This is a genomic window from Erythrobacter sp. LQ02-29, assembly GCF_022576075.2.
Taxonomy (GTDB): Bacteria; Pseudomonadota; Alphaproteobacteria; order Sphingomonadales; family Sphingomonadaceae; genus Alteriqipengyuania.
In genome coordinates, this window is record NZ_JANCNT010000001.1 from 1,183,397 (window position 1) to 1,236,923 (window position 53,527).

Consider the following 53,527-nt stretch of genomic DNA (forward strand, 5'->3'; position numbering starts at 1 on the left):
CCAGCCGCCCGATCCGCGTCGATGTGCGGATCGTCGCCGCCACCAATGAGGATCTGCCGCGCGCCGCGATCGAGGGCACTTTTCGCGCCGACCTGCTCGACCGGCTGAGCTTCGAAGTCATCACCCTGCCGCCGCTGCGGGTGCGCGAAGGGGATATCGGCGTGCTGGCCGACTGGTTCGGGCGGCGCATGGCGGCGGAACTGGGCTGGGACGGCTGGCCCGGCTTCGCCGATCCGGTCGCGACACAGCTGGAAACGCATCCGTGGCCGGGCAATGTGCGCGAGCTGCGCAACGTGGTCGAACGCGCGGTCTATCGCTGGGACGATGCCGAGAACCCGGTCGGTGCCGTGCAATTCGATCCCTTCGACAGCCCATGGGACCCGCTGCCGGGCGAAAATCGCGGACCCACGCGTGCCAAGCCGCAGGTCGCGCCGAAACCGGCGGGCAAGCCCGCCTTCGATTTCGATTCGATCGACGATCTGCGCGGCGCGGTCGACGCGCACGAGCGCGCCATCGTAGAGGCGGCGCTGGCCCGACACCGCTGGAACCAGCGCCAGACGGCGAAAGCGCTTGGCCTCAGCTACGACCAGCTGCGCCACTGTATCAAGAAGCACGCGATCGGGGAGGACGGGGACTGACGGCGCGAAGCCGCTTGCAATCGCCGCTCCTTGCGCGTACCTAGCCAGCAATCCCGACATTGTCGCGACACTGAAGGGGCTGGCGCCGCAAGGGGCCGGCACCAAACCCCGTTGTCGCATCCGTCGCGTATCATTTGGAGAACCGCTTGGCCGATCTGGCACGCCTGAACGCAATCATCCAACCCGAAGCGAAAGCGCTCGGCTTCGAACTCGTGCGCGTGAAGATGATGCCGTCCGAAGCGGGCGATGGCGGGCAGGCTCTGCAGGTGATGGCGGAAGACCCGGCGACCGGGCAGCTGATCATCGACCAGTGCGCCGCGCTCAGCCGCCGCATTTCCGATGCGATCGACACGGCCGAGGAGAACGGCGAGACGTTGATCGAGGGGGCCTATCACCTCGAGGTGTCCAGCCCGGGCATCGACCGCCCGCTGACCCGGCCGAGGGATTTCACCACCTGGGCCGGGCACGAGGCGCGCATCGTCATGATCAAGGGCTGGTCGGGCGACGACAAGGGTCGGCGCGCGTTCAAGGGCACGCTGACCGGGATCGATGACGGCGTGGTGATGCTGGACGATGCGAAGCACGGCCCCGCGACACTGCCGTTCGACGATATCCATTCGGCGAAGCTGGTCCTGACGGACGCGCTGATCGCCGCGACCCAACCGCTCGACACCGCCGGTGCCGAGGAAGTTTTTGAAGACGAAGAAGAAAAGGCTGACGACTGATGGCCACTGCAATTTCCGCCAACAAGGCCGAGCTGCTCGCGATCGCGAACTCGGTCGCGTCCGAAAAGATGATCGACAAGGCGATCGTCATCGAGGCGATGGAAGAGGCGATCCAGAAGAGCGCGCGCAACCGCTACGGCGCGGAGAACGACATTCGTGCCAAGCTCGATCCGCAGACCGGCGACCTGCGCCTGTGGCGCGTCGTCGAAGTGGTCGAGGAGGTCGAGGACTACTTCAAGCAGATCGACCTGAAGGCGGCGAAGAAGCTGAAGGACGATGCCAGCGTGGGCGACTTCATCGTCGATCCGCTGCCGCCGGTCGATCTAGGCCGTATCGACGCGCAGAGCGCCAAGCAGGTGATCTTCCAGAAGGTCCGCGATGCGGAGCGCGAGCGCCAGTACGAGGAATTCAAGGACCGCGCAGGCGAGATCATCACCGGCGTCATCAAGTCGGTCGAATTCGGCCACGTGATCGTGAACCTGGGCCGGGCCGAGGGCGTCATCCGCCGCGACCAGCAGATCCCGCGCGAAGCCGCCCGCGTGGGCGAGCGCGTGCGCGCGCTGATCAGCAAGGTGGAACGCAACAATCGCGGCCAGCAGATCTTCCTGACCCGCGCCGCGCCCGATTTCATGCGCAAGCTGTTCGCGCAGGAAGTTCCCGAAATCTACGACGGCATCATCGAGATCAAGGCCGCCGCCCGCGATCCGGGCAGCCGTGCGAAGATCGGCGTGATCAGCCACGACAGCTCGATCGACCCGGTCGGCGCCTGCGTCGGCATGAAGGGCAGCCGCGTTCAGGCCGTCGTGCAGGAATTGCAGGGCGAGAAGATCGACATCATTCCGTGGAGCGAGGATCAGGCGACCTTCATCGTCAATGCGCTCCAGCCCGCCACTGTCGCCCGCGTGGTGCTGGACGAGGACGAGGGCCGGATCGAGGTCGTCGTGCCCGACGATCAGCTCAGCCTGGCAATCGGCCGCCGCGGCCAGAACGTGCGGCTCGCCAGCCAGTTGACCGGTCACCAGATCGACATCATGACCGAGGAAGAGGCGAGCGAGAAGCGGAGCAAGGAATTCGCCGAGCGTTCCAAGATGTTCGAGGAAGAGCTCGACGTCGACGAAACGCTGTCGCAGCTGCTGGTCGCCGAAGGCTTCGCCGAGCTGGAGGAAGTCGCCTATGTCGAGCTGGCCGAACTCGCCAGCATCGAAGGGTTCGACGAAGAACTGGCCGAAGAGCTGCAGAGCCGTGCGACCGAAGCGCTGGAGCGGCAGGAGGCCACGCATCGCGAGGCCCGCCGCGAACTGGGCGTGGAGGACGACCTCGCCGAGCTGCCACATCTCAACGAAGCGATGCTGGTCGTGCTCGGCAAGGCGGGCATCAAGACGCTGGACGATCTGGCCGATCTCGCCACCGACGAACTGATCCAGAAGAAGCGCGAGGCGCCGCGTCGCCGTGCCCCGGCACCCGGCACGGAAAGCGGACCGCCGCAGCGCCGCCCGCAGCGCGAGCAGGACAAGGGCGGCGTGCTGGGCGAATTCGGCCTGTCCGAAGAGCAGGGCAACGAGATCATCATGGCCGCCCGCGCACACTGGTTCGAGGATGAGGAAGGCGCGGCTCCGGCCGAGACCGAGGATGCCGCATCCGCCGACACGCAGGAGGCCGCCGATGCGGACTCCACCCAATGAGCGCCTGACGTCCGACATTGCTGAAGCCCCTGCGACGCGGACTGCGAAGTCTGCGCCGGAGCGGCGCTGTATCCTGAGCGGGGAGCACGGTTCGCGTTCCGCGCTGATCCGGCTCGCCGTCTCGCCGGACGGCGACGTGCTGCCCGATCTGCTGGCGCGCGCGCCGGGGCGGGGTGCCTGGATCGGCGTGACCCGCGCCGAGCTGGTGCAGGCGATGGAGAAGGGCCGCCTGCGCGGCGCGCTGGCGCGCGCGTTCAAGGGTGCCCCCTTGAGCGTACCCGACGATCTGCCCGACCGGATCGAAAGCGGGCTGATTCGTCTGTTGCTCGACCGGTTGGGGCTCGAAATGCGCGGCGGACACCTTATCTTGGGTTCGGACCGCATTGCGGAGCATGCCCGCTGCGGTGCGGTGGAGCTGTTGCTTCATGCCGCCGACGCGAGCGAGGACGGGGCGCGAAAGCTCGACCAGGCGTGGCGCGTGGGGCAGGACGCGGAAGGCTCCGGCCTGACCGGCACGCGCCTGCCACTGGACCGCGAGGCCCTGTCTGTGGCATTGGGCCGCGCGAATGTCGTCCACCTGGCACTGGCCGACGCTGCGGCGGCGGAACGGGTCGATCTGGCCCTCCAGCGCCTGTTGCATTTCAGCGGAGCGCCCGCGCCGGGCACCGGCTGACCGGCGAACGATGCCGGTGGAGCCCGGGCAACGGGTTCTGGACGATTTGGATTTGAAGGAAATACGGTAGGTATATGAGCGACGACGACAACAAGACCCGCACCCGCAAACCGCTCGGCCTCAAGCGAGCGGTGGACGCGGGCGAGGTCAAGCAGACCTTCAGCCACGGCCGCACCAACAAGGTCGCGGTCGAGGTGAAGCGTCGGCGCAAGCTGGTGAAACCGGGCGAGGAGCCCGCCGCTGCGCCTGCTCCGACGCCCGAACCGGCACCCGCGCCCGCCCCGACTCCCGCGCCCGCGCCCGCCCCCGCTCCGGTAGAGGCGAAGCAGCCCGCGCCGAAGAAGAGGCCCGCGCCCAGCGACGAGACTCCGCAGGAGCGGGTCGCGCGCCTGCAGCGCGAGGCGGAGGAAGATCGCCTGCACCAGGCCGAGGAAGCCCGCCGCCGCGAAGATGCCGAGGCCAAGGAAGCGGCCGAGGACGAGCGCCGTCGTGCCGAGCAGAACCGCAAGGCCGAGGAAGAGGCCGACAAGCAGCGCCAGGCCGAGGCCGAGGCTGCCGAGCAGCTCGCCGCGGAGCGTGAGGCGCAGGCCGACGCCGCCCCCGAGGCCGGCGAAGCGGAGGCAAAGCCAGAGGGAGATGCGCCAAGCGGTTCGGACCGGCCCGCTCCCCGCCGGTTCACCCCTGTCGCGCGGCCCGAGCCCAAGAAGCCGGAACGCAAGAAGCCCAAGGAAGAGAAGGTCGAGCGTCCCGACAAGCGGCGCTCCGGCAAGCTGACCGTTAACAAGGCGTTGAACGAGGACGAGGGGCGCCGCGCGCGCAGCCTCGCCGCGCTGAAGCGTGCGCGGGAGAAGGAACGCCGGACCCATGGCGGGCCCAGCCGCCCGCGCGAGAAGCAGGTGCGCGACGTTATCGTGCCCGAGGCGATTACGGTGCAGGAACTTGCCAACCGCATGGCGGAAAAGGGCGCCGACCTGGTGAAGGAGCTGTTCAATCTCGGCATGATGGTCACCGTCAACCAGACGATCGACCAGGACACCGCGGAACTGCTGGTCGATCAGTTCGGCCACAATGTGCAGCGCGTGTCCGCCAGCGATGTGGACATCAATACCAGCGAGGATACCGATCCGGAGGAAACCCTCCGTCCGCGTCCTCCGGTGGTCACCATCATGGGCCATGTCGATCATGGCAAGACCAGCCTGCTCGACGCGCTGCGCGGCACCAACGTCACCCGCGGCGAAGCGGGCGGCATCACGCAGCATATCGGCAGCTATCAGGTGAAGACGAAGGGCGGCGACACCGTCACCTTCCTCGACACGCCGGGCCACGCCGCCTTTACCGAAATGCGCCAGCGCGGTGCCAACGTCACCGATATCGTGGTGCTGGTGGTCGCGGCGGATGACGGGATCATGCCGCAGACGATCGAGGCCATCAATCACACGAAGGCCGCGGGCGTCCCGATGATCGTGGCGATCAACAAGGTCGACAAGGAAGAGGCGAACCCGCAGCGGATCCGCGAGCGCCTGCTCGAACACGAGGTGATCGTGGAAGAGATGTCGGGCGACGTGCAGGACGTGGAGGTTTCGGCCAAGAACAAGACCGGCCTCGACGAGCTACTGGAAAAGATCGCACTGCAGGCCGAACTGATGGAGCTGAAGGCGCGGCCCGACCGCGATGCCGAAGCGACCGTGATCGAGGCGCAGCTGGACAAGGGCCGCGGCCCGGTCGCCACCGTGCTCATCACGCGCGGTACGCTGAAGCGCGGCGACACCTTCGTCGTGGGCACGCAGAGCGGCAAGGTGCGCGCGATCGTCGACGACCAGGGCAAGCAGATCAAGGAAGCCGGCCCCTCCATGCCGGTCGAGGTCCTGGGCCTGGGCGGCGTGCCGATGGCGGGCGACAACCTGACCGTGGTCGAGAACGAGCAGCGCGCCCGCGAAGTCGCCGAATACCGCCAGGAACGCGCGACCGAGAAGCGGACCGCGCTCGCCCCGACCAGCTTCGACACGATGTTTAACAACCTCCAGAACAACGTGATCGAATTCCCGGTGCTGGTGAAGGCGGACGTGCAGGGTTCGGTCGAGGCGATCGTCTCGGCGCTGCACAACCTGTCGAACGACGACATCAAGGTCCGCGTGCTGCATGCGGGTGTGGGTGCCATCACCGAAAGCGATGTCGGCCTCGCCGCCGCGTCCAACGCGCCGATCATCGGCTTCAACGTGCGCCCCAATGCGAAGGCGCGCCAGCTGGTCGAGCGCGAGAAGGTGCGGATGATGTATTACGACGTCATCTACCACCTGACCGAGGAGATCGCGAAGGAGATGATCGGCGAGCTTGGTCCGGAACGGGTCGAGACCGTCGTCGGCCGTGCCGCGGTCAAGGAAGTGTTCCGTTCGGGCAAGCGCGACAAGGCCGCCGGCCTGCTGGTCGAGGAAGGCGTCATCCGCAAGGGGCTGCACGCACGCCTCACGCGCGAGGACGTTATCGTCTCGGCCACGACAATTGCCAGCCTGCGTCGGTTCAAGGACGATGTCGACGAAGTCCGCGCCGGGCTCGAATGCGGCGTCGTGCTGGCCGATACCAACGACATCAAGGCGGGCGACCAGCTCGAGGTGTTCGAGGTGACGGAGCGCGAACGGACGCTATAACCGCGTGACCCGCTACGCCGCCCTGCTCGGTTCGATCAACGTTGGTGGAAACCAGCTGAAGATGGCCGAGTTGAGGGCGGCGCTGGCGGATCGTGGGTTTGCGAATGTTGCGACCGTGATCGCCAGCGGCAATGTGCTGTTCGACCACGCACCCGCCACCGACGCGGAACTCGCGGCGCGGATTGCCGATGTTGTGAAGAACGACTTCGGGATCGAAAGCCTGGTGGTGGTGCGAACGGCCAACGAACTGCGCGCCGCGATCGATGACAATCCGTTCGTCGGCGAGAACGAAGATCGGTTCGTCCACACGCATTTCGTGCCCGAACCGCTCGACCGGCCGGCCTTCGAGGCTTTCGTCGCTGCGTACGACGGGCCTGAGCGGGTCGCAGTCGGAGACCGCGCCTTCTTCGTCGATTATCGGGGCGGGGTGGGCGATTCCAAACTTCACCAGAAGATGCGCCCACTCGGGCTGCGCAACACCGCACGCAATGTCGGCTCGTTGCAACGCATCCTCGACAAAATGACCGGCTGAGATACGCAAAAAAGGGCGGGCCCTGATAGCGAGGGGCCGCCCTTCTTCGTTTACGGCCCGGCCTAGCGGATCAGGCCGCCGATAACCGCGCCGATGATGCCGCTGGTGATGCCCACCAGCAGGACGTCGTTGCCCGAGCGGACATATTGGTATCCGCGCGGCGGAGCGCGCAGGCCGCGATAGTCGCGATAGCTCACGACGCGGTAGTTCGGCGCGTAGCGGCGGTCGAAGCGCTGGCCGCGCTGCCAGTGGCGCTGCGCGACGTAGCGCGTCTGCCCATAATGATTGCCGCGATCTTTCTTCACCACCACGTGGGTCACTTCGGTGCGGTGATGGCCCCTGTCGCGATGATGGTCGCGCGCTTGCGCCATGCCGGGAACGGCGAGCGAGAGCGCCGCAACGAGAGGGATCAGGGTTTTCTTCATCGGTCGTCTCCTGGTCTGGTTGACGATCCATCAATGCCCCGAAACGCGTGGGAGTTGCGTCGCGAATGGTCGCGGAATGTCGCTGCGCCGCCCGAATGCGCCCCTGTAAATTCGCGGGCAAAGCGCCTAGATCGTGGGCATGGCACGCCAGCAATTCACTCCCGAACAGCACTCGATCCGCGTCCTCAAGGTGGGCGAGCGGGTGCGGCACATCCTCTCCGAACTGCTCGCGCGGCAGGAGGTGCACGACGAGACCGTCAGCGCCGCGAACATCGCGGTGACCGAAGTCAGGATGACGCCCGACCTGAAGCAGGCGACGGCCTACGTGAAGCCGCTGCTGGGGATCGAGGAGGACGATATCGTCACCGCGCTGCGGCAGAACACCGCCTATCTCCAGCGCGAGGTGGCCAGCCGGCTCGGCCTGAAATTCGCGCCCAGGCTGCGCTTCCGCCCTGACGAGAGCTTCGAGGAAGCCGACCGGATCGAGAAGCTGCTCAACGATCCGCGCGTGGCCCGCGATCTCGACGAAGACTAAACGGGGTACACCGCCTCCACGAAATACAGCCCGTGCGGCGGGGCGTTGAGGCCGAGCGCCTGCCGTTCGCGCGCCGCGAGCGCCTCGCCGACGCGATCCTCTCTCCACCGACCGAGACCGACCAGCGCCAGGCAGCCAACCATCGAGCGCACCTGGTGGTGGAGGAAGCTGCGCGCCGCGGCGTGGATCAGCACTTCGTCACCCTTGCGCTCGACATCGAGCCGGTCGAGCGTCTTGACCGGATCGCGCGCCTGGCATTGGACCGAGCGAAAGGTGGTGAAATCGTGCCGCCCGACCAGCGCTTGCGCCGCGCGGTGCATCGCGCCCGCATCCAGATCGCGCGCGACGTGCCACACCCTATCGCGCGTCAGCGTGGGTGGGGCGCGGCGGTTGAGGATGCGATAGGTATAGCGCCGCCCGATGCAGGAGAAGCGGGCATGCCAGTCGTCCGCCACCGCCTCGCACGCGGTCACCGCGATGGGATCGGGGCGCAGATGCGCGTTCAGCGCCTCCATCAGGCGGAACGGGGTCAGATCCTTCGCGATATCGCAATGGCTACGCATGGCGAGCGCATGTACGCCCGCATCGGTGCGGCCCGCGCTGTGGAGGGTCACCTCCTCTCCCGTGATCCGCTCGGCTGCCTCCTCCACCGATTGCTGCACGCTCGCGCCCGTCGCCTGCCGCTGCAGGCCGACGAAGGGCGTCCCGTCGAATTCCAGCGTGAGCGCGAAGCGGGTCACGCCAGCACCGTCCCCTCCGGCACCGCGCGCCCACGCAGGAAATCGGCGCGGTCCATCGCCGGCTTGCCCGCGCGTTGCAGCCGCAAGGGCCGGATCGCGCCGGTGCCGCAGGCGATGGTGAGATCGTCGTCCAGAACCGCGCCGGGCTCTCCCGAACCCTCGGCGAGTTCGGCCAGCAGCAGCTTCACCCGCTCGCCATCTGCCCCGGACTGCGATCCGGGGGCGAGTTCGAACCACGCGCCGGGAAACGGGGCCAGCCCGCGCACCTTGCGCTCGATCGCCTCGGCATCTTCCGACCAGTCGATCCGCGCCTCGGCCTTGTCGATCTTCGGCGCGTAGACCGCCTCCGCGTCCTTCTGCGCCAGCGGGCGGTGGTTGGCGAGTTCGCGCAGGGTTCCCACCATCAGCTGCGCGCCCTTGTCGGCCAGTTCCGCCGTCAGTTCGCCGGTGGTCTTGCGCTCGATCGGCACCCGCACGGTCGCCAGCATCGGCCCGGTGTCGAGCCCGGCTTCCATCTGCATGATCGTGACGCCCGTCACGGGATCGCCCGCCATTACCGCGCGGTGGATCGGTGCCGCCCCGCGCCAGCGCGGCAGGATGCTGGCATGGACATTCAGGCAGCCATGCGCGGGCGTGTCGAGGATCGGTTGCGGCAGGATCAGGCCATACGCCGCGACCACCGCCACGTCGGCCTCCAGCGCCGCGAACCGGCCCTGCTCCTCAGCCTGTTTCAGCGAGGTCGGGCAGCGCACCTCCAGCCCCAGCTCCTCGGCGGCGCGCTGCACCGGGCTCGGCTGTTCCTTCTTCCCCCGACCGGCGCGGCGCGGCGGCTGGGTATAGACCGCCACGATCTCGTGCGCCGCCTTGTGCAGCGCGCGCAGCGTCGGCACGGCGAATTCGGGCGTTCCCATGAAGATGATGCGCATGGACATGCTTCCTTTCCTGGCCCCCGCTCGTTCTGAGCTTGTCGAAGGACCGCTTTTTCTTTGGGAGCGGCGCTAGAAGAAAGTACGGCCCTTCGACAAGCTCAGGGTGAGCGGTTAGGTGATCTGGATGGCATCGCAAGAAATCGAGACGCTGGCCTCCGCCCTCGCGCGCCTGCCCGGGCTCGGCCCCCGCAGCGCGCGCCGCGCGGTGCTGTGGCTGGTCAAGAAGCGCGAGAGCGCGCTGCCCGCGTTGCTGGACGCTCTGACCGAGGTGCAGGGGCGGCTGGTCGAATGCCACATCTGCGGCAATGTCGACACGCAGGACCCGTGCGGCATCTGCGCCGATCCGCGGCGCGACGCGAAACAGCTGTGCGTGGTGGAAGATGTCGCCGACCTGTGGGCGCTCGACCGGGCGAAGCTGTTCACCGGGCGCTACCACGTCTTGGGCGGGCGGCTGTCGGCACTGGACGGCGTGCGCCCCGAGGACCTCGCGATCGACACGCTGCTCGGCCGGGTCGAGGAAGGCGGGGTGGACGAGGTCGTCCTCGCCATGAACGCCACGCTGGAGGGGCAGACGACCGCGCACTACATCGCGGAGCGGCTGGAGGACTACCCGGTCCGCATCACCCAGCTGGCCCACGGGCTGCCGGTCGGCGGCGAGCTCGACTATCTCGACGAGGGCACGCTGGCCCAGGCCCTGCGCGCGCGGCGACCGCTGGGTTGATTCTGGACCACACAAAGCACGTGCCAGTTGAAGCCATTCCCCGCGCCGCTTATATTCCCCGCCATGGCTATCCGCGAAATCCTCGAAGTGCCGGACCCCCGGCTCAAGACCGTATCGACCCCCGTCACCGTGTTCGACGACGAGCTGAAGACGCTCGTCGCCGACATGTTCGAAACGATGTACGACGCGCCCGGCATCGGGCTCGCGGCGATCCAGGTGGGCGTGCCAAAGCGCGTGCTGGTGATCGACCTCCAGCCCGACGATCCGGATGCGGAGCCGGAGGTGTGCAACCACGGTGGGCACGAGCACACGCATCAGCCGACCAAGCGCGAACCGCGGGTGTTCGTGAACCCCGAAATCCTCGATCCGGCGGAAGAGCTGTCGACCTATCAGGAAGGTTGCCTCTCGGTCCCCGAGATCTACGCCGACGTCGACCGGCCCAAGACGTGCCGCGTGCGCTATCAAGATGTCGAGGGCATCACGTACGAGGAAGACCTCGACGGCCTGCTCGCCACCTGCATCCAGCACGAGATGGATCATCTCGAGGGCATCCTGTTCATCGACCATCTCAGCCGGCTGAAGCGCAACATGGCGCTCAAGAAGCTGAACAAGATGCGGGCGGCGGCGTAACCTTCCGCCCCGGGCGGGCGGGGCCGGTCAGTCCAGCCCCTGCACCGCCTTCTTCACATCCTCGATCACTTCGCGGCACATCTGGGCGCAGCGTTTGCAATGCGCGTCCGTATGGCTCTCACATTCGGCGAGGCATTGCTCGCACGCGATCACCGTCGCCGCGCCGATCGCCTTGATCGCGGGCACGTTGCGGCCGGTCCGGCGGCTCGCCATGCGATAGAATGCGGTGCAGGCGTCCGAGGCATCGAGGCAGGTACGGATGCATTGCGCCCGCTCGCCCGCGTTCTCCTCGGCGAGGCATGCATCGGCGCATGAATTCATGATCGCCGCACCGTACAGCGCGTGCTTCACCGCCTCGCCCAGTTGCTCGTTGTAATCCGCGCCCACCTGCGGGTGCTCAGAGATCATTTCCTTGATCGACATGCTTTTCTCCTTCTGTGGATGGGAGCGGTCCGGACCGGGGATTGGTTCCGCAGCGGCGCTTGGCGCTCCGGTTCGTTCAAGCTATGTTCCGCGCATGGACCCGACCCTCATCACCATCATCGCGCTCGTCATCGGCCTCGGCATCGGGGGCGCGGCGGGCTGGTTCTTCGGCTCGCGCCCCGCGGCGGAGTGGCGCGCGCGGCATGCGGCGCGCGATGCGGAGGCGAAGGAGCTCGACGCGAAATATCTGCGCACCTTCGCCGATCTGGAGGCCGCGCGCGAGCGGGCCGGGCGGGTCGACGGGCTGGAGCGCCAGCTGGACGATGCGCGCGAGCAGCTCTCCACCCTGCGGGCCGAGCGCGCCGCGTTCGACGAACAGAAGCGCTTGCTGGAGGAGAGCCGCGCGAACCTGCTTAAGGAGTTCGAGAACACCGGGGCGAAGGTGCTGGGCGCGGCGCAGGAGCGGTTTCTGGAGCGGGCGAGCGAGCGCTTCGGCCATTCGGAGAAGACCAGCGAGGAGAAGATCCGCGCGCTGCTGCAACCGGTCGGCGAACGGCTGGCGAAATACGAACGCCAGGTCGCCGAGCTGGAGGAAAAGCGCGGCGACGCCTTCTCGCGCCTCTACGAGCAGATCACCGAGATGCGGCGTGGGCAGGAAGATGTCCGGCGCGAGGCGCAGCGGCTGGGCAATTCGCTCACCAACGCGCCTAAGGCCCGCGGCCGCTGGGGCGAGCGGGCGCTGCAGAACGTGCTGGAACAATGCGGCCTGTCCGAACACACCGACTTCATCCTCGAACACTCGGTCTCGACCGACGAGGGCCGGCTGAGGCCCGACGCGATCGTCAACGTGCCGGGGCAGAAACGGCTGGTGATCGATGCCAAGGTGTCGCTGAACGCCTATCAGGCCGCGTTCGAGGCGGACGACGAGGAGGAGCGGGCACGGCAGCTGGGGCTCCACGCCAAATCGATGCGCGGCCATGTCCAGACGCTCGGCTCCAAGAGCTATCAGAGTCAGTTCGACGACACGCCCGACTATGTCGTGATGTTCGTGCCGGGCGAGCATTTCGTCGCCGCCGCGCTCGAACACGATCCGGAATTGTGGGACTTCGCCTTCCGCAACAAGGTGCTGCTGGCGACGCCGACCAACCTCGTCGCGATCGCGCGCACCGTGGCGCAGGTATGGCGGCAGGACACCATCGCTAACGAGGCGATGGAGATCGGCAAGGCGGGCGCGGAGCTTTACGACCGGCTCGCCATCGCCGCCGAGCATATGAAGCGCGTGGGCGGCGGGCTGGAAACCGCGGTCAACAATTACAACAAGTTCGTCGGCAGCTTCGAACGCAACGTCCTGTCCGCCGGGCGTCGGCTGGCAGACAAGGGCATCGAGATCGGCAAGCGCGAGATCGAGGACGTGCCCAAGGTCGAGGCGAGCCCGCGCTATAACAACGAAGATGCCGCCGCGATCGAGGACGGCACCGGCGAGGAGCGTGAGGCGGCGGAGTAGAGCCGCGCGAAGCCCTACCGCCCGGCGGTTCGCGATCTCAGCCGATCGATCGTCGCGCTTTCGAACGCGAGCGGATCGCGCCGCGCCGCCGCCAGCATCTCGCGCGAGAGCTCCATCGCGCACCGCCCGTCCGCCAGCATCACCCCGGTGTCGCACGCGGCCGCCAGCGTGCCCAGATCGTGCAGCGCGGTGATCAGGGTCAGTCCATCGTCCACCATCGCGCGCAAGGCCCGGCGCAGGTCGAAGGCGGCGACCGGGTCCAGCCAGTTGAACGGCTCGTCCAGGATCACCGCGGCATGCTCCCCGGCAAAAGCGGTCGCGATGGCCGCCCGCTGGCGCATTCCGGCGGAGCATTCGCCGATCCACCGTTCCATCAACCCGTCGAGCCCCAGCGCCTGCCACAGCGGTTCCAGGCGCGCGCGATACGCTTCCCCCGACCCGCTCACCAGCTCGAGGACCTCGCGCACCCGCAGCATGTCGGGCAGCGTGTCCGGCGGTGGGGCGAAGCCGAAATGGCGGGCACGCCCCGCGCGGTCGCCCGCCACTTCAAGTCCGTCCAGCAGGCACGATCCGCCTGCGAAGGGCAGCCGGCCGCCCAGCGCCCGCAAAAGGCTGGTTTTGCCCGAGCCGTTCGCGCCGATCAGGCCGAACCAGGAGCCGGGCGAAACGGACAGCGCGATCTCGTGCGTGACGAGCGCCCCGCCGCGCTTCACCGCCGCATTGCTGAGCGCCACCGCCGCGGTCATGTCAGCAACCAACACGCCTGGCGCGCCCGGCGATGCAGATACCACAGCATCGCCGCCGCCAATGCCGGGCTGAGCGGCGGGACCGACAGGGCGGAGATGGCTAGCACGCCCAGCATGACGGACACCAGCAGGTCGGCCTGCTTCCTGCGATAGAGGCGGTAGGCCATGATCCGGATCGTCGCCACCAGTGCGAAACCCCCGCAGATCGCTGCAACGATGCCGGCCGCGACGGGCTCCACCAGGGCCAGGCAGGCCGGTACGGCGATCCCTGCGAACCATGCGATGGCCGTGCAGCGATCGGCGACGATGGCACCCGACCCATGGCCGACGATCGTGCGGAACCGTACCAGTTCGGCATCGACCGCCGTCATAGGAAGCATGCAAACGATCGATCCGCAGATAGCAATCCCGGCCACGGTGTCGTTGGACACGAGGCGGCTCGCGGCCAGCATCGCAACGGTCAGCAGCGCGGCGCAGATCATGCCGAAGCGCGGACGCCCCGCTTCGTTCAGCACCCACCGGCGCAGGTTGCCCGTCCGGTACGCCGGGCCGAATGGCGTGAGCGCCGCCAACGCGTATGCGCCCGCCGCACCGGCACCGTACCCCATCAGCGCTCCGCCGATGAGCACAGAGCGGATGACGAGCGCGACCGCGAGCGCGACGAAGGCGGCGATCGCGTGCCAGCCCAGCGTGTAGCGAAGCGCGTCCCCCCGCATCAGCGCGCGGGACGGCATGGGGCCGTCGAACGCGTGGAACGCCAATCGGCGCGCGATGGTGCTTCCAACTAGGAGCCCGGCGAGCGCAGCCGAAGCGGCTGCAATCCGGAAGGCGACCTGCGGTGGGCGAGACCCGATCCAGCCGCGCAGGATGGCGAACCCGACCGCCGCCGCGACCACGATCGTCAGCGCATCGCGCCATCGTGTGAGGATCGCCCTTGTCGCATTCGCGGCGATCCTGACATCGTATCGGAAAAGCCTGCCCAGCGACATGTAACCTCTTTCGCCGCAGCACCGAGTGGGGGCAACCGCTAACTTCGGGCGCTCTTTCTACCGAAGCGGAGCCGCCGGATCCGGCCTCGCAACCCTCCATCGCCGGATGGACGCGACCGCCAACGACCCTGCGGCAAATTTAATTGTTGCTTAAATTGTGTGGAAGGTTTAACTCAGACTTAAATTAAAAAGAGGACAAAGTGAACCGCTTCACCACAGCCCGCAACGCGCGCTTCGCCACGATCGCAGTTCTGGTTTGCACGATCAGCGGACTGGCGCTGAACAGCACTGGATTGCTCAGCGACCATGGCGGGCAGGATGCGCAAATCCGGCAGGCGGCGGGTCTGATACCCTCCTTGTGTTACGTCGCGGCGATCTGGATGGTGGAGCGGGCGTTCCGTTCGATCGAGAGGGGGCAGCGAATAGAGGTCGCTCTCGGCAATCTGATGCAGAACCTGGGCCTGTGGCTGTTCCTGGGGGGCATTGCCTTCGTCTTCGTGCAGCCCCTGTTGCTGAAGGCGCTGACCGTCAGCTGGGGCGCGTGGGCGTGGTTCGACGTGCCTTCGATCACGCTGGGGTGCCTGGGGCTCCTGCTGTTCGTGATGGCCCGACCCCTGCGTGACGCCGCCGTAGCCCGCGCGGAAATCGAGGGTATCCTTTGATGCCGATCACCATCACGCTCGACCGCCTTCTCAAGGACCGCGGCCTGCTGGGCAAGGAGGTGGCGGAGACAGTCGGGCTGAGCGAGACCCAGCTTTCCCTGTTCCGCTCGGGCAAGGTCCGGGGCATACGCTTCTCGACCCTGGCGCGGCTATGCTTCGCCCTGGACTGCGAGCCGGGCGATCTATTGGGCTATGCGAAGGACCCTGCCGATATGGCGGCGGATCGGCCCGGCGAAAGTTCCTGATGCCGAGCCATGAGGGCATCGGCGCGCTGGCTATGAAGCCCTTAGTCGGTCCGGTCAGCTTTTCTCACGGGTAGGCCAGGCTTTCATGGCTGCGTGGACAACGCATGTGAGCGAAGCGCGATCGACACCATCACGGGCCATGACGGACAGCCCCTGAATCAATGCGACCACCATATTTGCCAAAGCGGCGGCGTCCGTATCGCGTGGCAATGTACCGTCTGAAATGTCGCGCTCGACACGTGTCTGGAGGGCGTCACGCAATTGGCGGCGATATTGAGCGACAGCGGCACGAACGTCGGCCGACGCGGCGGATCCGCTGGCGGTGGAACTCGCTAGTAGACAGCCGGGGGGCGTGTCCGCACCGGTGAAGGTATCGACCGAATTGGCCAGAACCGAGAGTGCCGCTTCATAGGCGCTGGGTGCGGCATCGATCGCCGCGCGAACCTCTTGCGTGTCGCCAGCATACAGCCGGACCGCCTCGAGGAAGAGGTGCTTCTTGTCCCGGAAAGCGGCGTAGAGGCTCGGTGCGCTTATTCCCATCGTGCGTGTCAGGTCGCTGATGGAGGTCGTTTCGTAACCATACTGCCAGAATGCCAGCATAGCCTTTTCGAGGGCGGCGTCGCGATCGAACGACAGCGGTCGGCCGCTCTTGCGCCGAACATCCGAAACCCGATCGTCTGCTACTTCCGTATCGTTCACTACAATATCCATTGACATCGGCCTACCAGGGACACAGATAGTTCTGTAACGATCATTATAAAGGTTTTTCCATGTCTTTGACCGATTTCCGTACACTCGGCCGCTCCGGCCTCGTCGTCAGCCCCCTCGCGTTGGGCACCATGACCTTCGGACCCGGTGAATGGGGGGCGAACGAAGCGTCCTCTCGTGCCATCTTCGACGCGTATCGCGAGGCCGGAGGCAATTTCGTCGATACGGCGGACATCTATTCCGGAGGCCAGAGCGAGCAACTGGTCGGCAAGTTCATAGCAGAAGCAGGCCTGCGAGACGAAATCGTGCTCGCCACCAAGTTCGGCTTCAACGGATCGGCCAATCCGCTCACCGCGAACCAATCGAGTGCGGGCAATCCGAACGCGGGTGGATCGGGTGCGAAGAACATCCATCGTGCCCTGGAAGGATCGCTGAAGCGCCTCGGGACGGATTACATCGACCTTTACTGGATGCACATCTGGGACGGCGTCACCCCGATCGGGGAAATCGTCCAGACGCTCGGCGACCTCGTCCGCTCAGGCAAGATCCGGTATTACGGCTTCTCCGACATGCCGGCATGGGTCGGTAGCAAGGCCGCCACGATTGCGGCGGAGCGGGGCGTTCCGGGGCCGATCGCAATGCAGCTCGAATATTCTCTGGTCGCGCGCGATGTCGAAGCCGAACATTTCCCGGCGGCGCGCGACGGGGGCATGGGCATCATGCCCTGGAGCCCGCTGGCGGGCGGCTTTCTGACCGGGAAGTATCAGCGCGACGACACGTCCGACACCGGACGGCTGAGCGGTGCCAACCCGTTCGGCGACAGCAAGTTCACGGATCGCAACTGGGATATTCTCAGCGCCGCCGAGAGCATTGCCCGGGAAATCGAACGCCCGGTTGCTCAGGTTGCGCTCGCATGGACGTTGGCGCAGCCCGGCGTCACTTCTACCCTGGTCGGCGCGAGCAAGGTGTCGCAGCTCGAAAGCAATGTCGCGGCCACCGAACTCGACCTCAGCCCGGATCAGCTCAAGCGGCTCGATGACGCTAGCGCCCCGACGCCCGGGTTCACCGCTTCGCTCACTTCCCGCGATACGCGGCGCATGGTGCATGGCGGACATGCGGTGAGCGGTTGGGACGACTCGGCCGGAACGCGCTGAGGACCCTGTCGCGTTCCTTATCCAGCTTGGCCGATACGGCGGTTTCGCACCCGCTTTCCTACACGCGCTCAACCTGTCTTACCCTGCGCAATGCCAAAGCGCCTCGCCCATCGCTGCCGCCGCAGGCCGCCGTTCTTCCATCCCGTGCCGCTGCGCGCGCGGCGCGACGGGTGGAGTATCGAGCGGCAGTGCGCATTTCTGGCGCAACTCTATCTCACCGGCTCGGTCGGCGCGGCGGCGCGCTGCGTGGGGATGAGCCGTCACAGCGCCTATCGGCTGCGCGCGCGGGAGGGGGCGGAAAGCTTCGCCCATGCCTGGGACAGCGTCCTGACGCCGCCCGGAACCGGTCGCCGCCACGCGCCGCGAACCGATTGGCGGAAGGTGACAGTTCCGCAGCTGATCCGTCGGATCGAGACCGGCCTGGTCCAGCCGGTCATCCATCGCGGCCGGATGACCGCGCTGCGGCGCAAGGCCGACAATTCCGCGCTTTTGCGCCTGTTGCGCCGGATCGACGCGAACGAGCCCGGCGCTTCCGATGGGCCTCCCGGATGCTGAGCCGCGAGTTTTGCAAAGACCCCCGGTCGGCGTTCCATCCTCCGCCGCTTGCCCGCTCTCGCCGGGCGCGAAGTTCCTACCGGATGTCGAAATCCAGCACGGTGAAGCGCGCCGGGCCGGTGGCGTACACCCCGTGGCCGCGCCCGCCCGCCGATCCGAAGACGAAGCCGACGCGTCCCGCATCGTCCAGCGCCTCTTGGAACGCAGCCGGATCGTTGCGCGCGGTGGTGTGCATCACCGCGCCCCAGCTGCGATCGAGCGGCACCGCGATCTCGTGCGTGCCGGGCGACAGCGGCATCATGGTGGCGGGCGCGGCGTACCAGCGATACGCCTCGAACCGGCCCCGGCCGCTCCAGTTGTCGCCGCGGCGCTGGAAATAGAGCGTGATCGCGGCCTGCGCCTTCGGGTTCTCAGCGGCGATGAAGCGTGTGCCGGGGCCGGCGTCGATGCGATAGCGCAGGCGGAGTTCCTTTGCGCCGGCCAGCGAGCGGACCGGCAGGGTGACGTAATGCACGCTGCCCTCTCGCGCGCCGGTGGGGAAGGTGAACTGCGGTCCGTCCCGGCCCGCGCTCAGTTGGCCGGGCATGCCGGGCGAGTAGTTGCGCCCGCGCACCACCGGGCCGATCTCCCAGTCGGAAGCCGACTGCGCGATCGCGACGCCCGAGGCGAGCAGGGCGGGAATGGCGAGGAGAGAGAGGTATCGGCGCATGGCGGGAAACTAGGACGCGAACGCTGCATCGCCCGTGAATGCCTCCGCCGCGTCCCGTTCAGGCAGCGGGCGGGGCGCGGGTCAGATCTCGAGGCTGGCGAGCACTTCGTAGGCCAGCACCGCGGCGGCGACTGCGGCGTTGAGGCTGTCGGCGCGCCCGCGCATCGGCATGGTGACACGCAGGTCGCACGCGGCCTCGTAATCCTCCGGCAGCCCTTGCGATTCGTTGCCGACCATCACGAAGCAGGGCGCTTCGTACGGTGCGCTGCGATAGGGCACCGCGTCCCGAAGCGATGCGGCGACCAGCTGGCCGGGGCCGTTGCGCAGCCATGGCAGGAACCCCTCCCAGCGCGTCTGGACGATCGCCTGCGTGAAGACGGCCCCCATGCTGGCGCGAACCGCCTCCACGCTGAAGGGATCGGCGCAGTCGTCGATCAGGATCAGCCCGCCCGCGCCGACCGCATCCCCGGTGCGCAGCATCGTGCCCAGATTGCCCGGATCGCGCAGGGCCTGCGCCACCAGCCAGATCGGCGCGGCGGAGCGATCGAGCGCGGCGAGGGTGGTATCCCATTCGGCGAAGGCGCCCACCACCGCCTGCGGATTGTCCTTGCCGGTGATCTTGGCGAGGATCTCCACCGGCACCTCGATCACCTCCCCCCCCACGCGCGTGACCGCCTGTTCGAGCGCCTCGACCAGCGGGTGCGGATCGCGCCCCTCTGCCATCACCAGCGTTTCGGGAATCCGGCCGTTCTCGCGCGCATCGGTAAGCAGGCGCAGCCCCTCCGCCAGGAAGCGGCGCTCGCGGCGGCGATGCTTCTTTTCGCGCAGGGCGCGCAGCGCTTTTACCGTCGGATTGGAGAAGCCGGTGATCCGGCGGCGCGCCATGGCGCTATTCCTCGCCGAAGCCGTTTTCGACCAGCTGGCAGAGCCCGTTCAGCACCGTCTCGTCACCCGTGCCGCCGACCATGATCTCGATCGTGTCGCCCTTCGCCGCGCCCAGCATCATCAGGCCGAGGATGGAGCCACCCGCGGCCTCCGATCCGTCCTTCGCCACCGTCACTTCGCACCCGTCGGGCAGCTCGGAGACGGCGGAGACGAACTTCGCGCTCGCCCGCGCATGCAGGCCGCGCTGGTTGACGATCGTAACGGTGCGCCGATGCTCGCTCACGACGCCTTCTTCTCCGCATGCGCCACATCGCCATGACCGAGAAATTCGGACGCGACCGTTATGTAATTGCGCCCGGCCTCCTGCGCCGCGGTGGCCGCAGCGCGCACATCCATGGTCTTGCGCACTCCGGCGAGGCGGATCAGCATAGGCAGGTTGATCCCGGCGATCACCTCTATCCGCCCGGCGTCGAGCAGCGAGATGGCGAGGTTGGACGGCGTACCGCCGAACAGGTCGGTCAGCAGGATGGCGCCCTGACCGCTATCGACGGCGGCGACCGCGTCCGCGATTTCGCGGCGACGCTCCTCCGCATCGTCGTTCGGGCCGATGCACACGGTCCGGACGGCGGCCTGCGGCCCGACCACGTGTTCCATCGCGGCCACGAATTCCTCGGCCAGCCGGCCGTGGGTGACGAGGACGAGTCCGATAAGGGGAGGGGTGAATTCTTCTAACATCACGTCGTGCCCGGCGCTGTCCCGCTTGTGGTTCCCGGCCTTACTGGCTTTCGATCCGGTCCGCGGTGCGCGACGCCAGGTTGCGGTGAATGACAGTGGGCGAAATTCCCCCCTCGCGCAAGGCCTGCGCCATGCGTTCGGCGGTATAGACCGAACGATGTCTCCCTCCGGTACAACCGAAGGCGACGTGGACATAGGCCTTGCCCTGCTTGCGATAGCGCGGGAGCAGGTCGATCACGAGGTCGCGCATGCGGGGAAAGGTTTCGGCGAAGGCTCCGTCGCGCTCGATATATTCGCCCACTGCCTCGTCCCTGCCGGTCTGTTCACGCAGGCCCTCCGCCCAGTGCGGATTGTCGAGATAGCGCATGTCGAAGACGAGATCGGCCAGGGGCGGCATGCCGCGGGCGAAGCCGAAACTGCTGACCGTCACAGTCAGGGCGTCGGGGGCGACATCCTCGAACCGCTGCCGGACGAACTGCTGCAGCTCGTTGCTCGACAGCGTGGTGGTGTCGATTACCATGTCGGCCCAGCTGCGCAGCGGTTCCATCAATTCGCGTTCCGCGCGGATACCGTCGAGCGCGGCCCGGCTTTCGGACAGGGGGTGGCGGCGCCGCGTCTCGTTGTAGCGGCGTTCCAGTTCGCCGCTCCCGCAATCGAGAAACAGGGTGGCGATCGAGAGGTCTTCGCGCTGTGCTAGACGCCCGACCAGTTCGATGATTTCGGCCGGTACGAAACCGCGCGTCCGGGCGTCGAACCCGATCGCCAGCGGGCCGGGATCGCCGGCTGCCTCGCTGACGAAGGATTCGAGCAGGCGGATAGGGAAATTGTCGACCGCTTCCCACCCCAGATCCTCCAGCACATGAAGAGCGGTGGTCTTGCCCGCGCCGGAAACGCCGGTGACGAGCAGGATATGCTGCCGTTGCCCGGTCATCGGGCGGGGCGGGAATCGCGGGGCACCATGGCGCGGTTCATCGCCGATTTGCCGCTTGCTGGGAAGGGGTCACGCAAGTCCGTAACGCCGCAGGGCGATTTCGGCGCGGATCGCCGTTGCTGGAATGCCCGGATCGAAGGCGAGCACGGGAATCGCCGCCCCGGCCAGTTCCTCCCTGTCCGCCGCCTCGACATAGCGCGGAGCCTCCCCGGTCAGTCGCAGCAGCAGGGCGACGGCGGCGGGGGACGCGGGCAGGGTATGGATCCCGACATTGCGTACCTCTATCAGCCCGACCGTAGCGGCGACCGGATGCGCGATCAGGCGCGTGCCCTCGCGTGCCAGTTCCACGCCGTCGTCCCCCACCAGCACTGCCCCGCGGTCGATCAGCTTCAGCGCCAGCGTGCTCTTGCCGCTGCCCGGCGGCCCGGCGATCAGCAGACCGCGTCCGCCTACCGCCACGCAGCTCGCCTGGAATCGCGTCACGGCTCGTTCTCGTCGGAGCGGGCGGCGGGCAGGCGGACGACCAGGCACGCCCCGTATCCGCCATCGGCGCGGTCCTCCACGCTCAGCGTCCCGCCATGCGCTTCGACGATGGTGCGCGCGATGGCGAGGCCAAGGCCGCTGTGATTGCCGAAATCCTCCGCCTCCGGCCGGTCCGAATGAAACCGTTCGAAAACCTTGGCCCGTGCGTCTTCAGGGATGCCCGGCCCCCGGTCGCAGATCACGAGGTCGGCGGTCCTCCCGCTCTCGCGCACGGTCAGCTCGACCGGCGCACCGGGGGGGGAGAAGGACACCGCGTTGTCGATCAGATTGTCGATCACCCGCTCCAGCCGCAGCGGCACGCCCATGACCGCCACAGTGCGCTCCGGCCGTTCGATCGTGATCTCGTGACCGCGATTGAGGCCCCGTCCTTCGCGCGAGATGGCGATATTGGCAGCCAGGGCAGCGAGGTCGATCGGTTCGAAGGTGGCGCGCGACAGCTCGGCATCGATGCGGCTGGCCTCGGAAATCTCGGTGACCAGGCGATCGATCCGGCGCACGTCGTGCGTCGCGATCTCCAGCAATTGGGCGCGCAGGTCCGGATCGTTCACGGTGCCGAGCGATTCGACCGCGCTGCGCAGGGACGCGAGCGGGTTCTTGATCTCGTGCGCGACATCGGCGGCAAAATGTTCGACCGCATCGATCCGCTGGCGCAGCGCATGCGTCATGTCGGATACTGCGCGTGCGAGGACGCCGATCTCGTCCGGGCGGTCGGGCAAGCGCGGGACCTCCACCTCGCGTTCGCGCCCCAGCCGCACCCGCTGCGCCGCCTTGGCCAGCGTCTGCAGCGGCTGGACGATCGTCCGCGCCATGAACAGCGACAGCATGATCGATGCGAACAGCGCCAGCAGCACGCCGAAGCCCAGCGTACTGCGCGCGGCGCGCACCGCCTCCGTAATGTCCACTGCGTTGCGGGTGGTGAGCAGCGTCGCGCCCTGCAGCCCCACCGGCGCGGCGGCGGTGATGACCGGGGTGCGGTCGCGTGCCTGGCGCAGCTCGATCTGCGAAAGCCGCTGTTCGCGCGCGCGAACCAGTTCGGGCCACGCATCGGCGGTTTGCGCCTCCGGCTCGATATAGCGCGGCACGGGTTGTGCGCTGACGAGCGTGTCGACCACCTGGTCGAGCAGCCGTGCGAAGCGCAGGGAGAAGGGATCGTCGTCCGGATTGTCGAGCGTGAAGCCGGGCTCGTCCAGCTTGAAGCTGTCGGCGATTAGCCGCCCCTTCGGATCGAACAGGCGCAGGCGCATCTTCTGTTCCTTGCCGATCTGGATCAGCAGCGCGTCCTGCCGCTCGCGGCTCGCACCCGCCAGCGCCTCGGCGGTGATCTGCGCCTCGATCCGGGCGAGCTTGTAACGCTCGTCGAGCAGCTGCGCCCGGTAGGAATCGAGGTAGAAGATGCCGCCGCCCAGCAACGCCAGCGGCAGGATGTTCACCGCCAGGATGCGAGCGGTGAGCGAGAGCCGTTCCAGCGGGCGGATACGGGCGAGCGGCCGGACCAGCCGGTCCCGAACCGTCGGCGCGTCAGCCATCGGAGAAACTGTACCCCGCGCCGTAGAGCGTCTCGATCGCGGAAAATTCGCGGTCGATCTGGCGGAACTTGCGCCGGATGCGCTTGATGTGGCTGTCGACCGTGCGATCGTCGACGAAGATGTCGTCGGGATAGGCCGCATCCATCAGCTGGTTGCGGCTCTTGATGATGCCGGGGCGCAGCGCCAGCGCCTCCAGCAGCAGGAACTCGGTCACGGTCAGCGCCACCGGGCGGTCCTCCCACGCGACCTTGTGGCGCGCGGGATCCATGGTCAGCCGCCCGCGCGAGAACGGTTCGCGCGGCGGACCCGCTTCCTCGCCTTCGACGCCATCCTCCTCCAGCCCGCTGCGGCGCAGGATCGCGCGAATGCGGGCGAGCAGCAGGCGCAGGCTGAACGGCTTGGCGATATAGTCGTCCGCGCCCATTTCGAACCCGGCTTCCTCGTCGCGCTCGTCGTCCTTGCTGGTCAGGAAGATCACCGGCAGGTCGGATTCGGCGCGCAGGCGGCGCAGCAGCTCCATCCCGTCCATGCGCGGCATCTTGATGTCGAAAACGGCGAGGTCGGGCGGGCTTTCCAGCAACGCCTTGAGCGCGCCTTCGCCGTCGGAATAGACCCGCGTGGCGAAACCTTCCGCCTGCAGCGCGATCGAAACGGTGGTCAGGATGTTGCGATCGTCGTCGACCAGCGCGATCTCGCGCCGCCCCCTGCGCGGGGCGGGCGCTTCACCCGTGTCGCTCGTCCGCACCTCGCTCGTCATGATCGCCTTTCCGCACCTTTGCTCGCGATCCGGCGTAAACGGATGTGCAGGCCGACACAATGCGAGAGCGCGGCACAAACCCGCGCCGCAGGGCATCTTTTCGTCGCGCTTCGTGCGCAAGCCGTTTGACGGGATCGCCAGCCCGCACTATGCGGTCGCGCATACCTATGCATAACCACGCCGGAGGCGCGCCGCGATTCGTTCGATGCAGCGTCCCGGAGGAGATTTCGTTCACGTGATCAATGGCTTGTCGCACTCGCTCGCCGACCAGGGCATTCGGACCGATGCGGAAGTCCGCGCCAATCTCGGCACCGCCGAACTGGTGGAGCGGGCGGTGGCCGACAACGAAGGTCGCCTGTCGAAGCACGGCGCGCTGGTGGTCGAAACCGGGAAGCACACCGGTCGCAGCGCGAACGACAAGTTCATCGTGCGCGACGGCGAGACCGAGGACACGGTGTGGTGGGGCAAGGTCAACAAGCCGATGGCGCCCGAACACTTCGCCGCGCTGAAGGAGGATTTCCTCGCCGCCCTCGCGGACAAGGATAAGCTATACGTCGCCGACCTGTTCGGCGGTTCGCAGCGCGAACACCGGGTTAAGGTGCGGGTGGTGAACGAACTCGCCTGGCACAACCTGTTCATCCGCACCCTGCTGTGTCGGCCGACGGCGGAAGAGCTGGAAGGCTTCGCACCCGAATACACCATCATCGACCTGCCGAGCTTCCGCGCCGATCCCGAACGGCACGGGTCCCGCAGCGAGACGGTGATCGCGGTCAACCTGTCGGAGAAGCTGATCCTGATCGGCGGCACGCGCTATGCGGGCGAGATGAAGAAGAGCGTCTTCGGCATCCTCAACTACCTGCTGCCGCCCAAGGGCGTGATGCCCATGCATTGCAGCGCCAATATCGGGCCGGACGGCAAGACGGCGGTATTCTTCGGCCTGTCGGGCACCGGCAAGACCACGCTGTCCGCCGATGCCAGCCGCACGCTGATTGGCGACGACGAACATGGCTGGTCAGACACCGCGGTCTTCAATTTCGAAGGCGGCTGCTACGCCAAGATGATCCGCCTCGATCCCGCGGCGGAGCCGGAAATCTTCGCCACCACCAAGATGCCGGGCACGGTGCTGGAAAACGTGGTGATGGACGCAGACGGCGAGCTCGATCTCGACGACAACTCCTTGGCGGAGAACACGCGCGGTGCCTATCCGCTCGAGTTCATTCCCAATACCAGCGCGGACAATATGGGGCCCGTGCCGAGCAATGTGGTGATGCTGACCGCCGATGCCTTCGGTGTGCTGCCCCCGATCGCGCGGCTGACCCCCGATCAGGCGATGTATCACTTCCTGTCGGGCTACACCGCGAAGGTCGCGGGGACGGAAATCGGCGTGACCGAGCCCGAGGCGACTTTCTCCACCTGCTTCGGCGCACCCTTCATGCCGCGCCATCCCAGCGTGTACGGCAATCTGCTGAAGGAGCGGATCGCGAAGGGCGAAGTGCAGTGCTGGCTGCTCAACACCGGCTGGACCGGGGGCAAATACGGCACCGGCAGCCGCATGCCGATCAAGGCCACGCGCGCGCTTCTGAACGCTGCGCTCGACGGCGATCTGGACGCTGTCGAATATCGCAAGGACCCGAATTTCGGGTTCGATGTGCCGGTTTCCGTGCCTGCGCTGGCGGATAAGGGGATCGATCAGACCATCCTCGATCCGCGCAGCACTTGGGCCGATGCCGAGGAATACGATCGCACCGCGCAAAAGCTGGTGCAGCTGTTCGTGGATAATTTTGCCGAGTTCGAAGCGCATGTGGACGAGGGCGTGCGCAACGCCGCCCCGCAGGCGGCCTGACCCGCTTCGCCACCCGGCCACGAGTTGGAGAGGAGAGCCCCCGCCCGGGAAACCGGAGCGGGGGCCAATCGTATCTGGAGGGATGGACGGCCCGTCGCCGTCCGACCACAGGAGAACGAGACGATGGGCCTTTTCGATCAGGTCATGGGCGCAGCCCGCAACCACCCCACGGTCAAGAACATGGCCGACAAACTCGGCATCGAACCCGAAACCGCCGAGAAGGCGATCGCCGCCCTTGCCGAGGCGCATCACCAGGATGGCGACACCATCCGGACGGCGGCGGACAAGACCGGCATCGACGCCGATATCCTCAGCCAGATTCGCGATCAGATCGGTGGCGAAGGCTCGCTCGCCAAGTTCGCTTCCATGCTCGACCAGGACAACGACGGTAATCCGTTCGACGATGTCGCGAATTTCGCCAGCGGCCTGTTCGGGAAGAAATGACCCGCGCAATCTGACTGCCTGGCCCGCGCGCACTGCGTGCGGGCCTTTCATGCTGCGCTCATCTCGCGCGCGTGATATTGCGCGCCCATGACCCGCTTCGCCGCGCCGCTTTCGCTCCTATTCGCACTCGCCGCTGCGGCGGCATGCACCGCCCAGCAACCGAGCCAAGCTGCCGCGCAAGAGGCTGCCGCTACCGAAACGCCCGCCCCGGTGGCGACGGTCGATCGTCCACAGGTGCTGGAAGCGCAGGTGGTCGCGACCTATCCGCACGATCCGAACGCGTTCACGCAAGGGCTGCTGTGGCATGACGGCGCGCTTTACGAAAGCACGGGCCAGATCGGCGAATCGAAAATCCGCAAGGTCGACCTGACAAGCGGCAAAGTGCTGGCCGAAAAGCCGATCCCCTCGGGCGAATTCGGCGAAGGGATGGCGCTGGTGGGCAAGGAGCTCGTCAGCCTGACCTGGAAGGACGGCATCATCCATCGCTGGAAGATGGACGGATTGAAGCCGGTCCGCTCGCAGGAAGGCTATCCGTACGAAGGCTGGGGCCTCACCACGCTGGGCGACGAGCTGATCGCCTCCGACGGAAGCGCGAACCTGCATGTGCTCGATCCGAACACCTATGCGTGGAAGCGCGACATCCCCGTCACTCTCAACGGCCGCCCCCTGCGCCAGTTGAACGAGCTGGAGACGGTGGACGGCATGATCCTGGCCAATGTCTGGATGAGCCCCTTCATCGTCGCGATCGAGCCCGCCACGGGCAAGGTGCGTCAGCTGTACGATCTGCGTGGGATCGTGCAGCAGGTCGCGGCGAGCGACCCGAACGCCGTGCTCAACGGCATCGCATGGGACCCGACAGGCAAGCGCCTGTTCGTGACGGGCAAGCGCTGGCCCAGTCTGTTCGAGATAACCCTCGTGCCCAGCGATCAAATGGTTCAGTAGGCCGATCGCCGAACCTAGCTCTCCGGATCATCGCCCTCCGGCGGGGAAACCAATGTCGGCAGATCGGCAGGACCGACCGGCGTTCCCTCCTCGAACCCGGCAAGCGCCTCATGCAATTGCCTGGCCTTTTCCGCCAGTCCCCCGCCATGCGGGTTGGAAGCGACCGAGAGCAGGTTCGCCTGCGCGAGCGCGATCTTGCCTTCGCCCGCCTGCATGAGAGCGGTCTGGAAGGTAAGGCCAAGGTCGAACGGTGCGAGCTGCGATGCCCATTCCAGCGCGCCTCGGGCCAGTTCCGGCACCTCGCCGCCGCGCATCTGCGCGATGCGATAGAAATAGATCAGCGGCAGCGGATGGTCGTTCTCCAGCTGGTTAAGCGCGGTCCACGGTTTGAGCGCGGCGGCCCAGTCCGCATCCGCGCCCGCTTCGCTCGCCTCGGCGAACAGGGCATATCCCTTCTGGACGTAGGGATTGGTCAGCGCGGGATCGAGTGCGATCGCCCGGTCCGCAGCAGCGATCGCCGCATCGGGGTTGCCCGCGTCGTATTCCGCCTCCGCCAGCTCCGCCAGGACGCTGGGATCGTCCGGGTATTTCGCCGCGATCCTGCGAGCGTCCTCGACGATGGCAAGCGCCTGTTCGCGATTGACGCCGCGCTGCGAGCGCATCTGGACCTCGATCATCTCGTCCATCCCCTCGCTCAGTTCGCTGACCGTCACGGGCCGGATTTTCAGCCACTCCGCTGGGAGGGAGATCTGCATCATCTTGGACGAACCGAGATAGTCGTCGAGTTCGTCCTCCAGCTGGTCGAGGTCGCCGAAGCCCGCGCGCGCCGCTTCGAGCGGTGCCTTGCCGTCGAGGAGCGCGGTCAGATAAGCGGCGAACTGTCCGCGCCGCTCCTCGTTGAAGGTCAGGTAGTGATAGAGCAGCCAGCTGCGACCGTAGAACGCGTCGTAGCCCTTCTTGCGCTTCTTCTCGTAGAGTTCGGGATCGAACAGTTCCTCGATCGACACTTCCCGCGCCCGATAGAGCTCGGGGCCGCGATGCTGTGCAGGCTTGCCGATATTCACGCTGCCGTCGCGGGGGAAGTCCGCCGAGGCGTAGAACTCCGCCGCGCCTTCGTTCATCCAGCGCGGCAGGGCGAAACGCGAACTGCTCATCAAGAAGTGGTGGGCGTATTCGTGCAGCAGGATGATTACGGAAAAATCGGGGTCGCGCCCCATTGACCGTATCTTCTGCACGAACGCGCGAGAGCCGCCCGCGCGCGGAATGTAGAAGCCGCCGACATATTTCGAATCGCCTCCGGCCAGTTTCTGCACATCGCGCTCGCTGCCGACCACGTAGATCGTGACCCGGTTGGACGGGCTCGGCGCGGCCTGATCGCTTTTGGTAAGGTACGCCATTGCGGCGTGATAGCGCTCCAGCGTCTCGCCGAACTGTTGCAGATCGCGCTCGCTGTCGTCGGCGTAGATGACGAAATGCTCGCTCGACGCCTTGCGCCAGTGCGCCTGCGCGCCGGCGGGTATCGCGGCGAGCAGCGCCGCCAGAACCAGCTTCCTGAAAAACATCCGCATCCCCCCGGTTGCCTCAGCCTATTATGCGCGTGCCCTCTCGATATAGCGACCCACATTCTTCGCCATCACGTCGAGCGGGGAATTGCCGCCCAGCACCACCGCATCGTCGAACGCCTTCAGATCGTAGGCCGCGCCCAGCGCATCCTTCGCCCGCATGCGCTGACGCACGATCTCGCTGTGGCCGACCTTGTAGCCGCAGGCCTGGCCGGGCCAGCTGCAATAGCGGTCGACCTCGCTTTCGACCTCCTCGCGCTTCGACCCGTTGCGCTGCACGAAGAAATCGACCGCCTGCGCGCGGCTCCACCGCTTGTGATGGAGCCCGGTGTCGACGACCATACGGCAGGCGCGAAAGGCCAGGCTCTGGAGATAGCCCAGCCGCCCGACCTTGAAATCGTCGTACGCACCCAGCTCGTCGGCCAGCTGCTCGCCATAGAGCGCCCACCCTTCGGAGAAGGCGTTGAAGGCGAGGACCGAGCGGATCAGTGGCAGCCGGTTGGAAAACTCGCCTTCCCACACATGGCCGGGGATCGTCTCGTGATAGACCAAGTCGGCGAGGTCGTATTTGCGGTGCAGGTCGGTGGTGCGAAGGTTGATCCACATCCGGCCCGGAATGCTGCCGTCCTTGCTGCCCGCGCCGCCATAGGCACCCGGCGCGCCCGGCTCCTCCGCCAGCGGCAGACGCCTTACCTCCAGCCGCGGATCGACCAGCGTGTCGAAAGCGCGCGGCATCTGCGCGGTGATCCAGTCGATCCGGTCGTGGATGAAATCCAGGATCTGCTTGCGCCCCGGATCGCCGGGGGCGAACTTGTAGCGCGGGTCCTGGCTCAACGCCTGCATCCGCTGCCCGACCGAGCCCGTGGTATAGCCGATTTCCTGCAGGATCGGCTCCATGCGCGCGTGCAGCGCGGCCAGCTCTTCCAGCCCGCGCTCGTGCACCTCGTCGGGCGTCAGGGGAGTGGTGGTGCTGGCGCGCAGGCCCCAGCGATACCATTCCTCGCCGCGCGGGCGCGCCCACATGCCGGGGTCTGACGTGGCGATGGCGGCCTGCGCGCGCAGCTCCTCCAGCTGGGCGGCCAGCCCGGCGGCGATCGGCCCGGTCACCGCGCGCTCCGCCGCGTCGACCTGCGCGGTGGGAAGCCCGGCCTTGGCAAGTCGCTCCTTCAGCGCCGCGACGAACAGCGTCCCGCCGCGCGCGTCGGCGAGCGTGCTTTCCATCTGCCCGATCGCCTTCTTCAACAGGAAGTCGGGAGGCACCACGCCCATCGCGCGGGCGGACTGGATACGGCCCAACTCGCCCGCCAGCACGCCGGGAATGGCGTTCAGCCGCGACATGTAGAAATCGACGTCCTGCGCGCTCGACAGCGGCTGGTCGGTATCGAGGAAGCGCGGCAGGTCGAGATAGCTGCCGACGTTCTGGATCACGACATAGGGTGCGTTGCGCCAGCTGCCCACGGCGACATCGCCATAGGGCAGGGCGAACCCGTCGATCGCGGTGCGAAAGGCGCTGCGCACGACCTCGAAACTGGTGAGCTGGTCGGCATTCAGCGACCCTTCCGGATAGCCGTCCATCTGGTCGACGACCCAGCGGAGATATTGCGCGTATTTCTGCTGCCCCTGCGCCGACTGATCCTCCAGCCGCCCGCGCAAACCGGCGTGCTCGCCGGTGTCGACGCCCGCCGAGGTGGCGCGCTCGGGCTCGTGCTCGAACATGCCGTACGCGATTTGATCGAGCCACTCGTCGGGGGCCTTGGCGACCGGGCGGGTGGAAGGGGCCGTCCGGGTGGCGGCGCATCCGGACAGGGCGAGGGCGGAAGTCGCGCCGACCCCGTGGAGGATCTGGCGACGCGAGATGTCGAAGGTTTTGTAGCTCATTCCAGCGGTTTGGCCCGGCCCCCGGAAGCTGTCAAATCACTCCGTGAATTCGGGCGGGACCCGCGCGCCGTTATGTTCGATCCCGCGCATCAGCCGCGCGTGCAGCCAGGCATCGTCTTCCGGTGTGCCGCTCCACTCGGTCGCGCCCAGTTCGCGCGCCAACGCGGCGCGGCTTTCGGGATCGTGCTCCACGCCCAGCAATTCGAGCAGGTCGCTGACCGAGGTGCGCCAGTTGAGGTGATCGGCTCCCGGCATCGAATCGAAATGGTTTTCCAGATCGATCAGCTGCGGGTCCTCCACCGGCGGGGCCGAAGGGGGCGCGGTCGTGTGGTCGTCGCCGAAGATCGCCCGGGTGATGGCGGTGAAAGTGCTCATGGTCTCGCTCCTGTCATGGCGCGCGCACGACGCGCCGCTTGCCGACAGAAGCGCTCGGTATGGCTTTCGGGTTCCTTGGCGCGCCCACGCGGCCTATGGGCGGGCAATGCTGTCCGTCGTTCTCTCGCTGCTGGTCCTTGCGACCATCGCCCTGACCCTGGGCGCGGTGGTCCTATGGCGGCGCGGGGTGCGCAAGCAGGCGCTGCTGATGCTGGTCCTCGCGGCGATCGCCGTCGTCAATATCGCCATCTGGACCCTGCCCGGGGCGGACGGTGCCGCCCCGGTGGATCGCGTTCCGGGCCGGGGAGCGCCCTAGCGCGGGATCTGCCAGCGCACCGAGCCGGTGTAGCTGCCCGCCACCTTCGCGCCGCTGCTGCCGGTCGCGGGCTTGAACTTCGCCCGTTTGCTGACCAGCGCGCAGGTCGCATCGTCCAGCGCGGCGTGGCCGGTGGAGCGGGTGATGGAACATTGCTTCACCTTCCCGTCGGTGCCGATGCTGAGGCGGAAGCTCGCCGTGCCCGCCCATTCGCGCGTGATCCACGACGTGCGGTAATCGCTCTGGGTGACCCAGCTGCTCGCGTCGTTGGCGACGCGCGCCGGGACCGGGTCGAAGCTAGGCTGCGGCGTGGGTAGCGGCGTCTCGCCCGCGCCCGTGTCGCCCATGCCGCCGCTGCCCGCGGTCGGGAAACTGGTGGGCAGGGGCGGAAACACATCCGTGGTGTCGACAGTCGGACCGGGCTCGAACGTGAAGACGGGGGTCGGCGCGTATGGCTTGGGCGCGGCCGCACTGTCTTTCGGCTGAACCTGCTGCGTGGGCGTGGGATCGGGCGGCGGGGGCGGTGGCGGCGGGGCGATGGGAATCTGCCCGCCGACCAGTTTCGGCTCCTCGATCTTGATGACGCCGTTCGCTGCCAACCCGTATAGCAGCAGCGCGCCGAGCCCCGCGTGGACCGCGACGACGGCCACGACAGCGGTCGCGCGGCTGCGGGGATCGCCCGATTGTGCGTAAGCCATGGCAACTCTCCTCTTTGCGGCGCCGGTTCGAGCCGGCGTCTCCTAAGGAGAATGTTACATCGTCACGTCGTTTCACCAAGCGCAATCGCGTGGCAAATCGCCACTTTACGCTACGGTAGGGAGGGTTCGCGGCGTGCGCGCAGCCGCCGGATCAGGTGATCGGGCAGCTCGGATCGAGACGGAAGTCGAGATAATTGTCGACCGAGGCCATCAGTTCGGCCTGCTCGTTCTCGAAGAAATGGTTCGCGCGCGGGATTTCCTCGTGGTGCACGGTGATGTGCTTCTGCGTGCGCAGCTTCTCGACCAGCTTGGTCACCGCATTGGGCTGGACCACGGTGTCCTGTGCGCCGTGGATGAAGATGCCGCTGGCCGGACAAGGCGCGAGGAAGCTGAAATCGTACATGCTCGCCGGCGCGCCGACGCTGATCCAGCCGCGGATTTCGGGACGGCGCATCAGCAGTTGCATGCCGATCAGCGCGCCGAAGCTGACGCCCGCGACCCAGGTCACCTGCGCTTCCTCGTGGATCGACTGAATCCAGTCGAGCGCGGCGGCGGCGTCGGACAATTCGCCCACGCCATTGTCGAAGCTGCCCTGGCTGCGGCCGACGCCGCGGAAATTGAAGCGCAGCGTGGCGAAGCCGCGATCGACGAAGGTCTTGTAGAGTCGCTGCGTAATCTGCTCGTTCATCGTGCCGCCGCCCTGCGGGTGCGGGTGCAGGATCATCGCAACCGGCGCGCGCGGGCGCGGCGGCGGGGAGAAACGGCCTTCGAGGCGGCCTTCGGGGCCGGGAAAGATGACGGTGGGCATGGGAGAGGCACCTGACGAGATTGAGCCGGCGCGGGGTGACGCGCCGAGGGTGCGCGCTATATAGGTTTTTCTCACGATTTCGCAATTGGATTGAAGGGCGGAGCCGATCCCCGATCGCATCTATCTCGACCATGCCGCCACCACGCCGCTGCGCCCCGAGGCACGGGCGGCAATGGAGGTGGGGTTCCGGCTCTGGGCCAATCCCTCCAGCCCCCATGCGGAGGGGCGCAAGGCTCGTGCCGCGCTGGAGGACGCGCGCGAGCGGATAAAGACGGCGCTCGGCTGGCAGGGCGAGGTGATCTTCACCAGCGGGGCGAGCGAGGCGGCTTCGCTGGCGCAAGGTCATGCAGCTGCCCCGGCAACCTATATGTCCAGCGTCGAGCACGATGCGTTGGCGTCCGACATGGTCGATTTTACCTTTCCAGTTGGGAAGGACGGAGCCGTGGACGCTCGGCTGCTCAGCACGTCCCTGACAGAATCTCGCACCCTCGTCGCGGTGCAGCACATCAATTCGGAAACCGGCAACCGGCAGGGGCTTGCTCGGATCGGACAAACCATCCAGGACAACGGGGCCCTGCTGCTGGCAGATTGCGCCCAGAGTGCGGGAAAGTTCGCGATCCCGCCATGCGACATGGCAATCGTCTCAGCGCACAAGTTCGGCGGTCCTATCGGCGTCGGTGCGCTGCTGGTGAAGGATTATGCCCTGCTCCACCCCAGTGGAGGGCAGGAACGCGGCTATCGCCGGGGGACCGAGAACCTGCCCGGCGCGCTTGGCATGGTTGCCGCGCTGGAGGCGTGCGGGAGGCCCTATATCGATCCGGTGGTGCTCGAACCGCTCGACCGGCTTGCGAGCGAATGCCGCACGATCGGCGGCACTTGGCTGTCCGATCACCTGTCCGACCCGACCCCCTACATTCGCGCCCTTGCCATGCCGAACATGTCGGCTACCGCGCAGGTCATGCGCTTCGACATGGCGGGGATCGCGGTGTCTCAGGGCTCTGCCTGCTCGAGCGGGACGATGAAGACGAGCCGGGTGCTGGAGGCGATGCAGGTCGAACCTGAGGTCGCTACCAATACCATTCGCGTCAGCTTTGGCTGGAACACCATGCGCGCTGAGGTGGAACGCTTCTGTGAGGTCTGGCTTGATCTGGCAAAGGCATGATCTTTCTATTCCCCTCTATCTCGTCGCCCCGGACTCGATTCGGGGCAAGGCTACCTTCGTGGGCACTGCGAAAGTTGAAGCTCGGCCCCGGATCAAGTCCGGGGCGACGGTTAGGGTAGGGTGAACACCATATTATGATCTACCTCGACTACCAGGCCACCACCCCCCTTGCGCCCGAGGCGCGCGATGCGATGCTGCGCTGGCTTGACGGGCCGGGCGGGACCGCGTTCGGCAACCCCAACAGTCCGCACCGGATGGGGCGGCAGGCGGCGGCGGCGGTGGAGTTCGCGCGCGATCAGGTCGCGGCGTTGTTCCCGGCGGGCGGCCGGGTGATCTTCACCAGTGGGGCGACCGAGGCGATCAATTTCGCCATGCGCGGCACCGCGCGCGGCGAAGGCGAGCCGCAGGGTTCCATCTCCGTCTCCGCGATCGAGCATGCCGCGGTGCTTGATACCGCGCACGCGCTCGGTCGGTGCCACGAACTCAACGTCGCCAGGAACGGCCAGTGCAATACGAAGCAAGACCTGCCCGACGACACCCGGCTGGTCGCGGTGATGCAGGTCAATAACGAGATCGGCACGGTGCAGCCGACGGTCGACTGGCACCGCAAGGCGAAGGCCGCGAACGCGCTCTATCTGTGCGACGCGGTGCAAGCCTATGGCAAAGTGGAGGTGACCGGCGCGGACATGATCGCGATCAGCGCGCACAAGATCCATGGGCCCAAGGGCATCGGCGCGCTGTGGGTGCGCGGCGGGCTGGAGCTGAACGAGGTGCAGACCGGCGGCGGTCAGGAGGCCGGCCTGCGCTCCGGTACGCTCAGCCCGGCATTGTGCGCAGGGTTCGGCGCGGCGGCGCAGGAGGCGAAGGAGCGGATGACGCGCGACGCCGAGCATATCGAGGAGCTGTGGCAGCGCGCGCGGACGCTCTTCGGCCAGAACTGGGCATTGAACGGCAGCGAGGAGGCGCGCTGGCACGGCAACCTCAATCTGCGGCAGAAGGGGCTCGACGTGAACCGGCTGATGAGCGATTGCCGCGACGTGATGTTTTCCGCCGGATCGGCCTGCGCCAGTGGATCGGGGCGCCCCAGCCATGTGCTGAAGGCGATCGGCCTGTCGGACAAGCAGGCGAAGAGCTCGATCCGGCTCGGCTTCGGGCGCTACACCACCATCGAGGAGATCGAGGAGGCCGCGCATCTCATCAACGCCGCGGCGGACGCCCAGTGATGAAGGTCGTCTTCATCACCGCGAACGACCGGCGGGTCGAAGCGCAGGCGGAGCCGGGCGACAACCTGCTGCGCGTCGGGCAGGCGGCGGGCCTGCCGCTGGAGGGGACGTGCGAAGGGCAGATGGCGTGTTCCACCTGCCACGTCGTCGTCGCGCGCGACTGGTTCGCGAAATTGCCCGCAGCGAGCGAGGACGAGGAAGACATGCTCGACCTCGCCCACGGCGTGCGCCCGACCAGCCGCCTGTCGTGCCAGATCGACCTGACCCCGGACCTCGACGGGCTGGAGGTGGAGATTCCGTCCGAGAGCCGGGACATGCGCGGGGTGTGAGCCGGGTAGAAGCGCCCATGGCTCGTCTTTCGGCACCGCGGGTTTGGACTTCATGCGCTTTTCATTGACTTTCGCGCCGTTCGCGCCCATCTGCCCGTCAACTCGCGGGGACCCGACAGCGTGAAGCGGCCCTTTCGCCGCACCGGCCCCGCCTCCAAACCTCTTTCAAAGCTTCCTTTCACGCGGGCGCTTCCAACCCCCGCTTCCCGCGTGAGCACTCGCTCGTGCGCGACGCATATTTTGCGAGTCATAAACACATGAAATTCGAAGATCTCGGGCTGTCGCAGCCCATCCTCCAGGCGCTCGACCTGAAGAACTACACAACCCCGACGCCGATCCAGGAACAGGCCATTCCCACCGTGCTGGAAGGGCGCGACCTGCTCGGCATCGCGCAGACCGGCACCGGCAAGACGGCGGCGTTCATGCTGCCCTCGATCGATCGCCTGTCGGCGGGCGAGCACGGCGCACCGGCCAAGTCGTGCCGCATGCTGGTGCTCGCACCGACGCGCGAACTCGCCGGCCAGATTGCCGAAAGCGCCCGCGATTACGGTGCGCTGTCGGGCCTGACCGTGGCCAGCGTCGTCGGCGGCACCTCCGTCGGCAAGGACCGGCAGAAGCTGTCGCGCGGGGTCGATATCCTCGTCGCGACGCCGGGCCGCCTGATCGACCTGATCGACCAGCGCGTGCTGACGCTGCGCGCGGTGGAAATCCTGGTCCTGGACGAGGCCGACCAGATGCTCGACCTCGGCTTCATCCATGCCCTGCGCAAGATCGTCGACCTGCTGCCCGAAGGGCGGCAGACCTTGCTGTTCTCCGCCACCATGCCCAAGCAGATCAAGGATCTCGCCGCCAAGTACCTGCGCAATCCCGCGCATGTCTCCGTCGCCCCGCAATCCACCACTGCCGAGCGGGTCGAGCAGTTCGTCACCTTCGTCAACCAGCCGGAGAAGCAGGCGCTGCTGACCCTCATGCTGCAGAAGGGCTTCGCGAGCGGCGATATGGACCTGGTGCTGGTCTTCACCCGGACCAAGCACGGTGCCGACCGCGTGGTGAAGAAGCTGGGCCAGGCCGGTATCCGCGCCAACGCCATCCACGGCAACAAGAGCCAGCCCCAGCGCGAGCGGGCGCTGGACGAGTTCCGCCGCGGCAAGGTGAAGATCATGGTCGCGACCGATATCGCCGCGCGCGGGATCGACATTCCGGGCGTTAGCCATGTGTTCAATTTCGAGCTGCCCAATGTGGCCGAGCAATATGTCCACCGCATCGGCCGCACCGCGCGCGCGGGGCGCGAGGGCATGGCGATCTCGCTGTGCGCGCCGGACGAACGCGATTACCTGCGCGACATCCAGCGCCTGACCAAGGTCACGCTGACCAAGGTTCCGCTCCCCAGTGGCTTCCGCGCCGTGGTGGAGGAAGAGGAGGAGCGCACGCGCTCCGCCCCGCAGGAACGCGCACCGCGCGGCGGTCGTGACGGTCAACGCGGTGGCGGCAATCGTGGCCCGCGCCGCGAGGGTGGCCAAGGCGGCCAGGGACGCGGCGGCCAGCGCAACAATGCGCGTGGCGGCAAGGCCAATCCGAACCGTCGCCGCGATGGTGAAGGCGAGGGCCGGTCCGAAGGGCAGCCCCGCCGCGTCGAGGCGACCCCGCGGGGGAACAGCCAGAAGCGCAGCCCCCATGCGCGTGGGCGCACCGGCCGCCAGCCGAGCTAAACGCTACTTCGCCCGGTCGCTAGCCGCAGGCTAGATGGCCGGGTGGCGTCCCCTGCGCTGGCGGATTGCACCTGATCATCGGTGGCGTATCCGGTACGGCTGCTTTAGGGTAGCAAGAAACAAGAAACCCCGCCGCAGCGATGCGACGGGGTTTTCTCTTGTTGGCTGTTCGATCGGATTAGGCGTTCTCGGTTACCTTCTTCTTAACGCGGGCAATCAGCGCCTCGGAAAATGCCGGAATATCGTCCGGATTGCGGCTGGTGATCAGATTGCCGTCCTGCGCGCATTCGGTATCGACCACGTTCGCTCCGGCGTTTTTCAGATCGGTGCGGATGGATTTGTAGCAGGTCGCCGTCTTTCCTTCGACGATGCCCGCCTCAATCAGCATCCACGGGGCATGGCAGATAGCCGCGATCGGCTTGCCCGCCATGTCGAATTCACGGACCAGCGCAACGGCGCGGTCGTCGGCGCGCAACAGGTCGGGGTTGATCTGGCCACCGGGGATCATCAGCGCGTCGTAGCCTTCGCAGCTCTTCACTTCGTCCAGGGTCTTGTCGACCTTGATCGTCTTGCCCCAGTCGTCCTGGTCCCAAGCCTTGATCTCGCCGCTCTCGATGCTGACCACTTCGGTCTCGATTCCGGCGTTCTCCAGGTTTTCCTTCGGCTTGAACAGTTCCGACTGCTCGAAGCCGTTGGTGGCGAGAATGCATACCTTGCTCATGTGGGGGTACTCCTTGTTTGTGTGTTCCCCCTTTGAACGCACGGGAAAAGCGCCTCGTTCCGGGCTGACAGGCGAAGCGTGGCGGTGGTAGGGCGAATACATGGCCACAACCCTGGACGACGACAAAGACCCCTTCGACGCGATCGTCGATGCCCCCTTCGACAGCGCGCTGGAGGAGCGGTATCTGGTCTATGCGCTCTCCACCATCACGGCGCGCAGCCTGCCCGATCTGCGCGACGGGCTGAAGCCGGTCCACCGCCGTCTGCTGTGGGCGATGCGGCAGCTGAAGCTCAATCCGACCGACGCATTCAAGAAATCGGCCCGCGTCGTGGGCGACGTGATCGGCAAGTATCACCCGCATGGCGATGCCAGCGTGTACGACGCGATGGTCCGCCTCGCGCAGGACTTCGCTCTGCGCTATCCGCTAGTGGAGGGGCAGGGGAACTTCGGCAATATCGACGGCGATAACGCCGCCGCCTATCGCTACACCGAGGCGCGCCTGACCCGCACCGCGCTGCGCCTGATGGAGGGGCTGGACGAGGGGACGGTCGACTTCATCCCGACCTATAATGGCGAGGAGCAGGAGCCGGAGATCTTCCCCGGCCTGTTCCCCAACCTGCTCGCCAACGGGGCCAGCGGGATCGCCGTGGGCATGGCGACCAACATTCCGAGCCACAACGTTTCGGAGATCGTGGACGCGACGCTGGAGGTGATCGACAACCCGCACGTCGAGCACGCGCGGCTGATGGAACTGTTCAAGGGGCCGGATTTCGCGACCGGCGGGCTGATCGTCGACAGCCCTGAAACGATCGCCAACGCCTACGAGACCGGGCGCGGCTCGTTCCGGGTCCGCGGGCGCTTCCATGCGGCGGAGGCCGGAACGGCGGCGGACCGCGCGGCGGGAATCGAGCGGATGGGTGGCGGGCAATGGCAACTCGTCATCGACCAGATCCCCTACCAGGTGCAGAAGGGCAAGCTGATCGAGCAGATCGCAGCTGCCATCGCCGACCGGAAGGTCCCGATTCTGGAGGATGTGCGCGACGAAAGCGACGAGGCGATCCGCATCGTGCTGGTCCCGCGCAGCCGCAAGGTCGATCCCGAGCTGCTCAAGGAATCGATCTACAAGCTGACCGATCTCGAGACCCGCTTCGGCCTCAATCTCAACGTGCTCGACACGCAGCCGGGCATGGGCCGCACGCCGATGGTGATGGGGCTGAAGGAGCTGCTGGAAAACTGGGTCCGCAGCCAGATCGAGATCCTGCAGCGCCGCAGCCAGCACCGGCTGGACCAGATCGCCCGGAGGCTGGAGCTGGTGGAGGGCTACATCGTCGCCTTCCTCAACCTCGACCGGGTGATCGAGATCATCCGCTACGAGGATGAGCCCAAGGCGGTGATGATGGCGGAATTCTCGCTCACCGACCGGCAGGCCGAGGCGATCCTCAACATGCGGCTGCGCTCCCTGCGCAAGCTGGAGGAGATGCAACTGCGGGCCGAGAAGGACGACCTGCTGAAGGAGCAGGACGAGCTCGAGAAGCTGCTCGGCAGCCCCGCGCGCCAGCGCACGCGGCTGAAACGAGATCTCAATGCGCTGAAGAAGGAATACGGCCTCGACACGCCGCTGGGCGCGCGGCGCACGCATATCGAGGAGGCGGAGCCCGCGGTCGAATTCAGCATGGATGCGATGATCGAGAAGGAGCCGGTGACGGTCATCCTGTCGCAGAAGGGCTGGGTCCGCGCGGCGAAGGGGCATGTCGAGCTCGACCAGGACTTCAAGTTCAAGGAAGGGGACGAGCTTGCCTTCGCGATCCACGCGCAGACCACCGACAAGCTGCTGATCGCCGCCGACGACGGGCGGTTCTACACCATGGGAGCGGACAAGCTGCCCGGTGCGCGCGGCTTCGGAGAGCCCATCCGCAACACGCTGGATCTCGAGGCGAGCGCGCATATCGCCGCGCTGCTGGTGCACCGCGATGGCGCGCGCGTCCTGCTGGCGGCGGATAGCGGCAAGGGGTTCGCGGCGGAAACCGGCGAATTGCTGGCCGAAACGCGCAAAGGGCGCCAGGTGATGAACCTGAAGGGCGATGCGAAGCTGGTGGTCGCGCGACCCATCGCCACCGGGGACGATCACGTCGCCGCTGTGGGCGACAACCGCAAGCTGGTGGTGTTCAACCTGGAGGAAGTGCCGGTGATGACGCGCGGGCAGGGCGTCCAGTTGCAACGCTACCGCGACGGCGGGCTGTCCGATGCCATCACGTTCAAGCTGGAGGACGGCCTGAGCTGGCCGATGGGTGGCGAAACCGGGCGCACCCGGACAGAGACCGACATCTGGCAATGGAAGGTGGCGCGCGGCGCGGCTGGGCGCATGCCGCCCAACGGCTTCCCGAAGGACAACCGTTTCCACTGAGGTGCCAGTTTATGGAATGGGAAACGGGCCGAACCCAAAGGCCCGACCCGTCCCGCGACCCTGGACTTGGTGGCGCCAGGGAACAGTCGATGCGGGGGAATGAGGGGAACTCTTCCGAACCCGCATCATGCAAGGGTCATGCCACATACCGGATGAAGGGTGCCTTAACCAGGCCAGGACTGACTTGTCATGCGGGGTTAGGTTCTGCCAGGCAGGTCGCCGAGTTCGTCTTCGAGCAGTTCCTGGACCCGGCTGCGATCCGGGAACCCCTCCGCCATCCAGCGCGCCTCCACCGCGTGCAGCACGCGCGCGACCTCCGGCCCGGCAGCCACGCCGCGCGCGACGATCTCGCCACCTTTCAGGGGGAAGACGGGGGGCACGAAATCGCGCAGCGCGCTCGCATCCCGTCCGGCCAGCAGCAGTCGGTCGATGGCGCTCTGCGTCCCCAGCCGATAGGCGAGCGCGCGCGGATCGTCCGCATCGCCCGCCTCGCGCGCGGCGGCGGCGACCAGCCGCTTCTTCTGCGCGTTCGACAGGCGCAGGCGGCTGGCGACACTGGCGGCGGTCTCGGGTTCGGCGGGCAGCAGCGCGGCGAGGTGCCGGATCGGATCGGAGGCGATGCCATGCGCCCGCTCCTCGCGCGCGATGTCGTAACGGGCGACATCCGCCTCGGGCAGGACCACCGCCAGCACGCCGAGCTCGGCCATCCAGCGCACGGTCTGCTCCGCGCCGTCGGTGCCCAGCAGCCGCAGCAGCTCGTTCGCGATCCGCTCCCGGCTGATACCTTTCAGCATCGGGGCGAGTTCGGCGCAGGCCGTGGCCGCCTCCACGTCGGGCGGGAAACTGCCGAAGCGCGACTGGAAACGGAAATAGCGCAGGATGCGCAGGTGATCTTCGCGGATACGCTGCCGCGCATCGCCGATGAAGCGCACGCGGCGGGCCGCCAGATCGGCCAGCCCGTCGAACCAGTCGTGGACCGCCAGCGTCTCCGGATCGGCGTAGAGCGCATTGATCGTGAAGTCGCGCCGGCTGGCATCTTCGCGCCATTCGATGGCGAAGGCGACGGTGGCGTGCCGCCCGTCGGTGGAAACGTCGCGGCGCAGCGTGGTGACTTCGACCGGCCCCTCGGGCAGCACGGCGGTGACCGTCCCGTGCTCGATCCCGGTGGGGACGACCTTGATTGCCGCCGCCTTCAGTCGCTCCGTCACCGTTTCCGGCAGCAGGGGCGTGGCCGCGTCGACATCGTTGACCGGCAGGCCGAGCAGCGCGTCGCGCACCGCACCCCCGACCCAGCGCACGTTTTCGGCCCCAAGCGCGGCGACGAGTTGCGGCAGATCCTCGCGCCGCAGCCATGGGGCATCGGGCAGCCGATCAGGCATCGAACAGCCCGGCATAGGCGATCCGGCGCGACAGGTTGGCGATGATCGCCGCGGTCACGCCCCAGATGCGATAGCCATCGTGATGGTATTCCAGATAGCGCCGCTCCGCCCCGCGCCAGAAGACGGAGTGCTCCTCCCAGCTGGCGCGGTCGAGCAGGGTGGCCAGCGGTGCCTCGAACCACGAGGCGACCTCGCCCGGATTGGCGACCAGCGGCAGATCGGGGGGGATCACGCCCAGCACCGGGGTGATCTCGAACCCGGTGCCGGTCTGGTAGCGGTCGGTCGCGCCGATCACGCGCACCTCGGCGGGCGACAGGGCGATCTCCTCCTCCGCCTCGCGCAAGGCCGCCGCGATCGCATCCTCGCCCGCGTCGATCTTGCCGCCCGGGAAGGCGACCTGGCCCGGATGGTCGCGCATATCCTGGGGCCGCTGAGTCAGGATGACGCCCGGCTTCTCGCGTTCAGTGACGGCGATCAGCACCGCCGCATCGGTGGAGCGGGCGGTGTGGGCGAAGCGCTCGTCGGTCAAAAGGTCGGGAATATCCGCGCGATGCCCCTCCTCGAACAGCGCCGCCAGGCGGTCGAATAAGGCGCTTCCTGGGGCGCTCATTCCGGCACCAGCGAGAAGCGCTCTCCCTCGCTCGTCACGCTCCAGTCGTCACCCTGGCCGAGTGCGATCTGCGCCAGCTGTTCGTAGGTCGAGCGGTTGAGCCGCGCCTCCAGCCCGCGCCGGACCTGCAGATAGAGCGCGGGACGCTCCGTATCGCCACGCGCGACGATCCGGTTGTCCGGCCCCGCCACCACCAGCTCGTCGGTGTTGAGTCGGAACGCGAGCGCGCCATCCCTTTCGCCCACATCGGTCGCGATGAACGCGGCGTCCTCCACCGCGATCGCCAGCTTTTCGAACGGGGTGACGAGGAAATGCGCGCCGTCCGCGTCGCGGGTCAGCAGGCCGGCAAAGGCGCGCACCATGCCCGCTCGCGCGATGGGGCTATCCTGGTGAAACCAGGTGCCGTCGGCGGCGATGCGCATCTCGCTGTCGCCTTCGCGCTCCGGCGACCATTGTTCAACCGGCGGCAGTTTGCGCGCCGCGACCTGCTCGGCGATTTGCGCCAGCGTCAGTCCGGCAAGATCGGGGGGCGGCTGATAGGGCATGGGCAGCATGCGATGGCAGATCGCGGCGACGCGCTCAATACGGGACCGGTCAGGACGCCTCGGGCCATGGCCCCAGCATGCCCTCGGCAGGCAGCACCGCCGGGTTCGGGCACCGCAGCAGCAGGCGCGCAGGGTCGTAGGGGCCGGGGCAGCGCCAGCCGGCGGTATGCTCCGCGGAGAAGCCCCAGCGGCCGTAATAGTCGAGATCGCCGATCAGCACCTGCGGCAGTGGCGGGCGGCCGGGCGATGTCTCCACATCCAGCGCGCCCAGCGCGGCGGCGAGCATGGCCTTGCCGAACCCCTCGCCCTGACGACCCGGCATGACCGCGACCGGACCGACCATCAGCAGCGGATGCGCGCGTCCCTCGCGTGTCATCAGCGCGATCGGCCAGAGCTGGATCGTGCCGACCAGCAGGTCGTCCTCGTCCAGCGTGGCGAAGCTGAGAGCGGGCAGCCAGTCCATGCCGGCCCGGATGCGATAGGCGGTGCGTGCATGGCGATCCTCCCCGAACGCCGCGTCGAGCAGATCTTCGAGCATGGCAGGCTCGACCGCGGAAAGGGGGATCAGCGTCGTCATCGTGGCGGGGCGCGGTAGGGTGAGGCGTGCGGCCTGTCGATCAATTTTGCCTTCGCCGCGCTGCCGGTCCGGCTATCGGCCGGATGGCGTCAGCTTGCGCAAACGGCCGCCATCGCCATCCTCCAGCAGCCACAGCGCACCGTCCGGGCCTTCCTCGATCTCGCGCAGACGGTGGCCGAACTTGTACCGTGCGGCCTCGGTCGCGCTGGTGCCGTCCATCTTCACCCGGATGATCGCCTCGGTCGCAAGCCCGGTGATAATCGCATCGCCCGTCCATTCGGGCCACAGCTTTCCGTCGTAGAACACGAAATCGCCCGGCGCGATCACGGGGGTCCAGCCGATCGCGGCGGCCTTGAACTCGGGCCGCGTGGAATGATCGGGGATCGGCGAACCGTCGTAGTTCACGCCGTCGGACACGATCGGCCAGCCGTAATTCTCGCCGCGCACGACATGGTTCAGCTCGTCGCCGCCCTTCGGTCCGTGTTCCAGATCCCACAGCCGCCCGGCACTGTCGAAATGGAGGCCAAGGAGATTGCGATGGCCGTAGGACCAGATCTGGTCGGAGGGGCTGCCCCGGTCGGCGAAGGGATTGCCTGCCGCGGCGGAGCCATCGAGATTGAGGCGCAGCACCTTGCCCAGATTGACCGACAGGTCCTGCGCGGGCGAACCCTTCTGCCGTTCGCCGCTGGACAGGAACAGGTATTTGCCGTCCGGCGAGAAGGCGATGCGGTGCGAGAAGTGGCCGCGACCCGTCACCTTCGGCTCCTGCCGCCAGATCACGTTCATGCCGCGGATCGCGCAGGCATCGGCCTGCTCGCACACCAGTTCGCCGCGGCCCAGCACCGCGCCGCGCGTGTCGCCGCCGCCCGCCTCGACCCAGGTCAGGTAGATCGTGCGCCGGTCGAGCGTGGCCGAACTTTCGGAAGGCAGGAAGGCGACGTCGCCCAGCCCGCCCTGGCCGCCGTAATCGACCTTCGGCACGCCGCTGACGGTGCCGATCCGCCCGGTGGCGGTGTCGACGAATTTCATCGTCCCCGCCTTCTCCGTGATGAAGAGCGTGCGCGTGCCCGGCGCGAAGGCGGCGGCCCACGGTTCGTCGAACGTACCCATGTCGGTGATCGCGAAGGGGCCGATGGTCTCGTCCGGCGCCTGCGACGTGGAGCCGACGGGCGGCGGGGTGGATTGTGAGGTCGCGCCATCCCCGGATGTCGTGCCCCCGCAGCTTGAGATCAGCGCGGCGGGGAGCGATAGGGCGAGCGAGATGGAAAGCGAGCGTATCGTCATGCTGTCGGGAACGCCCCACGCTGCATTCGGTGCCGGGTTCGGCGCGGGCGAGTTGGTGGTGGGCGTGGACGAGGCGGGGCGCGGGCCGCTGGCAGGGCCGGTGGTCGCCGCCGCAGTGGTGCTGTGCAAGCCGTGCCCCGCCGGCCTCGCCGATTCGAAAGTGGTCGCCGCGCCGAAGCGGGCGAAGATCGACCTCGCGGTGCGCGCCCGCTGCGCCTGGGGTGTCGGCGTGGTGGAGCCGGACGAGATCGACCGGCGCAACATCTTCGGCGCGACCATGCTGGCGATGAGCCTGGCGGTCGAGCGGCTCGTCGCCTCGCTCGGCCGTGCCCCCGACATCGCGCTGATCGACGGTAACCTAACGCCCATCGGGCGATGCGAGCGCTGGGCGTGGCCCGCCCGCGCGATCGTGCGCGGCGATGCGAAGGAGCGCGCCATCTCCGCCGCCAGCATCGTCGCCAAGGAATGGCGCGACCGGATCATGGTGGCGGAGGCCGCGCGCCATCCGCATTACGGATGGGACCGCAACAAGGGCTACGGAACCGCCGATCACCTCGCCGCATTGCGTGCATACGGGCCGAGTCCGCTGCACCGGCGCAGCTTCGCTCCGGTCGCGCAGACGGAGATGTTCCCCACATGACCGGTTTCACGTTCGACGACATTCCCCAGCAGGCGGGCGTCACCGCGCTCGTGACCGGTGCGAACACCGGCATCGGCTACCACATCGCGGACGAGCTGGCGCGGCGCGGCGCGCGCGTCCTCCTCGCCTGCCGCAGCGAAGACAAGGCGCGCGATGCGATGGCGAAGATCGCCGCGCATACCCCCGCTGCCGATCTGGCGTTCGTCGCATGCGATCTCGCCGACCTGTCTTCGGTTGAGGCGGCGGCGCAGACGGTTGGCAAGGAGAGGAAACTCGATCTCCTGATCGCCAATGCCGGCGTGATGATGCCGCCGCTCGGCCACGCGACGGCGGGCACGGAACTGCAATTCGCGGTCAATCATCTCGGCCATTTCGCGCTGATCGGTCGGCTGCTCGACAGGCTGGCGCAGGACGGCGGGGGGCGCGTGGTGATCCAGTCGAGCATCGCGCACAAGCGCGGGCGGATCGACTTCGACAATCTCGACGCAGCCAAAGGTTACGACCGTCAGCGCTTCTATGCGCAGAGCAAGCTTGCCGACCTGCTGATGGCGCTTGAGCTCGACCGGCGGCTGCGCGCGGCGAAATCGCCGGTCGCGGCGATCGGCTGCCACCCCGGGGTCGCGCAGAGCGAGCTCATGCGCCATCTCGGCGCGGCGACGCTGCTCGGCCCGCTGATGGGGGTGGTCTTGAACAGCGCACGACAAGGCGCGCTACCTGCCCTGCAGGCGGCGACCGATCCGCGCGTTACCTCGGGCAGCTATCTCGGCCCCTATGGCTTCATGGAAGTGCGCGGGAACAGCTCGGGACGCGCATTCGCGACCGACACCGCGCAAGACCCGCTGCTGGCGGCGCGTTTGTGGGAGACCTCGGTGGAGATGACCGGCGTCGATCCAGGCCTCGCGCCCGCCAACTAGGCGAAAGCGCGCCGGTGAGTCCGCGCGGCCACACCGCACCATCTTGAGTCCCGTGCGCGGCCGCACACCCCATATCTTGTGCCGGACTCGCTTCGTTCCGCACGTCCCTGCAACGTTTCAAATAACCCGCGCGGCAATTGAGCGGTTGACGTGGAGTCCCGATGGACTCACCCTGTGGATAAGTTTTCACGAGGGGGATCGGAATGGGGGTCGTCGAGACCACGACGAAGCAGCGCGCGCGGGCCAAGGCCAAACCGGTCGCCGTGCCGAAGGAGCTGTTGCCGCTGGGCCGGATCCTGGGCGGCGATTGCGTGGCCGCGATGCGCGGGCTGCCCGATGCCAGCGTCGACCTGGTTTTCGCCGATCCGCCCTACAACCTCCAGCTCGGCGGCGACCTCAACCGGCCCGACGGCAGCCATGTCGACGCGGTGACGGACGAATGGGACCGCTTCGACAGCTTTACGAGCTATGACGATTTCACCCGCGCCTGGCTGACCGAGGCGAAGCGCGTGCTGAAGCCCGACGGCGCGCTGTGGGTGATCGGCAGCTATCACAACATCTACCGCGTCGGCGCAATCCTGCAGGATCTGGGCTTCTGGATCCTCAACGACATCGTCTGGCGCAAGACCAACCCGATGCCCAATTTCCGCGGCACCCGCTTCACCAATGCGCACGAGACGCTGCTGTGGTGTTCGCAGGGCGAAAAGGCACGCTACCAGTTCAACTACCGCGCGATGAAGACGCTGAACGACGAATTGCAGATGCGCAGCGACTGGCTCTTCCCGATCTGCGCCGGGGCGGAGCGGCTTAAGGAAGGCGGGCACAAGGTCCATCCGACGCAGAAGCCCGAAGCGCTGCTGTATCGCGTGCTGCTTGCGACGACGGAGCGCGGCGACGTGGTGCTCGACCCGTTCTTCGGCACCGGCACCACCGGCGCGGTGGCGAAGCGGCTGGGGCGCGAATGGATCGGCTGCGAACGCGAGAATGTCTATCGCGATGCCGCGCTGAAGCGGATCGAGAAGGAACTGCCCCTGGACGAAAGCGCGCTGACCACCATGCAGGCGGGCCGGACCGCGCCCAAGGTCGCCTTCGGCGCGCTGGTGGAGGCCGGCATGCTGAAACCGGGCACGCAGCTGTTCGACAAGAAACGCCGCTGGACCGCCACCGTGCGCGCCGACGGCTCGCTCGAATGCGGCAAACAAAGCGGCTCGATCCATGGCTTGGGCAAGGATTTGCAAGGCGCGCCCAGCTGCAACGGCTGGACCTTCTGGCATTACGAGAACGGCGGCGAGATCAAGCCGATCGACGCCGCGCGGCAGCTTTACCTGCTGGCGGCGGAGGAGTGAGGGCCCCGTTTATTCGCATTGCGGAATTGATGGGGGATCGGCTTCTATGCGGGCTGCGGTGTTGTTTGCACCATTAGTATGATAGCTTCTTTTGCACGATGCTCGGACACAGCGCCGAAGAGTTGGCGCTAGGGCTTCGCCCAATACGTCAACAGGCCCATGTGGTGTTCTATACGGCAAACGAGCAGGAGGTGTTCGTCGTGCGCGTTCTGCACCATCGCATGGATTTCGAGCGCCAGGTCTGATGGACACACCCCGTCGCTGTCCTACTCGCCATGGCTGCATTAACCTGCCGCGGATGACCGCGCCGCCGCTTCGATATCAACTCGACGACCGATTTTCCCTCGCGAGAACGGAAGTTGACGCTGGCAGGGGTCGAATATGCTGCAAGTATCTGAGAGAAAAAGAAAACCTCCTCGACCGAAGTTTCGCAAAACACCCGCTTCGGTGTTCCATCCTCCCCTCGCGCTGCTACGGGTCTGACGCATGACCGAACGCATCTACATCCGTCCCATCGGCTTCGCGCCCGGCCCGCAGGAAGAGGAGGGCGACGCGATCCGGCTCGCCGGGGGGATGGTCTTCGCCAGCCGGTTCGCCGTGATCCTGCGCCGCGATGGCGAGACGATCGCGCGCTGGCAGGCCTCGCGCGGCACGATGGCGCGGGTGCTGGGCGAACTGCCCGACAGCGTGGGCGCGGCGGCGGAGGCGCAGTGGGCGAACTTGACCCTCGCGCATCCGCCGCTGCAACTAGGCGCGCGGACCGTGCGGCTCGACCAGCCGCAGGTGATGGGCATCCTCAACGTCACGCCCGACAGCTTCTCCGACGGGGGCGAGTTCCTCGAGCGTCCCGAGGTGGGCCGCGCGCATGCCGCCGCGATGGTGGAAGCAGGCGCGGCGATCCTCGATATCGGGGGTGAGAGCACGCGCCCCGGTGCGGACGCTGTGTGGGAGGAGGAGGAGATTCGCCGCACGCTCCCCGCGGTAGAATATTGCGCCGCGATGGGCGCCGCGGTCAGCATCGATACCCGCCGCGCGGGCACGATGGAGGCGGCGCTGCGCGCGGGGGCCGGGCTGGTCAACGACGTCTCGGCGCTACGCTACGATCCGCGCAGCCTGGAACTGGTGGCTGCGACCGGCTGCCCGGTGGCGCTGATGCATCTGCCCGGCGACGGGTCGGGCCTGCACGACAATGATGGCTACGACAGCGTGGTGTTCGACGTGTTCGACGCGCTGGCGGCGCATCGCGAGCGCGCTATCGCCGCCGGAGTGGAGCGGGAGAACATCGTGCTCGACCCCGGCATCGGCTTCGGCAAGTCGCTGTCGGACAACCTCGCGCTGATCAACGCGCTGCCGCTGTTCCATGCGCTCGGCCAGCCGCTGCTCTTGGGCGCGAGCCGCAAGCGGTTCATCGGCGCGCTGTCGAACGAGGCCGCGGTGGAGCAGCGGCTGGGCGGCAGTATCGCCATGGCGATCGCCGGAATGAACGCGGGCGTGCAATTGCTGCGCGTCCACGACGTGTTCGAAACGGTGCAGGCGCGCAATGTCTGGCGGGGCTTGCGCGATGCGGCGCTGACCGACTTTGCCGGGATGACGGATTAGAGCGAGTAGCCGCCGTCGCTGACCAGCACCGCGCCGGTAATGGTCGCGGCGGCATCGGAGAGGAGGAAGGCGATCTGCTGCGCGATCTCGTCCGCACTGGCGTAGCGGCCCAGCGGCGTCGCCATCCTGGCAAGGGCGTCCATCGCGGCGCCCCGGTCTCCGCCGTGCTCGGCCACCAGGTCGCGGAAGAAAGGGGTGTCGTCCCAGATCGGGGTGTCGACCCCGCCGGGTGCGATCGCGTTGACCCGGACGCCGCGCGGCGCGGCTTCCTTCGCGGCGACCCGGGCGAGTTGCATTACCCCAGCCTTCGACGCGCCATAGGCCGCGGTGCCGGGTTCCGCCTTTGCTCCGCTGATCGAGGCGGTGAGGACGATCGCTCCGTCATCCCGGATCGCGCGGAGGGTCGCCTGCAGGGACAGGAACGTGCCGTCGAGATTGGTCGACAGCACCCGCCGCCATTCGGCGAAATCGAGCTCCGCGATCGGACCGCCTGAGGAAATGCCCGCGTTGAGCACCGCATGGTCGATCGGGCCATGCGCGGCGGCGGCTTCGGCGAACGGCCCATTCCAGAAAGAGGGGTCCGCCACATCGCCGGTCAACGGCACAAACTCGCAGGCGAGGTCAGGCCCGCGCATCGCGTCGCCATCGCGGTCGACTAGGATCAGCCGCGCGGCCCCGCTCGCGTCCAGTGCGCGAGCGACAGCCGCGCCGATCCCCGAACCCGCGCCAGTGACGAGCGCGGTCCGCCCGGCAAGATCGAACATTCCGTTTGCCTTTCGACCGCGCTCAGGCGGCCTGGTTTTCCTCTATATACTCGTCCGGGTCCTTCTCCTGGCGGTGGTAGGTCCCCGAATGGTCGGCTTCGAAGGCGAGGTATTTCACACCCAGCTTGCGCCGCTCCTCCGCAGGAACATGGCGGCGGAAATCGGTCAGCCCCTGGCGCTCTTCCTCGGACAGGTGCGAGCTGTTGTTGCAATTGCACAGGTCGACCTTCTCCCACCACTTGTCGGAGCCGACCTTGTGCTTGTCCGCCTCCTCGGCGGCCTCGGCGATGTCGTTGTGATCGCCGATCGCATCCTCGGTGGTCTCCTCGGCGCTGTCGCTGTCGAGCGCGCCGGTGCCGCATTCGAGCAGGCGGGGGTAGAAGAACTTCTCCTCCGCCGCGGCATGCGCTTCGAGATGGTTCTTGAGCCGTTCCCAGATCTTGCCGAGCGATTCGGTGTCGTCGCGCGCTTCGTCGAGCGCGGAGAACCAGCGGCGCTGGCGGTCGTGGTCGGCTAGAATGCAGTCGACGATGTCCATGTGGGATGTCCCTGTTGCTGGCGTGGAATTACGCCGAGAGAACGGGGCATGGCGCGGGCGGTTCCGCGCCGGGAGAAGTCAGGCCGCGTTGTCGATGCCGAGGTCGGAGAGCTTGCGATAGAGCGTCGACCGCCCGATGCCGAGCCGCCGCGCGACCTCCGTCATGCGCCCGCGATAGTGCCCGATGGCGAGGCGGATGACATCGGCCTCGATCTCCTCCAGCGGGCGCAGATTGCCGTCGTCGGTATAGAGCATGACGCCCACCGCCTCCGGCTGGGCCGCGCCGTTCTCCGCCACTTCGCCGACCATTCCGGACAGCTGCGGAAAGTCGCCTGCGGTCAGCACCTCGCCATCGCAGAACACCGCGGCGCGGAACAGCACCGCCTGCAGCTGGCGGACATTGCCGGGCCAATCGAAGGCAGCCAGCAGGTTCAGCGCGCTGTCGGCCAGGCTGAGATGGCGCAGGCCCGGCTGTTCGCCGATGCGGGCAAGGAAATGGCGCGCGAGCGCGGGGATGTCCCCCGATCGCTCGCGCAACGGCGGCAGCTCGATCCTGGTGGCCGAAATAGCCTCGAGCAGGTCGCCGTCGAAGTGTCCCGTCTTCACCATGTCGGCCAGCGGCAGGTTGCTGGCGGTGAGCAGGCGGATGTCTATGCGGAAGCCGTGCGTCGCGCCGACGGGGCGCACGATCCCCGAATTGAGCGTCGCGGCAAGGCGGGTCTGGAGATCGGGCGGCAGGCGATCGATCTCGTCCAGCACCAGCGTGCCGCCGTCGCACGACTGCAGCGCGCCGATCTGGCGGTCGAACGCCCCGGCAAAGGCACCGGGTTCATGCCCAAACAGCGCGGACTCGACCGAATTGCCGGGTATCCCGGCAAGGTTGACGAGGCGGAAGGGTGCTTTGGCGCGGGGGCTGGACGCGTGCATGGCGCGCATCAGCATTTCCTTGCCGGTCCCGCTTTCGCCGCCGATCAGGATATGGCCGTGCCCGCGCGCCGCCTTGGCCGCGCGGGCGAGCGCGGTGCGGAATGCGGGCGCGGTACCGATCATGGCATCGAAATCGAGGCTGACGGGCATCTTCTCGGTCAGAGGCTGCAGCTCGTCGCGCGGCATCTCCATCCGGGTCGCGCTGATCAGCGCGCGCATCAGCCGCTCCGGCGCGACCGGCTTCACCAGGTAATCGGTCGCGCCCGCGCGCATCGCCTCCACCGCCTGCAGGGGGCTGGCGCTGGCGGTGAGCATCAGGATCGGAAGGGCGGGGCGGCGCTTGTGCAGTTCGGCGATGACCGCGCAGGCCTCGTCGCCCGGAACCCATTGGTCGAGGATGATGGCGGAAAGTTGCATGCCCTCCCGCGTGCCGAGCGTGGCGATGGCGGTCTCGCAATCCTTAACCACCAACGTGCGCCAACCCTCGCGCGCGGCGAGCGCGGTGACGAGGCGGCTTTGCGCCGGCTCGTCGTCGACCAGCATCAACAGACGTGTATCTTCCTTCGCCATCGTTCGCGCGCGCTTCTCCAGTGCCGCCCCGGCAATCGGGATGGTCGATGTCGGAAGAGCCGTAGCGCTATAGGGTAAAGGCGCGCTTAAGGGCGACGGGCCGGACGCGCGGCAGGCTTGGCAAGCCGGGGGCATCGCGATAGGGCAGGGCGCTGAAACTTACTTGCAAGGGGATTTGCCGGTCATGGCAGCCAACGACATGAAATCCGCCAGCGCGACCTATTCGCGTTTCATATCGGTCGTGAAGGTCGCGGTGCCCGTCATCGCGATCCTCGTGCTCCTCCTCCTGATCGTCATCAGCTGAAGCCGTTGCGGATCGCCGCACTCAGGGAACGCGCTCCGGGCGAAACGCGGGTGGCGCTGACGCCCGAAACGGTCCGCAAGTTCGCGGCGCTGGGTGCCGACGTCGCGGTGGAGACGGGCGCGGGCGAGACCGCCGCGATTTCCGATGCGGCATATGAAGAGGCGGGCGCGCAGGTCGCCGATGCCGCCGCTATCGTCCGGGACGCCGATATCGTCCTGGGTATTCAGGCGCCCGATCCTGCTCTCCTGTCGGGTGCGAAGGCGGGGGCGATGGTCGCTGCGGTGTTCGATCCCTTCGCGCGCCGCGATCGGGTAGATGCCTATGCCGCCGCGGGATATCAGGCGCTGGCGATGGAATTCATGCCGCGCGTTACTCGCGCGCAATCGATGGACGTGCTGTCGAGCCAGTCTAACCTGTCGGGTTACAAGGCGGTGATCGCGGCGGCCGACACTTACGGCCGCGCCTTCCCGATGATGATGACCGCCGCGGGCACGGTGCAGGCGGCGCGCGTCTTCGTAATGGGCGTTGGCGTGGCGGGGCTTCAGGCGATCGCGACCGCGAAGCGACTGGGGGCGCAGGTATCCGCCACCGATGTGCGCAGCGCGACCAAGGAACAGATCAAGTCGCTTGGTGCGAAGCCGATCTTCGTCGAAGACGTCGCCGGGATCGAGGGCGAGGGTTCGGGCGGCTACGCCACCGAGATGAGCGAGGAATACCAGCAGGCGCAGGCAAAGCTGGTGTCCGAGCATATCGCTAAGCAGGATATCGTGATCACCACCGCGCTGATCCCCGGCCGCGCGGCACCACGCCTGATTACCGACGCGCAGATCGCCAGCATGAAACCCGGCAGCGTCATCTTCGACCTGGCGGTCGCGCAGGGCGGCAATGTCGAGGGCTCGCAGGCTGACGAGCTGGTGGTGAAACACGGCGTCACGCTGATGGGCTATGCCAACACCCCGACCACGCTCGCACCCGACGCCTCGGCCCTGTTCGCGCGCAACCTCTACAATTTCCTGTCCGCCTTCTGGGACAAGGACGCAGGGGCAGTCGCGCTGGACGAGGAAATCGGTGACGCGGTGCGCCTGACGCAGGGCGGCAAGGTCGTGAACGAGAGGTTGGCGGCGCAGTAATCCGGACCCGGGGGAGGGGACCAAGAGTGGACTTCATTT

General features: G+C 67.3%; 60 protein-coding genes (2 of these 60 cut by a window edge). 31 read left to right on the forward strand and 29 right to left on the reverse strand.

From position 1 onward, the window contains the following. The 6 genes from pspF to MKP08_RS05920 all read left to right on the forward strand — a co-directional run. A protein-coding gene (gene pspF / locus MKP08_RS05895; RefSeq protein ID WP_241555294.1) for a phage shock protein operon transcriptional activator crosses the window boundary here: on the forward strand, window positions 1-638 show its 3' portion. The gene continues 397 nt to the left of window position 1, outside the view; 638 of the gene's 1,035 nt are visible here — the last part of the coding sequence; the start codon falls outside the window, past its left edge; its stop codon occupies window positions 636-638. 146 nt (window positions 639-784) lie between these two features. Next, window positions 785-1,363: a ribosome maturation protein RimP gene (rimP, locus tag MKP08_RS05900; RefSeq protein WP_241555295.1), complete on the forward strand. Its 579-nt coding sequence runs from the start codon at window positions 785-787 to the stop codon at window positions 1,361-1,363. After that, window positions 1,363-3,045 carry a transcription termination factor NusA gene (gene nusA, locus MKP08_RS05905; RefSeq protein ID WP_215229003.1) on the forward strand — a complete coding sequence of 561 codons (1,683 nt, stop codon included), beginning with the start codon at window positions 1,363-1,365 and terminating at the stop codon, window positions 3,043-3,045. The genes rimP and nusA overlap by 1 nt, the downstream gene beginning before the upstream one ends. Beyond that, window positions 3,026-3,718 carry a DUF448 domain-containing protein gene (locus tag MKP08_RS05910; RefSeq protein WP_241555296.1) on the forward strand — a complete coding sequence of 231 codons (693 nt, stop codon included), beginning with the start codon at window positions 3,026-3,028 and terminating at the stop codon, window positions 3,716-3,718. Before nusA ends, MKP08_RS05910 begins: the two co-directional genes overlap by 20 nt. A gap of 74 nt (window positions 3,719-3,792) precedes the next feature. Next, on the forward strand, window positions 3,793-6,363 hold the full coding sequence (gene infB / locus MKP08_RS05915; protein WP_241555297.1) for a translation initiation factor IF-2: 2,571 nt from the start codon (window positions 3,793-3,795) through the stop codon (window positions 6,361-6,363). A 4-nt stretch (window positions 6,364-6,367) separates the two neighbouring features. Then, window positions 6,368-6,895, forward strand: a complete 528-nt coding sequence (locus MKP08_RS05920; protein WP_241555298.1) for a DUF1697 domain-containing protein — start codon at window positions 6,368-6,370, stop codon at window positions 6,893-6,895. Window positions 6,896-6,957: 62 nt separating this feature from the next. On the opposite strand, the gene MKP08_RS05925 is transcribed toward MKP08_RS05920, so the two are convergent. Further along, window positions 6,958-7,320: an RcnB family protein gene (locus tag MKP08_RS05925; RefSeq protein WP_241555299.1), complete on the reverse strand. Its 363-nt coding sequence runs from the start codon at window positions 7,318-7,320 to the stop codon at window positions 6,958-6,960. A gap of 139 nt (window positions 7,321-7,459) precedes the next feature. On the opposite strand from MKP08_RS05925, the gene rbfA reads away from it, so the two are divergent. Then, complete coding sequence (gene rbfA / locus MKP08_RS05930) at window positions 7,460-7,855, forward strand: 30S ribosome-binding factor RbfA (protein ID WP_215228999.1); 396 nt, start codon at window positions 7,460-7,462, stop codon at window positions 7,853-7,855. Here the strand turns inward: rbfA and truA are convergent. Both truA and fmt read right to left on the reverse strand, forming a co-directional pair. After that, window positions 7,852-8,595 carry a tRNA pseudouridine(38-40) synthase TruA gene (gene truA / locus MKP08_RS05935; protein WP_241555300.1) on the reverse strand — a complete coding sequence of 248 codons (744 nt, stop codon included), beginning with the start codon at window positions 8,593-8,595 and terminating at the stop codon, window positions 7,852-7,854. The genes rbfA and truA overlap by 4 nt on opposite strands. Beyond that, window positions 8,592-9,521 carry a methionyl-tRNA formyltransferase gene (gene fmt / locus MKP08_RS05940; RefSeq protein WP_241555545.1) on the reverse strand — a complete coding sequence of 310 codons (930 nt, stop codon included), beginning with the start codon at window positions 9,519-9,521 and terminating at the stop codon, window positions 8,592-8,594. Before fmt ends, truA begins: the two co-directional genes overlap by 4 nt. 127 nt (window positions 9,522-9,648) lie before the next feature. On the opposite strand from fmt, the gene recR reads away from it, so the two are divergent. Both recR and def read left to right on the forward strand, forming a co-directional pair. Beyond that, complete coding sequence (gene recR / locus MKP08_RS05945; RefSeq protein ID WP_241555301.1) at window positions 9,649-10,245, forward strand: recombination mediator RecR; 597 nt, start codon at window positions 9,649-9,651, stop codon at window positions 10,243-10,245. 63 nt (window positions 10,246-10,308) lie between these two features. Then, entirely contained in the window at window positions 10,309-10,875 is a 567-nt protein-coding gene (def, locus tag MKP08_RS05950; RefSeq protein ID WP_241555302.1) for a peptide deformylase, read from the forward strand. A 27-nt stretch (window positions 10,876-10,902) separates the two neighbouring features. Here def and MKP08_RS05955 read toward each other — a convergent pair whose 3' ends face one another. Continuing rightward, window positions 10,903-11,298 carry a four-helix bundle copper-binding protein gene (locus MKP08_RS05955; RefSeq protein ID WP_215228993.1) on the reverse strand — a complete coding sequence of 132 codons (396 nt, stop codon included), beginning with the start codon at window positions 11,296-11,298 and terminating at the stop codon, window positions 10,903-10,905. 94 nt (window positions 11,299-11,392) lie between these two features. Here MKP08_RS05955 and MKP08_RS05960 point away from each other — a divergent pair, with 94 nt between their 5' ends. After that, the gene (locus MKP08_RS05960) at window positions 11,393-12,802 is read left to right on the forward strand and encodes a DNA recombination protein RmuC (protein WP_215228992.1); all 1,410 of its coding nucleotides are present in this window, start codon (window positions 11,393-11,395) and stop codon (window positions 12,800-12,802) included. 14 nt (window positions 12,803-12,816) lie between these two features. Here the strand turns inward: MKP08_RS05960 and MKP08_RS05965 are convergent, their stop codons facing one another. Continuing rightward, a complete protein-coding gene (locus MKP08_RS05965) occupies window positions 12,817-13,548 on the reverse strand; it encodes an ATP-binding cassette domain-containing protein (protein ID WP_241555303.1) in 732 nt (243 codons plus the stop codon). Then, entirely contained in the window at window positions 13,545-14,537 is a 993-nt protein-coding gene (locus MKP08_RS05970; protein ID WP_241555304.1) for a hypothetical protein, read from the reverse strand. The genes MKP08_RS05965 and MKP08_RS05970 overlap by 4 nt, the downstream gene beginning before the upstream one ends. A 200-nt stretch (window positions 14,538-14,737) precedes the next feature. Here MKP08_RS05970 and MKP08_RS05975 point away from each other — a divergent pair, with 200 nt between their 5' ends. Next, entirely contained in the window at window positions 14,738-15,199 is a 462-nt protein-coding gene (locus MKP08_RS05975) for a hypothetical protein (RefSeq protein WP_241555305.1), read from the forward strand. Then, window positions 15,199-15,444, forward strand: a complete 246-nt coding sequence (locus MKP08_RS05980) for a helix-turn-helix transcriptional regulator (protein ID WP_215228988.1) — start codon at window positions 15,199-15,201, stop codon at window positions 15,442-15,444. The genes MKP08_RS05975 and MKP08_RS05980 overlap by 1 nt, the downstream gene beginning before the upstream one ends. 54 nt (window positions 15,445-15,498) lie before the next feature. Here MKP08_RS05980 and MKP08_RS05985 read toward each other — a convergent pair whose 3' ends face one another. Then, window positions 15,499-16,143: a TetR/AcrR family transcriptional regulator gene (locus MKP08_RS05985; RefSeq protein WP_241555306.1), complete on the reverse strand. Its 645-nt coding sequence runs from the start codon at window positions 16,141-16,143 to the stop codon at window positions 15,499-15,501. A gap of 71 nt (window positions 16,144-16,214) precedes the next feature. Here MKP08_RS05985 and MKP08_RS05990 point away from each other — a divergent pair, with 71 nt between their 5' ends. Together MKP08_RS05990 and MKP08_RS05995 are read left to right on the forward strand one after the other, a co-directional pair. Beyond that, window positions 16,215-17,306, forward strand: a complete 1,092-nt coding sequence (locus tag MKP08_RS05990; RefSeq protein ID WP_241555307.1) for an aldo/keto reductase — start codon at window positions 16,215-16,217, stop codon at window positions 17,304-17,306. A 90-nt stretch (window positions 17,307-17,396) separates the two neighbouring features. Beyond that, window positions 17,397-17,861 (forward strand): hypothetical protein, encoded by a 465-nt coding sequence (locus MKP08_RS05995; RefSeq protein ID WP_241555308.1) that lies wholly within the window; start codon window positions 17,397-17,399, stop codon window positions 17,859-17,861. Window positions 17,862-17,937: 76 nt separating this feature from the next. On the opposite strand, the gene MKP08_RS06000 is transcribed toward MKP08_RS05995, so the two are convergent. The 8 genes from MKP08_RS06000 to MKP08_RS06035 all read right to left on the reverse strand — a co-directional run bounded on the left by MKP08_RS06000 (window position 17,938) and on the right by MKP08_RS06035 (window position 23,947). Beyond that, complete coding sequence (locus MKP08_RS06000; RefSeq protein ID WP_241555309.1) at window positions 17,938-18,570, reverse strand: hypothetical protein; 633 nt, start codon at window positions 18,568-18,570, stop codon at window positions 17,938-17,940. A gap of 81 nt (window positions 18,571-18,651) precedes the next feature. Next, window positions 18,652-19,455, reverse strand: coding sequence for an RNA methyltransferase (locus MKP08_RS06005; RefSeq protein WP_241555310.1), 804 nt, complete (start codon window positions 19,453-19,455; stop codon window positions 18,652-18,654). Between the two features lie 4 nt (window positions 19,456-19,459). Next, window positions 19,460-19,738 carry an HPr family phosphocarrier protein gene (locus MKP08_RS06010; RefSeq protein ID WP_241555311.1) on the reverse strand — a complete coding sequence of 93 codons (279 nt, stop codon included), beginning with the start codon at window positions 19,736-19,738 and terminating at the stop codon, window positions 19,460-19,462. After that, window positions 19,735-20,190 carry a PTS sugar transporter subunit IIA gene (locus tag MKP08_RS06015; RefSeq protein WP_241555312.1) on the reverse strand — a complete coding sequence of 152 codons (456 nt, stop codon included), beginning with the start codon at window positions 20,188-20,190 and terminating at the stop codon, window positions 19,735-19,737. The genes MKP08_RS06010 and MKP08_RS06015 overlap by 4 nt, the downstream gene beginning before the upstream one ends. A 40-nt stretch (window positions 20,191-20,230) precedes the next feature. Continuing rightward, entirely contained in the window at window positions 20,231-21,121 is an 891-nt protein-coding gene (rapZ, locus tag MKP08_RS06020) for an RNase adapter RapZ (protein ID WP_241555313.1), read from the reverse strand. A 69-nt stretch (window positions 21,122-21,190) separates the two neighbouring features. Beyond that, a complete protein-coding gene (locus MKP08_RS06025; RefSeq protein ID WP_241555314.1) occupies window positions 21,191-21,604 on the reverse strand; it encodes an HPr kinase/phosphatase C-terminal domain-containing protein in 414 nt (137 codons plus the stop codon). Beyond that, entirely contained in the window at window positions 21,601-23,190 is a 1,590-nt protein-coding gene (locus tag MKP08_RS06030; RefSeq protein ID WP_241555315.1) for a stimulus-sensing domain-containing protein, read from the reverse strand. Before MKP08_RS06030 ends, MKP08_RS06025 begins: the two co-directional genes overlap by 4 nt. Continuing rightward, on the reverse strand, window positions 23,183-23,947 hold the full coding sequence (locus MKP08_RS06035; RefSeq protein ID WP_241555316.1) for a response regulator transcription factor: 765 nt from the start codon (window positions 23,945-23,947) through the stop codon (window positions 23,183-23,185). The genes MKP08_RS06030 and MKP08_RS06035 overlap by 8 nt, the downstream gene beginning before the upstream one ends. Window positions 23,948-24,152: 205 nt before the next feature. On the opposite strand from MKP08_RS06035, the gene MKP08_RS06040 reads away from it, so the two are divergent. The 3 genes from MKP08_RS06040 (at window position 24,153) to MKP08_RS06050 (ending at window position 27,176) form a co-directional block, all read left to right on the forward strand. Next, entirely contained in the window at window positions 24,153-25,790 is a 1,638-nt protein-coding gene (locus MKP08_RS06040; RefSeq protein ID WP_241555317.1) for a phosphoenolpyruvate carboxykinase, read from the forward strand. Between the two features lie 123 nt (window positions 25,791-25,913). After that, window positions 25,914-26,234 carry a hypothetical protein gene (locus MKP08_RS06045; RefSeq protein WP_215228976.1) on the forward strand — a complete coding sequence of 107 codons (321 nt, stop codon included), beginning with the start codon at window positions 25,914-25,916 and terminating at the stop codon, window positions 26,232-26,234. 87 nt (window positions 26,235-26,321) lie between these two features. After that, window positions 26,322-27,176 carry a glutaminyl-peptide cyclotransferase gene (locus MKP08_RS06050; RefSeq protein ID WP_241555318.1) on the forward strand — a complete coding sequence of 285 codons (855 nt, stop codon included), beginning with the start codon at window positions 26,322-26,324 and terminating at the stop codon, window positions 27,174-27,176. 14 nt (window positions 27,177-27,190) lie between these two features. Here MKP08_RS06050 and MKP08_RS06055 read toward each other — a convergent pair whose 3' ends face one another. Genes MKP08_RS06055 through MKP08_RS06065 form a run of 3 tightly spaced genes read right to left on the reverse strand, consistent with a single transcriptional unit; the run spans window position 27,191 to window position 30,991 of the window. Continuing rightward, window positions 27,191-28,744 carry a hypothetical protein gene (locus tag MKP08_RS06055; protein ID WP_241555319.1) on the reverse strand — a complete coding sequence of 518 codons (1,554 nt, stop codon included), beginning with the start codon at window positions 28,742-28,744 and terminating at the stop codon, window positions 27,191-27,193. A gap of 21 nt (window positions 28,745-28,765) precedes the next feature. Next, window positions 28,766-30,616, reverse strand: a complete 1,851-nt coding sequence (locus tag MKP08_RS06060; protein ID WP_241555320.1) for a DUF885 family protein — start codon at window positions 30,614-30,616, stop codon at window positions 28,766-28,768. A 36-nt stretch (window positions 30,617-30,652) separates the two neighbouring features. Continuing rightward, the gene (locus MKP08_RS06065; RefSeq protein WP_241555321.1) at window positions 30,653-30,991 is read right to left on the reverse strand and encodes a DUF3597 family protein; all 339 of its coding nucleotides are present in this window, start codon (window positions 30,989-30,991) and stop codon (window positions 30,653-30,655) included. 106 nt (window positions 30,992-31,097) lie between these two features. Here MKP08_RS06065 and MKP08_RS06070 point away from each other — a divergent pair, with 106 nt between their 5' ends. Continuing rightward, window positions 31,098-31,307 (forward strand): hypothetical protein, encoded by a 210-nt coding sequence (locus MKP08_RS06070; RefSeq protein WP_241555322.1) that lies wholly within the window; start codon window positions 31,098-31,100, stop codon window positions 31,305-31,307. Here the strand turns inward: MKP08_RS06070 and MKP08_RS06075 are convergent. Further along, the gene (locus MKP08_RS06075) at window positions 31,304-32,005 is read right to left on the reverse strand and encodes a TonB family protein (protein WP_241555323.1); all 702 of its coding nucleotides are present in this window, start codon (window positions 32,003-32,005) and stop codon (window positions 31,304-31,306) included. The two genes, MKP08_RS06070 and MKP08_RS06075, sit on opposite strands and share 4 nt — an antisense overlap. 151 nt (window positions 32,006-32,156) lie before the next feature. Continuing rightward, window positions 32,157-32,813, reverse strand: coding sequence for an alpha/beta hydrolase (locus MKP08_RS06080; RefSeq protein ID WP_215228969.1), 657 nt, complete (start codon window positions 32,811-32,813; stop codon window positions 32,157-32,159). A gap of 172 nt (window positions 32,814-32,985) precedes the next feature. On the opposite strand from MKP08_RS06080, the gene MKP08_RS06085 reads away from it, so the two are divergent. From MKP08_RS06085 to MKP08_RS06100, 4 genes are all read left to right on the forward strand, one after another. Continuing rightward, complete coding sequence (locus MKP08_RS06085) at window positions 32,986-33,975, forward strand: aminotransferase class V-fold PLP-dependent enzyme (protein ID WP_241555324.1); 990 nt, start codon at window positions 32,986-32,988, stop codon at window positions 33,973-33,975. A gap of 134 nt (window positions 33,976-34,109) precedes the next feature. Further along, window positions 34,110-35,198: a cysteine desulfurase family protein gene (locus tag MKP08_RS06090; protein WP_241555325.1), complete on the forward strand. Its 1,089-nt coding sequence runs from the start codon at window positions 34,110-34,112 to the stop codon at window positions 35,196-35,198. Then, on the forward strand, window positions 35,198-35,527 hold the full coding sequence (locus tag MKP08_RS06095) for a 2Fe-2S iron-sulfur cluster-binding protein (RefSeq protein WP_241555326.1): 330 nt from the start codon (window positions 35,198-35,200) through the stop codon (window positions 35,525-35,527). The genes MKP08_RS06090 and MKP08_RS06095 overlap by 1 nt, the downstream gene beginning before the upstream one ends. A gap of 257 nt (window positions 35,528-35,784) precedes the next feature. After that, window positions 35,785-37,236 carry a DEAD/DEAH box helicase gene (locus MKP08_RS06100; protein ID WP_241555327.1) on the forward strand — a complete coding sequence of 484 codons (1,452 nt, stop codon included), beginning with the start codon at window positions 35,785-35,787 and terminating at the stop codon, window positions 37,234-37,236. A gap of 178 nt (window positions 37,237-37,414) precedes the next feature. Here the strand turns inward: MKP08_RS06100 and MKP08_RS06105 are convergent, their stop codons facing one another. Beyond that, entirely contained in the window at window positions 37,415-37,957 is a 543-nt protein-coding gene (locus MKP08_RS06105) for a type 1 glutamine amidotransferase domain-containing protein (protein WP_241555328.1), read from the reverse strand. Between the two features lie 100 nt (window positions 37,958-38,057). On the opposite strand from MKP08_RS06105, the gene parC reads away from it, so the two are divergent. Continuing rightward, window positions 38,058-40,361: a DNA topoisomerase IV subunit A gene (gene parC / locus MKP08_RS06110; RefSeq protein ID WP_241555329.1), complete on the forward strand. Its 2,304-nt coding sequence runs from the start codon at window positions 38,058-38,060 to the stop codon at window positions 40,359-40,361. Window positions 40,362-40,558: 197 nt separating this feature from the next. On the opposite strand, the gene MKP08_RS06115 is transcribed toward parC, so the two are convergent. From MKP08_RS06115 to MKP08_RS06135, 5 genes are all read right to left on the reverse strand, one after another. Further along, window positions 40,559-41,740, reverse strand: coding sequence for a CCA tRNA nucleotidyltransferase (locus MKP08_RS06115; protein WP_241555330.1), 1,182 nt, complete (start codon window positions 41,738-41,740; stop codon window positions 40,559-40,561). Next, entirely contained in the window at window positions 41,733-42,350 is a 618-nt protein-coding gene (locus tag MKP08_RS06120; protein ID WP_241555331.1) for a CoA pyrophosphatase, read from the reverse strand. The genes MKP08_RS06115 and MKP08_RS06120 overlap by 8 nt, the downstream gene beginning before the upstream one ends. Then, window positions 42,347-42,895 (reverse strand): DUF1285 domain-containing protein, encoded by a 549-nt coding sequence (locus tag MKP08_RS06125; protein ID WP_241555332.1) that lies wholly within the window; start codon window positions 42,893-42,895, stop codon window positions 42,347-42,349. Before MKP08_RS06125 ends, MKP08_RS06120 begins: the two co-directional genes overlap by 4 nt. A gap of 49 nt (window positions 42,896-42,944) precedes the next feature. Next, the gene (locus tag MKP08_RS06130; protein WP_241555333.1) at window positions 42,945-43,472 is read right to left on the reverse strand and encodes a GNAT family N-acetyltransferase; all 528 of its coding nucleotides are present in this window, start codon (window positions 43,470-43,472) and stop codon (window positions 42,945-42,947) included. A gap of 72 nt (window positions 43,473-43,544) precedes the next feature. After that, the gene (locus MKP08_RS06135; protein ID WP_241555334.1) at window positions 43,545-44,756 is read right to left on the reverse strand and encodes a PQQ-dependent sugar dehydrogenase; all 1,212 of its coding nucleotides are present in this window, start codon (window positions 44,754-44,756) and stop codon (window positions 43,545-43,547) included. Here MKP08_RS06135 and MKP08_RS06140 point away from each other — a divergent pair. The 5 genes from MKP08_RS06140 (at window position 44,755) to folP (ending at window position 49,255) form a co-directional block, all read left to right on the forward strand. Next, window positions 44,755-45,396, forward strand: a complete 642-nt coding sequence (locus MKP08_RS06140; RefSeq protein ID WP_241555546.1) for a ribonuclease HII — start codon at window positions 44,755-44,757, stop codon at window positions 45,394-45,396. The two genes, MKP08_RS06135 and MKP08_RS06140, sit on opposite strands and share 2 nt — an antisense overlap. Further along, window positions 45,393-46,310, forward strand: a complete 918-nt coding sequence (locus MKP08_RS06145; RefSeq protein WP_241555335.1) for an oxidoreductase — start codon at window positions 45,393-45,395, stop codon at window positions 46,308-46,310. Before MKP08_RS06140 ends, MKP08_RS06145 begins: the two co-directional genes overlap by 4 nt. 203 nt (window positions 46,311-46,513) lie before the next feature. Next, window positions 46,514-47,656 (forward strand): site-specific DNA-methyltransferase, encoded by a 1,143-nt coding sequence (locus MKP08_RS06150; protein ID WP_306300126.1) that lies wholly within the window; start codon window positions 46,514-46,516, stop codon window positions 47,654-47,656. A gap of 98 nt (window positions 47,657-47,754) precedes the next feature. After that, window positions 47,755-47,901: a type II toxin-antitoxin system RelE/ParE family toxin gene (locus tag MKP08_RS14395; protein ID WP_373418071.1), complete on the forward strand. Its 147-nt coding sequence runs from the start codon at window positions 47,755-47,757 to the stop codon at window positions 47,899-47,901. Between the two features lie 241 nt (window positions 47,902-48,142). Further along, window positions 48,143-49,255, forward strand: coding sequence for a dihydropteroate synthase (folP, locus tag MKP08_RS06155; protein ID WP_241555336.1), 1,113 nt, complete (start codon window positions 48,143-48,145; stop codon window positions 49,253-49,255). On the opposite strand, the gene MKP08_RS06160 is transcribed toward folP, so the two are convergent. The 3 genes from MKP08_RS06160 to MKP08_RS06170 form a co-directional block, all read right to left on the reverse strand. Beyond that, entirely contained in the window at window positions 49,252-50,019 is a 768-nt protein-coding gene (locus tag MKP08_RS06160; protein WP_241555337.1) for an SDR family NAD(P)-dependent oxidoreductase, read from the reverse strand. The two genes, folP and MKP08_RS06160, sit on opposite strands and share 4 nt — an antisense overlap. Window positions 50,020-50,041: 22 nt before the next feature. Further along, window positions 50,042-50,557 carry a hemerythrin domain-containing protein gene (locus MKP08_RS06165; RefSeq protein WP_215228953.1) on the reverse strand — a complete coding sequence of 172 codons (516 nt, stop codon included), beginning with the start codon at window positions 50,555-50,557 and terminating at the stop codon, window positions 50,042-50,044. A gap of 78 nt (window positions 50,558-50,635) precedes the next feature. Next, window positions 50,636-52,054 (reverse strand): sigma-54 dependent transcriptional regulator, encoded by a 1,419-nt coding sequence (locus MKP08_RS06170; RefSeq protein WP_215228952.1) that lies wholly within the window; start codon window positions 52,052-52,054, stop codon window positions 50,636-50,638. A gap of 184 nt (window positions 52,055-52,238) precedes the next feature. On the opposite strand from MKP08_RS06170, the gene MKP08_RS06175 reads away from it, so the two are divergent. The 3 genes in view from MKP08_RS06175 to MKP08_RS06185 are tightly spaced (at most 26 nt apart) and all read left to right on the forward strand, a layout consistent with a single transcriptional unit that may run on beyond the window. Beyond that, window positions 52,239-52,358: an aa3-type cytochrome c oxidase subunit IV gene (locus MKP08_RS06175; protein WP_241555338.1), complete on the forward strand. Its 120-nt coding sequence runs from the start codon at window positions 52,239-52,241 to the stop codon at window positions 52,356-52,358. Between the two features lie 5 nt (window positions 52,359-52,363). Then, window positions 52,364-53,488, forward strand: coding sequence for an NAD(P) transhydrogenase subunit alpha (locus tag MKP08_RS06180; RefSeq protein WP_241555339.1), 1,125 nt, complete (start codon window positions 52,364-52,366; stop codon window positions 53,486-53,488). Window positions 53,489-53,514: 26 nt separating this feature from the next. Further along, window positions 53,515-53,527: the start of an NAD(P) transhydrogenase subunit alpha gene (locus MKP08_RS06185; RefSeq protein WP_215228950.1), read on the forward strand. Its footprint extends 272 nt past the window's final position; the window shows 13 of its 285 coding nt (coding positions 1-13); its start codon is at window positions 53,515-53,517; its stop codon lies off the right edge, out of view.

Excerpts from the sequence above, each read along its gene's own strand:
- MKP08_RS06075 (WP_241555323.1), bottom strand. The coding sequence starts at position 32,005 with ATGGCTTACGCACAATCGGGCGATCCCCGCAGCCGCGCGACCGCTGTC.
- MKP08_RS06100 (WP_241555327.1), top strand. The coding sequence starts at position 35,785 with ATGAAATTCGAAGATCTCGGGCTGTCGCAGCCCATCCTCCAGGCGCTC.
- MKP08_RS05990 (WP_241555307.1), top strand. The coding sequence starts at position 16,215 with ATGTCTTTGACCGATTTCCGTACACTCGGCCGCTCCGGCCTCGTCGTC.
- MKP08_RS06070 (WP_241555322.1), top strand. The coding sequence starts at position 31,098 with ATGCTGTCCGTCGTTCTCTCGCTGCTGGTCCTTGCGACCATCGCCCTG.
- MKP08_RS14395 (WP_373418071.1), top strand. The coding sequence starts at position 47,755 with ATGCTCGGACACAGCGCCGAAGAGTTGGCGCTAGGGCTTCGCCCAATA.
- folP (WP_241555336.1), top strand. The coding sequence starts at position 48,143 with ATGACCGAACGCATCTACATCCGTCCCATCGGCTTCGCGCCCGGCCCG.
- MKP08_RS06005 (WP_241555310.1), bottom strand. The coding sequence starts at position 19,455 with ATGGCGCGCCGCCGGATCACCGGCTTCTCCAATCCGACGGTAAAAGCG.
- MKP08_RS05925 (WP_241555299.1), bottom strand. The coding sequence starts at position 7,320 with ATGAAGAAAACCCTGATCCCTCTCGTTGCGGCGCTCTCGCTCGCCGTT.
- rapZ (WP_241555313.1), bottom strand. The coding sequence starts at position 21,121 with ATGACCGGGCAACGGCAGCATATCCTGCTCGTCACCGGCGTTTCCGGC.
- MKP08_RS06125 (WP_241555332.1), bottom strand. The coding sequence starts at position 42,895 with ATGCCCTATCAGCCGCCCCCCGATCTTGCCGGACTGACGCTGGCGCAA.
- parC (WP_241555329.1), top strand. The coding sequence starts at position 38,058 with ATGGCCACAACCCTGGACGACGACAAAGACCCCTTCGACGCGATCGTC.
- MKP08_RS06105 (WP_241555328.1), bottom strand. The coding sequence starts at position 37,957 with ATGAGCAAGGTATGCATTCTCGCCACCAACGGCTTCGAGCAGTCGGAA.
- MKP08_RS06115 (WP_241555330.1), bottom strand. The coding sequence starts at position 41,740 with ATGCCTGATCGGCTGCCCGATGCCCCATGGCTGCGGCGCGAGGATCTG.
- MKP08_RS06055 (WP_241555319.1), bottom strand. The coding sequence starts at position 28,744 with ATGCGGATGTTTTTCAGGAAGCTGGTTCTGGCGGCGCTGCTCGCCGCG.
- MKP08_RS05995 (WP_241555308.1), top strand. The coding sequence starts at position 17,397 with ATGCCAAAGCGCCTCGCCCATCGCTGCCGCCGCAGGCCGCCGTTCTTC.
- MKP08_RS05970 (WP_241555304.1), bottom strand. The coding sequence starts at position 14,537 with ATGTCGCTGGGCAGGCTTTTCCGATACGATGTCAGGATCGCCGCGAAT.
- MKP08_RS05980 (WP_215228988.1), top strand. The coding sequence starts at position 15,199 with ATGCCGATCACCATCACGCTCGACCGCCTTCTCAAGGACCGCGGCCTG.
- MKP08_RS06090 (WP_241555325.1), top strand. The coding sequence starts at position 34,110 with ATGATCTACCTCGACTACCAGGCCACCACCCCCCTTGCGCCCGAGGCG.
- MKP08_RS06065 (WP_241555321.1), bottom strand. The coding sequence starts at position 30,991 with ATGAGCACTTTCACCGCCATCACCCGGGCGATCTTCGGCGACGACCAC.
- MKP08_RS06000 (WP_241555309.1), bottom strand. The coding sequence starts at position 18,570 with ATGCGCCGATACCTCTCTCTCCTCGCCATTCCCGCCCTGCTCGCCTCG.
- MKP08_RS05910 (WP_241555296.1), top strand. The coding sequence starts at position 3,026 with ATGCGGACTCCACCCAATGAGCGCCTGACGTCCGACATTGCTGAAGCC.
- MKP08_RS06120 (WP_241555331.1), bottom strand. The coding sequence starts at position 42,350 with ATGAGCGCCCCAGGAAGCGCCTTATTCGACCGCCTGGCGGCGCTGTTC.
- MKP08_RS06165 (WP_215228953.1), bottom strand. The coding sequence starts at position 50,557 with ATGGACATCGTCGACTGCATTCTAGCCGACCACGACCGCCAGCGCCGC.
- infB (WP_241555297.1), top strand. The coding sequence starts at position 3,793 with ATGAGCGACGACGACAACAAGACCCGCACCCGCAAACCGCTCGGCCTC.
- MKP08_RS06040 (WP_241555317.1), top strand. The coding sequence starts at position 24,153 with ATGCAGCGTCCCGGAGGAGATTTCGTTCACGTGATCAATGGCTTGTCG.
- MKP08_RS06150 (WP_306300126.1), top strand. The coding sequence starts at position 46,514 with ATGGGGGTCGTCGAGACCACGACGAAGCAGCGCGCGCGGGCCAAGGCC.
- MKP08_RS06130 (WP_241555333.1), bottom strand. The coding sequence starts at position 43,472 with ATGACGACGCTGATCCCCCTTTCCGCGGTCGAGCCTGCCATGCTCGAA.
- MKP08_RS06050 (WP_241555318.1), top strand. The coding sequence starts at position 26,322 with ATGACCCGCTTCGCCGCGCCGCTTTCGCTCCTATTCGCACTCGCCGCT.
- def (WP_241555302.1), top strand. The coding sequence starts at position 10,309 with ATGGCTATCCGCGAAATCCTCGAAGTGCCGGACCCCCGGCTCAAGACC.
- MKP08_RS05965 (WP_241555303.1), bottom strand. The coding sequence starts at position 13,548 with ATGACCGCGGCGGTGGCGCTCAGCAATGCGGCGGTGAAGCGCGGCGGG.
- MKP08_RS06095 (WP_241555326.1), top strand. The coding sequence starts at position 35,198 with ATGAAGGTCGTCTTCATCACCGCGAACGACCGGCGGGTCGAAGCGCAG.
- MKP08_RS06135 (WP_241555334.1), bottom strand. The coding sequence starts at position 44,756 with ATGACGATACGCTCGCTTTCCATCTCGCTCGCCCTATCGCTCCCCGCC.
- MKP08_RS06175 (WP_241555338.1), top strand. The coding sequence starts at position 52,239 with ATGGCAGCCAACGACATGAAATCCGCCAGCGCGACCTATTCGCGTTTC.
- fmt (WP_241555545.1), bottom strand. The coding sequence starts at position 9,521 with ATGCGCATCATCTTCATGGGAACGCCCGAATTCGCCGTGCCGACGCTG.
- MKP08_RS06140 (WP_241555546.1), top strand. The coding sequence starts at position 44,755 with ATGCTGTCGGGAACGCCCCACGCTGCATTCGGTGCCGGGTTCGGCGCG.
- MKP08_RS05955 (WP_215228993.1), bottom strand. The coding sequence starts at position 11,298 with ATGTCGATCAAGGAAATGATCTCTGAGCACCCGCAGGTGGGCGCGGAT.
- MKP08_RS06085 (WP_241555324.1), top strand. The coding sequence starts at position 32,986 with ATGGAGGTGGGGTTCCGGCTCTGGGCCAATCCCTCCAGCCCCCATGCG.
- MKP08_RS06160 (WP_241555337.1), bottom strand. The coding sequence starts at position 50,019 with ATGTTCGATCTTGCCGGGCGGACCGCGCTCGTCACTGGCGCGGGTTCG.
- MKP08_RS06045 (WP_215228976.1), top strand. The coding sequence starts at position 25,914 with ATGGGCCTTTTCGATCAGGTCATGGGCGCAGCCCGCAACCACCCCACG.
- MKP08_RS05960 (WP_215228992.1), top strand. The coding sequence starts at position 11,393 with ATGGACCCGACCCTCATCACCATCATCGCGCTCGTCATCGGCCTCGGC.
- MKP08_RS06060 (WP_241555320.1), bottom strand. The coding sequence starts at position 30,616 with ATGAGCTACAAAACCTTCGACATCTCGCGTCGCCAGATCCTCCACGGG.
- MKP08_RS06035 (WP_241555316.1), bottom strand. The coding sequence starts at position 23,947 with ATGACGAGCGAGGTGCGGACGAGCGACACGGGTGAAGCGCCCGCCCCG.
- MKP08_RS06015 (WP_241555312.1), bottom strand. The coding sequence starts at position 20,190 with ATGTTAGAAGAATTCACCCCTCCCCTTATCGGACTCGTCCTCGTCACC.
- MKP08_RS06030 (WP_241555315.1), bottom strand. The coding sequence starts at position 23,190 with ATGGCTGACGCGCCGACGGTTCGGGACCGGCTGGTCCGGCCGCTCGCC.
- MKP08_RS06080 (WP_215228969.1), bottom strand. The coding sequence starts at position 32,813 with ATGCCCACCGTCATCTTTCCCGGCCCCGAAGGCCGCCTCGAAGGCCGT.
- MKP08_RS06170 (WP_215228952.1), bottom strand. The coding sequence starts at position 52,054 with ATGGCGAAGGAAGATACACGTCTGTTGATGCTGGTCGACGACGAGCCG.
- recR (WP_241555301.1), top strand. The coding sequence starts at position 9,649 with ATGGCATCGCAAGAAATCGAGACGCTGGCCTCCGCCCTCGCGCGCCTG.
- MKP08_RS06145 (WP_241555335.1), top strand. The coding sequence starts at position 45,393 with ATGACCGGTTTCACGTTCGACGACATTCCCCAGCAGGCGGGCGTCACC.
- nusA (WP_215229003.1), top strand. The coding sequence starts at position 1,363 with ATGGCCACTGCAATTTCCGCCAACAAGGCCGAGCTGCTCGCGATCGCG.
- rbfA (WP_215228999.1), top strand. The coding sequence starts at position 7,460 with ATGGCACGCCAGCAATTCACTCCCGAACAGCACTCGATCCGCGTCCTC.